Annotated in this window: 55 protein-coding genes and 1 tRNA gene (1 of these 56 running past the window's edge); 30 read left to right on the top strand and 26 right to left on the bottom strand. The window is 41.2% G+C overall.

The genetic code is table 11. The features are described from left to right. From rpsC to rplC, 7 genes are all read right to left on the bottom strand, one after another. Positions 1-587, bottom strand: partial view of a 30S ribosomal protein S3 gene (gene rpsC / locus H6G75_RS23035; RefSeq protein WP_190588738.1) — the 5' portion only. It extends 169 nt beyond the left edge of the window; 587 of the gene's 756 nt are visible here — the first part of the coding sequence; it begins with the start codon at positions 585-587; the stop codon falls past the left edge of the window. A gap of 26 nt (positions 588-613) precedes the next feature. Next, positions 614-973: a 50S ribosomal protein L22 gene (rplV, locus tag H6G75_RS23030; RefSeq protein ID WP_190982314.1), complete on the bottom strand. Its 360-nt coding sequence runs from the start codon at positions 971-973 to the stop codon at positions 614-616. 87 nt (positions 974-1060) lie between these two features. Further along, entirely contained in the window at positions 1061-1339 is a 279-nt protein-coding gene (gene rpsS, locus H6G75_RS23025; RefSeq protein ID WP_190588737.1) for a 30S ribosomal protein S19, read from the bottom strand. A gap of 97 nt (positions 1340-1436) precedes the next feature. After that, positions 1437-2300, bottom strand: coding sequence for a 50S ribosomal protein L2 (rplB, locus tag H6G75_RS23020; RefSeq protein WP_190588736.1), 864 nt, complete (start codon positions 2298-2300; stop codon positions 1437-1439). Between the two features lie 6 nt (positions 2301-2306). After that, positions 2307-2621 (bottom strand): 50S ribosomal protein L23, encoded by a 315-nt coding sequence (locus tag H6G75_RS23015; protein ID WP_190872693.1) that lies wholly within the window; start codon positions 2619-2621, stop codon positions 2307-2309. Then, positions 2614-3246 (bottom strand): 50S ribosomal protein L4, encoded by a 633-nt coding sequence (rplD, locus tag H6G75_RS23010; RefSeq protein ID WP_190982313.1) that lies wholly within the window; start codon positions 3244-3246, stop codon positions 2614-2616. Before rplD ends, H6G75_RS23015 begins: the two co-directional genes overlap by 8 nt. A 91-nt stretch (positions 3247-3337) precedes the next feature. Beyond that, positions 3338-3973, bottom strand: a complete 636-nt coding sequence (gene rplC, locus H6G75_RS23005) for a 50S ribosomal protein L3 (RefSeq protein ID WP_190982297.1) — start codon at positions 3971-3973, stop codon at positions 3338-3340. 922 nt (positions 3974-4895) lie between these two features. Between rplC and H6G75_RS23000 the strand changes: the two genes are divergently transcribed. Further along, a complete protein-coding gene (locus H6G75_RS23000; protein ID WP_190982296.1) occupies positions 4896-5384 on the top strand; it encodes an NAD(P)H-quinone oxidoreductase subunit N in 489 nt (162 codons plus the stop codon). An 86-nt stretch (positions 5385-5470) separates the two neighbouring features. On the opposite strand, the gene H6G75_RS22995 is transcribed toward H6G75_RS23000, so the two are convergent. Then, a complete protein-coding gene (locus tag H6G75_RS22995) occupies positions 5471-5872 on the bottom strand; it encodes a type II toxin-antitoxin system HigA family antitoxin (RefSeq protein ID WP_190982295.1) in 402 nt (133 codons plus the stop codon). Beyond that, a complete protein-coding gene (locus H6G75_RS22990; protein WP_190982294.1) occupies positions 5856-6155 on the bottom strand; it encodes a type II toxin-antitoxin system HigB family toxin in 300 nt (99 codons plus the stop codon). The genes H6G75_RS22995 and H6G75_RS22990 overlap by 17 nt, the downstream gene beginning before the upstream one ends. Positions 6156-6460: 305 nt before the next feature. Between H6G75_RS22990 and H6G75_RS22985 the strand changes: the two genes are divergently transcribed. The 3 genes from H6G75_RS22985 to H6G75_RS22975 all read left to right on the top strand — a co-directional run bounded on the left by H6G75_RS22985 (position 6461) and on the right by H6G75_RS22975 (position 9338). Continuing rightward, a complete protein-coding gene (locus tag H6G75_RS22985; protein ID WP_190982293.1) occupies positions 6461-7711 on the top strand; it encodes a sensor histidine kinase in 1251 nt (416 codons plus the stop codon). Between the two features lie 50 nt (positions 7712-7761). After that, a complete protein-coding gene (locus H6G75_RS22980; RefSeq protein WP_190982312.1) occupies positions 7762-8025 on the top strand; it encodes a hypothetical protein in 264 nt (87 codons plus the stop codon). A gap of 464 nt (positions 8026-8489) precedes the next feature. Next, complete coding sequence (locus H6G75_RS22975) at positions 8490-9338, top strand: PEP-CTERM sorting domain-containing protein (RefSeq protein ID WP_190982292.1); 849 nt, start codon at positions 8490-8492, stop codon at positions 9336-9338. Positions 9339-9602: 264 nt separating this feature from the next. Here H6G75_RS22975 and H6G75_RS22970 read toward each other — a convergent pair whose 3' ends face one another. Next, positions 9603-10163 carry an NUDIX hydrolase gene (locus H6G75_RS22970; protein ID WP_190982291.1) on the bottom strand — a complete coding sequence of 187 codons (561 nt, stop codon included), beginning with the start codon at positions 10161-10163 and terminating at the stop codon, positions 9603-9605. 187 nt (positions 10164-10350) lie between these two features. On the opposite strand from H6G75_RS22970, the gene H6G75_RS22965 reads away from it, so the two are divergent. The 3 genes from H6G75_RS22965 to H6G75_RS33125 all read left to right on the top strand — a co-directional run bounded on the left by H6G75_RS22965 (position 10351) and on the right by H6G75_RS33125 (position 13078). Next, entirely contained in the window at positions 10351-11403 is a 1053-nt protein-coding gene (locus tag H6G75_RS22965) for a dipeptide epimerase (protein WP_190982290.1), read from the top strand. Beyond that, positions 11387-12439, top strand: coding sequence for a DUF1611 domain-containing protein (locus H6G75_RS22960; protein WP_190982289.1), 1053 nt, complete (start codon positions 11387-11389; stop codon positions 12437-12439). The genes H6G75_RS22965 and H6G75_RS22960 overlap by 17 nt, the downstream gene beginning before the upstream one ends. Positions 12440-12523: 84 nt before the next feature. Beyond that, entirely contained in the window at positions 12524-13078 is a 555-nt protein-coding gene (locus H6G75_RS33125; RefSeq protein WP_190982288.1) for a cold shock domain-containing protein, read from the top strand. Positions 13079-13207: 129 nt separating this feature from the next. Here H6G75_RS33125 and H6G75_RS22950 read toward each other — a convergent pair whose 3' ends face one another. After that, positions 13208-13444 (bottom strand): Arc family DNA-binding protein, encoded by a 237-nt coding sequence (locus tag H6G75_RS22950; RefSeq protein WP_190982287.1) that lies wholly within the window; start codon positions 13442-13444, stop codon positions 13208-13210. Positions 13445-13501: 57 nt separating this feature from the next. Next, positions 13502-13933, bottom strand: coding sequence for a Fur family transcriptional regulator (locus tag H6G75_RS22945; RefSeq protein ID WP_190982311.1), 432 nt, complete (start codon positions 13931-13933; stop codon positions 13502-13504). A 364-nt stretch (positions 13934-14297) separates the two neighbouring features. Here H6G75_RS22945 and H6G75_RS22940 point away from each other — a divergent pair, with 364 nt between their 5' ends. From H6G75_RS22940 to H6G75_RS22925, 4 genes are all read left to right on the top strand, one after another. Further along, positions 14298-15905 (top strand): M48 family metallopeptidase, encoded by a 1608-nt coding sequence (locus H6G75_RS22940; protein WP_190982286.1) that lies wholly within the window; start codon positions 14298-14300, stop codon positions 15903-15905. A 70-nt stretch (positions 15906-15975) separates the two neighbouring features. Then, positions 15976-16755 carry a COP23 domain-containing protein gene (locus H6G75_RS22935; protein WP_190588720.1) on the top strand — a complete coding sequence of 260 codons (780 nt, stop codon included), beginning with the start codon at positions 15976-15978 and terminating at the stop codon, positions 16753-16755. A 334-nt stretch (positions 16756-17089) separates the two neighbouring features. Further along, entirely contained in the window at positions 17090-17791 is a 702-nt protein-coding gene (locus tag H6G75_RS22930) for a cyclase family protein (RefSeq protein ID WP_190982285.1), read from the top strand. A gap of 110 nt (positions 17792-17901) precedes the next feature. After that, on the top strand, positions 17902-19395 hold the full coding sequence (locus H6G75_RS22925) for an aldehyde dehydrogenase family protein (RefSeq protein WP_199337990.1): 1494 nt from the start codon (positions 17902-17904) through the stop codon (positions 19393-19395). Positions 19396-19571: 176 nt separating this feature from the next. Here H6G75_RS22925 and H6G75_RS22920 read toward each other — a convergent pair whose 3' ends face one another. Next, complete coding sequence (locus H6G75_RS22920) at positions 19572-21674, bottom strand: serine/threonine-protein kinase (protein WP_190982284.1); 2103 nt, start codon at positions 21672-21674, stop codon at positions 19572-19574. 457 nt (positions 21675-22131) lie between these two features. Here H6G75_RS22920 and H6G75_RS22915 point away from each other — a divergent pair, with 457 nt between their 5' ends. Together H6G75_RS22915 and rnhA are read left to right on the top strand one after the other, a co-directional pair. Further along, complete coding sequence (locus H6G75_RS22915) at positions 22132-24702, top strand: PAS domain S-box protein (protein WP_190982283.1); 2571 nt, start codon at positions 22132-22134, stop codon at positions 24700-24702. A gap of 265 nt (positions 24703-24967) precedes the next feature. Further along, positions 24968-25876 carry a ribonuclease HI gene (rnhA, locus tag H6G75_RS22910; RefSeq protein ID WP_190982282.1) on the top strand — a complete coding sequence of 303 codons (909 nt, stop codon included), beginning with the start codon at positions 24968-24970 and terminating at the stop codon, positions 25874-25876. Between the two features lie 194 nt (positions 25877-26070). Here rnhA and cruG read toward each other — a convergent pair whose 3' ends face one another. Then, positions 26071-27258, bottom strand: a complete 1188-nt coding sequence (cruG, locus tag H6G75_RS22905; protein ID WP_190982281.1) for a 2'-O-glycosyltransferase CruG — start codon at positions 27256-27258, stop codon at positions 26071-26073. Positions 27259-27466: 208 nt separating this feature from the next. Between cruG and pstS the strand changes: the two genes are divergently transcribed. The 8 genes from pstS (at position 27467) to H6G75_RS22865 (ending at position 37044) form a co-directional block, all read left to right on the top strand. Then, positions 27467-28651 carry a phosphate ABC transporter substrate-binding protein PstS gene (gene pstS, locus H6G75_RS22900; RefSeq protein ID WP_190982280.1) on the top strand — a complete coding sequence of 395 codons (1185 nt, stop codon included), beginning with the start codon at positions 27467-27469 and terminating at the stop codon, positions 28649-28651. 190 nt (positions 28652-28841) lie between these two features. After that, complete coding sequence (gene pstC, locus H6G75_RS22895) at positions 28842-29792, top strand: phosphate ABC transporter permease subunit PstC (protein WP_190982279.1); 951 nt, start codon at positions 28842-28844, stop codon at positions 29790-29792. Positions 29793-29812: 20 nt separating this feature from the next. Continuing rightward, on the top strand, positions 29813-30694 hold the full coding sequence (pstA, locus tag H6G75_RS22890) for a phosphate ABC transporter permease PstA (RefSeq protein WP_190982278.1): 882 nt from the start codon (positions 29813-29815) through the stop codon (positions 30692-30694). Positions 30695-30824: 130 nt separating this feature from the next. Beyond that, positions 30825-31631: a phosphate ABC transporter ATP-binding protein PstB gene (gene pstB, locus H6G75_RS22885; protein ID WP_190982277.1), complete on the top strand. Its 807-nt coding sequence runs from the start codon at positions 30825-30827 to the stop codon at positions 31629-31631. A gap of 292 nt (positions 31632-31923) precedes the next feature. After that, complete coding sequence (locus tag H6G75_RS22880) at positions 31924-32391, top strand: MarR family winged helix-turn-helix transcriptional regulator (protein ID WP_190982276.1); 468 nt, start codon at positions 31924-31926, stop codon at positions 32389-32391. A 156-nt stretch (positions 32392-32547) separates the two neighbouring features. After that, positions 32548-34014: an HlyD family secretion protein gene (locus tag H6G75_RS22875; RefSeq protein WP_190982275.1), complete on the top strand. Its 1467-nt coding sequence runs from the start codon at positions 32548-32550 to the stop codon at positions 34012-34014. Between the two features lie 54 nt (positions 34015-34068). Further along, on the top strand, positions 34069-35331 hold the full coding sequence (locus H6G75_RS22870) for an MFS transporter (RefSeq protein WP_190982274.1): 1263 nt from the start codon (positions 34069-34071) through the stop codon (positions 35329-35331). Between the two features lie 144 nt (positions 35332-35475). Beyond that, positions 35476-37044, top strand: coding sequence for a DHA2 family efflux MFS transporter permease subunit (locus tag H6G75_RS22865; RefSeq protein WP_190982273.1), 1569 nt, complete (start codon positions 35476-35478; stop codon positions 37042-37044). A 6-nt stretch (positions 37045-37050) separates the two neighbouring features. On the opposite strand, the gene H6G75_RS22860 is transcribed toward H6G75_RS22865, so the two are convergent. The 3 genes from H6G75_RS22860 to H6G75_RS22850 form a co-directional block, all read right to left on the bottom strand. Next, positions 37051-37830: a Uma2 family endonuclease gene (locus H6G75_RS22860; RefSeq protein ID WP_190982272.1), complete on the bottom strand. Its 780-nt coding sequence runs from the start codon at positions 37828-37830 to the stop codon at positions 37051-37053. Between the two features lie 229 nt (positions 37831-38059). Further along, complete coding sequence (locus H6G75_RS22855) at positions 38060-38713, bottom strand: tetratricopeptide repeat protein (protein ID WP_190982271.1); 654 nt, start codon at positions 38711-38713, stop codon at positions 38060-38062. A gap of 291 nt (positions 38714-39004) precedes the next feature. Further along, the gene (locus H6G75_RS22850; protein WP_190982270.1) at positions 39005-39811 is read right to left on the bottom strand and encodes a DUF2993 domain-containing protein; all 807 of its coding nucleotides are present in this window, start codon (positions 39809-39811) and stop codon (positions 39005-39007) included. 701 nt (positions 39812-40512) lie between these two features. Here H6G75_RS22850 and H6G75_RS22845 point away from each other — a divergent pair. Then, positions 40513-40833 carry a hypothetical protein gene (locus tag H6G75_RS22845; protein WP_190982269.1) on the top strand — a complete coding sequence of 107 codons (321 nt, stop codon included), beginning with the start codon at positions 40513-40515 and terminating at the stop codon, positions 40831-40833. A 204-nt stretch (positions 40834-41037) separates the two neighbouring features. On the opposite strand, the gene H6G75_RS22840 is transcribed toward H6G75_RS22845, so the two are convergent. Continuing rightward, a complete protein-coding gene (locus H6G75_RS22840; RefSeq protein ID WP_190982268.1) occupies positions 41038-41307 on the bottom strand; it encodes a DUF3493 domain-containing protein in 270 nt (89 codons plus the stop codon). Positions 41308-41340: 33 nt separating this feature from the next. Here H6G75_RS22840 and H6G75_RS22835 point away from each other — a divergent pair. Further along, positions 41341-41412, top strand: a tRNA-Thr gene (locus H6G75_RS22835). On the opposite strand, the gene H6G75_RS22830 is transcribed toward H6G75_RS22835, so the two are convergent. Then, positions 41413-42456: a M42 family metallopeptidase gene (locus tag H6G75_RS22830; RefSeq protein WP_190982267.1), complete on the bottom strand. Its 1044-nt coding sequence runs from the start codon at positions 42454-42456 to the stop codon at positions 41413-41415. Between the two features lie 53 nt (positions 42457-42509). On the opposite strand from H6G75_RS22830, the gene H6G75_RS22825 reads away from it, so the two are divergent. Further along, positions 42510-43088 (top strand): Uma2 family endonuclease, encoded by a 579-nt coding sequence (locus H6G75_RS22825; protein WP_190982266.1) that lies wholly within the window; start codon positions 42510-42512, stop codon positions 43086-43088. 181 nt (positions 43089-43269) lie between these two features. Next, positions 43270-44046, top strand: a complete 777-nt coding sequence (locus H6G75_RS22820) for a class II aldolase/adducin family protein (protein WP_190982265.1) — start codon at positions 43270-43272, stop codon at positions 44044-44046. Here the strand turns inward: H6G75_RS22820 and H6G75_RS22815 are convergent. The 5 genes from H6G75_RS22815 to H6G75_RS22795 all read right to left on the bottom strand — a co-directional run bounded on the left by H6G75_RS22815 (position 43988) and on the right by H6G75_RS22795 (position 48884). Beyond that, entirely contained in the window at positions 43988-45040 is a 1053-nt protein-coding gene (locus tag H6G75_RS22815; RefSeq protein ID WP_190982264.1) for an SGNH/GDSL hydrolase family protein, read from the bottom strand. The two genes, H6G75_RS22820 and H6G75_RS22815, sit on opposite strands and share 59 nt — an antisense overlap. Before the next feature lie 191 nt (positions 45041-45231). Continuing rightward, positions 45232-46605 carry an S-layer homology domain-containing protein gene (locus H6G75_RS22810; RefSeq protein WP_190982263.1) on the bottom strand — a complete coding sequence of 458 codons (1374 nt, stop codon included), beginning with the start codon at positions 46603-46605 and terminating at the stop codon, positions 45232-45234. 176 nt (positions 46606-46781) lie between these two features. Further along, positions 46782-47459 carry a rhomboid family intramembrane serine protease gene (locus tag H6G75_RS22805; RefSeq protein ID WP_190982262.1) on the bottom strand — a complete coding sequence of 226 codons (678 nt, stop codon included), beginning with the start codon at positions 47457-47459 and terminating at the stop codon, positions 46782-46784. A gap of 135 nt (positions 47460-47594) precedes the next feature. Continuing rightward, the gene (locus H6G75_RS22800) at positions 47595-48314 is read right to left on the bottom strand and encodes a rhomboid family intramembrane serine protease (RefSeq protein WP_190982261.1); all 720 of its coding nucleotides are present in this window, start codon (positions 48312-48314) and stop codon (positions 47595-47597) included. Positions 48315-48398: 84 nt separating this feature from the next. Then, positions 48399-48884, bottom strand: coding sequence for an MEKHLA domain-containing protein (locus H6G75_RS22795; RefSeq protein ID WP_190982260.1), 486 nt, complete (start codon positions 48882-48884; stop codon positions 48399-48401). A 140-nt stretch (positions 48885-49024) separates the two neighbouring features. On the opposite strand from H6G75_RS22795, the gene H6G75_RS22790 reads away from it, so the two are divergent. The 5 genes from H6G75_RS22790 to H6G75_RS22770 all read left to right on the top strand — a co-directional run bounded on the left by H6G75_RS22790 (position 49025) and on the right by H6G75_RS22770 (position 55844). Next, the gene (locus H6G75_RS22790; protein WP_190982259.1) at positions 49025-49645 is read left to right on the top strand and encodes a hypothetical protein; all 621 of its coding nucleotides are present in this window, start codon (positions 49025-49027) and stop codon (positions 49643-49645) included. A gap of 604 nt (positions 49646-50249) precedes the next feature. After that, positions 50250-51050, top strand: a complete 801-nt coding sequence (locus H6G75_RS22785; protein ID WP_190982258.1) for an SDR family oxidoreductase — start codon at positions 50250-50252, stop codon at positions 51048-51050. 68 nt (positions 51051-51118) lie between these two features. Next, a complete protein-coding gene (locus tag H6G75_RS22780) occupies positions 51119-52033 on the top strand; it encodes a TauD/TfdA family dioxygenase (RefSeq protein WP_190982257.1) in 915 nt (304 codons plus the stop codon). Between the two features lie 373 nt (positions 52034-52406). After that, positions 52407-53765 (top strand): AAA-like domain-containing protein, encoded by a 1359-nt coding sequence (locus H6G75_RS22775; protein ID WP_190982256.1) that lies wholly within the window; start codon positions 52407-52409, stop codon positions 53763-53765. Positions 53766-53789: 24 nt separating this feature from the next. Then, positions 53790-55844 (top strand): carotenoid oxygenase family protein, encoded by a 2055-nt coding sequence (locus H6G75_RS22770; protein ID WP_190982255.1) that lies wholly within the window; start codon positions 53790-53792, stop codon positions 55842-55844. A gap of 63 nt (positions 55845-55907) precedes the next feature. On the opposite strand, the gene H6G75_RS22765 is transcribed toward H6G75_RS22770, so the two are convergent. Both H6G75_RS22765 and H6G75_RS22760 read right to left on the bottom strand, forming a co-directional pair. After that, on the bottom strand, positions 55908-56354 hold the full coding sequence (locus H6G75_RS22765; RefSeq protein ID WP_190982254.1) for a thioesterase family protein: 447 nt from the start codon (positions 56352-56354) through the stop codon (positions 55908-55910). 84 nt (positions 56355-56438) lie between these two features. Continuing rightward, positions 56439-57524, bottom strand: coding sequence for a T3SS effector HopA1 family protein (locus H6G75_RS22760; RefSeq protein WP_190982253.1), 1086 nt, complete (start codon positions 57522-57524; stop codon positions 56439-56441). Between the last annotated feature and the right edge of the window lie 147 nt (positions 57525-57671).

Genomic DNA, 57671 nt, shown 5'->3' with positions numbered 1-57671 from the left:
GCTGTACAGTAAGCGTAGTCAATATCAGCCCGTAAGGTATGCAAAGGTACTCTACCTTCCCGTGTCCACTCTGTCCGAGCAATTTCCGCACCGTTGAGCCGACCACTGACTTGAATTTTAATTCCTTGAATACCAGCACGTTGCGCCCGTTGAATTGCTTGGCGGACTACGCGACGGAAGGAAACCCGACGTTCTAATTGTTGGGCGATGTATTCCGAAATTAAGTAAGCATCGGCATCAACTCGTTGGACTTCGACGACGTTGATCCGAATCTGGCGAGTCCCGCCTAATAAATCTTGCAGTCCAGTACGTAAGGATTCGATACCTTGTCCACCACGACCTACAACTACACCAGGGCGGGCTGTGCGTACTTCCAAATCAATTTGGTCTGCTTTGCGCTCAATTCTAACTTCGGAAATACCAGCGTTGTTTTGAGCGAGTCTACCCAGTTTTTGTTCTATGTAATTACGTAGTTTGTAATCTTCTTGTAAAAGTTCTGGATAGCGTTCAGGATCTGCGTACCACCGGGATTGGTGTTCTTGGGTAATTCCGAGGCGAAAGCCAACTGGATGAATTTTTTGTCCCACAAATGCTTCCTCTAAAGTTCTGGTAATTATTCCACAGTCTCACCAGCAGCTACAGCTACTGTGATGTGACATGTAGGTTTGCGAATTTGGTAAGCTCGACCTTGCGCTCTAGGTTGGAAACGTTTTAGGACTGGGCCTTGATCGGCATAAGCTTGAGTAATTACCAGTTGGGCGCGGTCTAGACCTGCATTGTGTTCAGCATTGGCGGCTGCGCTTCTAATTAGTTTTAGTACTGGTTCACAAGCCCGATAAGGCATAAATTCCAGAATAATTAACGCTTCTCTGTAAGACCGCCCCCGAATTTGATCGAGTACGCGACGCACTTTAAAGGGAGACATGCGTATATAACGGGCGATCGCTTTTACTTCTGTAGTACTAGTTGCCATGATTTTCTCCTTGTCGTTTGTCATTCGTCATCTGTCATTTGTCATTTGTCAGTTGCAAAGGACTAATGACAATAGACAAAGAACAAACTATCTACCCGCTTTTTTGTCACTTTTGCCATGACCCCTGTAGGTGCGTGTTGGGGCGAATTCTCCCAACTTATGGCCTACCATCTGATCGCTGATAAACACGGGGACGTGTTGTCTACCATTGTGAACAGCGATCGTATGCCCTACCATTTGGGGCAGAATTGTTGAGGCTCTTGACCAAGTTTTAATGACTTGCTTTTCGTTTCTCTCGTTCAGCTTTTCAATTTTGCTGAGTAAGTGATCGGCAACGAAAGGCCCTTTTTTTAGTGAACGACCCATAGTTAAATTTTGGTTTTAGGATTTGGGCTTTTGGATTTATTTAGTTGGACTTTAGATAATTTCTCAATCTAAAATCCAAAATTTCAAATCTAAAATTTTAAGACTGACGACCACCACGACCGCGCTTAGAAGATTTACGACGACGGCGTACAATCAATCTACTGCTAGGTTTCTTGGGTTTGCGTGTCTTGGCTCCCAATGTTGGTTTACCCCAAGGTGTGACTGGGCCGGAACGACCAATGGGTGCTCTACCTTCACCACCACCATGTGGGTGATCCACTGGGTTCATGACGCTACCTCTAACTTTCGGGCGGCGACCTTTCCAGCGATTACGTCCAGCTTTACCTGCACTCAGGTTTCTAAAGTCGGTGTTGCCCACTTGCCCGATGGTAGCGTAGCATTCACGCCGTACCATCCGCACTTCCCCAGAAGGTAGCTTGAGGGTGACATAATTGCCTTCTTTAGCAACTACTTGCGCTGTCGCACCAGCAGCACGAACAATTTGACCACCTTTACCCGCAGTTAGTTCTACGTTATGTACGTTTGTACCTAAAGGAATGTTTGCCAGTGGTAAAGCATTACCATCTTCAATGGGAGACTCAGGGCCAGCCATTAAGGTTTTACCTACAGTCAAGCCATTCGGTTGCAGGATATAGCGTTTTTCCCCATCCTGATATTGCAGTAACGCAATACGAGCGTTGCGGTTGGGATCGTACTCGATCGCTAACACTGTAGCGGGAATGTTACGCTTATCTCTTTTAAAATCAATAATTCGATAAAGTCTTTTATGTCCGCCACCCCGGCGACGGCTGGTTATCCGCCCTTGATTGTTGCGACCTTTGGCGCGATGGACGTACACCGTCAGAGACTTTTCTGGATCTTTTTTGGTAATTTCCGAAAAGTCGGAGATTGTAACTTGACGAGTACTGGGGGTATAAGGGCGATAAGAACGAGTACCCATTTTTTGTTAGACCTCTGGGAATAGAATCTGTCTAATCTTTTGTGCGTCCCCAGGTGAGACGGTGACAATAGCTTTCTTATATTGGGGCTTGTAGCCAATAAACTTGCCAACGCGACGTTTTTTCCGTGGCTGTGTAGCAGTATTGATTTTGACTACTTTGACTTGAAACAAGTCTTCGATCGCTGCTTTAATATCTGGCTTGGTAGCTTTCAGGACTACTTCAAAAGTGTATTGATTCTGTTCCATCAGAATCGTTGCTTTTTCGGTGACAATCGGGCGACGCACCAAGTCAGGCAGATCACGGGGCGCAATCTTAGCCATTGTAGACCTCCTGAATTTTTTCTAATGCTGGTGCTGTAACCACAAGCTTGTCAGCGTGCAGCAAATCATAAACATTCAACTGATCTGCGGCAATAATTTTTAAGTTCTCGACGTTGCGTCCTGACAGATAAACTGTTTCGGCAATCTCAGACAAAATTAACAGGGTCTTTTGTTCTGGGCTTACTCCCCAACGAACTAAAGCTGCCAATAAATCTTTAGTTTTCGGACGAGAAAGTTCGTTGCTAAATTCTTCGACCACAATCAAATCATCAGTACGGCTGACGAAGGCTGTGCGTAATGCCAACCGCCGTTCTTTCCGGTTCATTTTCAGGTCGTAATCTCTGGGTTTAGGCCCAAAAATCACACCACCACCACGCCATAAGGGTGAACGAATCGAACCAGCACGAGCGCGACCTGTGCCTTTTTGCCGCCAAGGTTTGCGGCCACCACCTCTAACTTCTGCGCGAGTTTTTGTACTAGCGGTTCCTTGACGAGCATTGGTTGTTTGTCTAACCAAGGCACGGTGTACAATATGGGCCGCTGTTTCTTCTTTGGCAACTCGCAAGTCGAACGTCTTTTGCCCGACTTCCTCTCCTTGCCAGTTTTTAACTACAGTCTCAACCATTTTTTTGTCCTTTGTCATTTGTCTTTTGTCATTAGTCCTTTGTCATTTGTCTTTAGCTCATAACCAATGACTAATGACCATTGACGATTGACTATTTACCAACTTTCTTTGCGGGTACAACACTCACTAAAGAACCTGGTTTACCAGGAATTGCACCTTTAATGAGTAATAAGTTGCGTTCTGCGTCTACACGCACAACTGTCAATTTACTAATGGTGACGCGGGTACCGCCCAAGCGCCCTGCCATTCTTTTTCCTGGATACACACGACCGGGTGTTGTACCAGCACCAATGGAACCGGGCGCTCTGTGGTTTTTAGAACCGTGAGACATTGGCCCGCGACCAAAGTTATTCCGCTTTTGGTTGCCTGCAAAACCGCGACCGATACTTGTACCAATTACATCGACGATTTGACCAGCCGTAAAAATATCTGCTTTGATTTCTTGACCTAATGTATATTCGCTAGAATTATCTGTGCGAAACTCACTTAGGTGACGTAAAGCTGGTGCTGATGATTTGGCTAAGTGACCCAATACGGGTTTATTGAGAGCTTTTGGTTTGACTTCGCCATAACCAAGTTGAATGGCGGTATAACCGTCAGTTTGCTTTGTTTTTACTTGTGTAACAGTGCATGGCCCTGCTTGAACAACAGTGACAGGAATTGCTACTCCTGCCTCGTCAAATATTTGGGTCATGCCCAGCTTGGTGCCGAGAATACCTACAGACACAGTAACTGGTTCTCCTTTTTACTTACTGAGCAGATTCATCGGGATGTTCGGTAATGTTCTGACTGAGGGAGGACGATCCTCAGTAATTTCCAGCAACTAGTGTTGCTTTCTCTTATCCAGAAAACAAAAACCGTTCCCTCAATTTTGGTTGAATCCGTTTACCTGAATTCAGTTGCTTACTAGAACAGCCATGAGTTGCTTCCAAACGGATCACAAATCTCTGTTTTTAAGGCAATGCTCTAAAGCTTTGCTTTTCGTGCAGCAATGCTCTCGTCCAAGCAGTTGCTTAGGCACTTTTTGGAGGCTGCTTTTTTGATAGCCTCCTTGTTGTAGAAGGACTTAAGTAGTTAATTACCACTCAGTATCCCTATAACTAAGACTTTTGTACTACTACAGCACTAGTATTACGACTCAGTTTCTACTTTTAGGATTACCTTAAACTACTGTTCAAGGTTTTGCCTAGTTTATCCGGTTTACAGGAAAGAATCCAAATTGTATCCGGCTTATGGCTTTGATTACTTCGCCATAATTATATTTGGTGAACATCAAGGCTTTTTTAGTTTAGCAGTCTCTTGGTAGCTTGGCTTAACTTATAACTTGATTCTGTTTACTCAGCGGTTATATATTACGCCAATGCAACATACCAAGAAAGGCTTTATTTGGCCGTTTGGTCACAATCTCACATTATAGATGAGGGGTGTGATGTTTGTCGAGTATTTTTTTAAGAGTTGTGGCTCATGGTTTGGGCTGCCCAAACCATATCTATATTATTAAGTGAATAAATAAGCTTTTGGAAGCAATTTGTCTTATCAGGTAAGACTTTGGCGAGTTTTTGCCTAGTTGCTATCTGACTGCACCTTAAATATTTTACTTAACAGTAAATAATAGAGATATGTAAGTGGGATAGGATAAACGAAAATCTATGGCACTGATTACCACTGGCAATGGTTTAATCCGAGATTTGGAGAAATTTGGCGCTCTCGGTACGTACGTCCCTTTAGAGGGAGGTTTTGAAGGTCGATATCGCCGTCGGCTGCGTGCTGCTGGCTATGTGACTTTGAATATGACTGCTAGGGGATTGGGCGATGTAGCTGCCTATCTCACTGGAGTTCATGGTGTGAGACCACCTCACTTGGGTAAGAAAAGTACTGGTAGTGGTGCGGCTGTGGGTAGTGTCTACTATTTACCCCCAATTGTTAACTATCAGCTAGAACAGTTACCACCAAAATCTAAGGGTTTGGTGCTGTGGATCATTGAAGGGCATATTCTGTCTGACCAAGAAATTGAGTTTTTAGCAGAATTGCCGAAATTGGAACCCAAAGTCAAAGTAGTGGTGGAAAGAGGCGGTAGTCGCGCTTTTAAATGGAAGCCTTTGACAGCTACCTTCGGGGTTAGTTCTCAGGCTGTGTAATTTTTGGGATTACAACAAGGGCGATCGCATTTGTAATTGTACAGGTGCGATCGCTTTTTATCTGAGAGTGCGATCGCCCTTGTTTTTCATGACAAAAATAACTCCGGCTCGACGTGAAAAAACTGTCCTAAAACCTTAGCCTGTTCTTCTGTGATTTCTTTCTCTCCATCAAGTAACTTAGTTACTATTTCACTGGAACCCAGTACTTCCACCAAGTCAGATGGCTGTAAATTTCGAGCATCCATCAAATGCAAAAGTCTAGAACCAGGGGTTGAAGCATTAAGTTGATAGTGCTTTCCTTCAAAGTCTTCGATGAGTTTGACTAATAGTTCTAACAAGATATCTTCTTCTGGACTCAAGTCAGGACGAGCCAATAATTCTTCAACCACTGCCAGAAATTGCTCATTTTCTGACTCAGTTTTGATGATACGGGGTTGATAGTGTAACAATAACTCACCGTAAATTGTGGAATTAATAGTATGGGTCATGCTTCCAGTCGTCTTTGTCATAATTGGCATGAGTCAAAACGTACTTGACATAGATAACCTGCTTCTCGTAATTAATACTGGTAATTAAGCGATATTTGTTGCCTTTAATATTAAAAACTGTAAAGTTACTAACAGCTTCAGCTTTTGGGTAGACTGTTTGAACCTCAATCAGATTAGCCCAGTTTGCTTTGCTTGCTGTCTCAAACCAGTCATCCAGTGCTTCGCACGAATCAGCGTGTGTTTGGCAAAATTCTCGAAGCTTTTTCCGACTTATCACGTGCATACCTTTATTTTATTTTTTAATATCCTCGGCGAGTAGCCACCGGGACTGACACCTCGCAAACTAGCGCAAAAAAATTCACACTTGTGTTTACAAGTGCGAGACGATCGCCCACTATATTACTTTCCATTTCAATATATTTAGAAGCATTTTCTCTCTATATACCTAATATCAAGCTAAAAACCACTTTTTAGCAATTATTTAACTTCACAAAAATAAAAAAATGTCTATTGTAAACATTTATATCAATTATGAGTGAGCAAATGGGTACTTTAAGGATCTGAGGGCTTTAGGGTACTAGTAGATTTATGAATCATGTATTAGATGCCGATCAAATCGGTTGGTTAATAGCGGGGGAAAATTTAGTCATCTCTTGTTGTTATTTCATTATTGGTAGTGTTATTGGTTATGGGGTTTGGCGTAATCGAGAAGCAGGTGTTGACCCACTGGTAGTGACAGTAGCTGGGATTTTCTTCAGTTGCGCTTTTGGTCATGGTTTGCATGTAGTGGGAATGCTGGGTTTTGTTGATTCACATTTTTGGCAAGCAATAGCTGATTTATTAACAGTTGGGATTGCATTACGCTTTCTCAGTTTCTATAAAAGTTTTGATTTACTTGCTTGTTTCAGTCAGATATTCGCTTCAAAAATCGAACTGGAAAACAAGAATCAACTTTTGGAAACCGCGATGACAGAACTCAAGCAGATGCAAATGCAGTTAGTCCAACAAGAAAAGATGTCAAGTTTAGGACAATTAGTTGCTGGGGTTGCACATGAAATTAATAATCCTATTAACTTTATTCACGGTAACTTGACTTATGTTGAAGAATATGCAGATTATTTGTTGAGTATTGTCAATGCTTACCAAGCGCATTTTCCGGTTTTACCCTTGCCCATTCACAGGCTAATTGAAGAAGTTGATTTAGACTTTTTGCAAGAAGATTTGCCAAAAATTTTAAATTCAATGAAAGCAGGAAGCGATCGCATCCGGCAAATTGTCCTATCATTACGCAATTTCTCGCGCTTGGATGAAGCGGAACTAAAAGCAGTGAATATTCACGAAGGTATTGATAGTACACTGATGATTTTGCATCACCGCCTGCAAGCAAAACCAGAACATCCAGAAATTAAGGTGATCAAAGATTATAGTAATTTGCCGGAAGTAGAGTGTTATCCTAGTTCACTCAATCAAGTTGTTTTGAATATTCTCACAAATGCGGTAGATACCCTAGAAGAGAAAATTACGCAAAAATCCCATTCAGAAATTCAAGATAATCCACCTCGAATTACAGTCAAAACTTCTTTGACGGCAGAAAAATGGGTGGAAATTACTATCGAAGATAATGGAGTGGGGATTCCTGAACAGTTTCAGCCACACATTTTTGACCCATTTTTCACGACAAAACCCGTAGGTAAGGGTACAGGAATTAGTATGTCAATTAGCCATCAGATAATTGTCGAAAGACATCATGGCAAATTGACCTGTCTTTCCACCTTTGGTCAAGGAACAGCGTTTGTGATTCAAATTCCATTGAAACAAAACGCCTATGCGCTTGTTTAACGTTATGGTTATGGTAGAAATACAAAGTTTTGTTGGCTGTGGAAATTGAAATGCGATATGAAGACCATCCAGATGTTTATGCGCGTGTCTTCGCAAGAGTTTTAGGATGTTTACTTCCTGGCGAAATTACTGTTATTCTCTTTCCCGGACATGGGTTAGTGCTAACTGAAGAAATCCCGACGCAGCTAATTCCTGAAAACTTGAGAATGCCCAATAGTGAATTTTATGTGTTATTTAAACATCCTGGGCGCGAAATGATCCGAATTTTGCAAATTGATGAATTTTGTCCAGAAATTGATGAAAGTCGGGATTGATGCTCAAATTGTTTTAAGTTGCAAACAACAGCTTGTTGAGATAGTAGGTGAAAGGTAATAAGGTGAGATGACAGTGATATTATCGACCTTTTATCAATTCAGATCAGTTTTAGATTCATAATTGGGCGATCGCTAGTTTGTGTTGTGGGTGCGATCGCCCAATTTTTGTGATTGTATGGCGATCGTGCTTTGTTGAATATCATCCTTTTAACTGGCTATTCTATGGCAAAACCGTTATTTCTCTTGATTGATAGCCAATTTACGGTGGATAGATTCGAGATAGAGAACATAATAAGTTTCGATAAATTGCAAGTATCCAGTCGTATAAGTACTGAAAATAAAGTATTAAAAATGTTATTTATTTGAGATTGCTAGACAAAGAAATATACTGAGAAAACAACCTAAAATAGCGAGATAAAGTTTATTCTAAATTTGCTTAATACATAAAATAATTTATACAATCTATGGAACTTATTACTTATGCTAGAGAAGTCGGCAATAAGTATAAGAACATGAACAGAATTTGGCGTATTTTAATGGTTTCTAGCTTAGTGGGATTGGGTACTTTAGTTAATGCTAAAGCCCAAGCAGCTTCTTTTGAAATTGACTCTACCTACACTTTTTTGAAGACCCAATCTGATACAACTTATTACAACGGTGTTCAGACAATTGCAGGTCATACAAAAGCCATATCTTTAGCTGATTTGGGTCTTGAAGCTGGAAATACAATTCGTTTAACTACCTCTGGTGCATTTAACTGGAGTGTTTGGAACCCTGGACAAAGAAACGATATGATTGGGGTCTTCAGTGCTTCGGATACATTGCTTGATTCTTCTTTTCAACAACGTGTAGCTGATGCTATTAGCCTTGATGCGGAAGATGCTGGTAAGTATGGCTATACAGAAGCAAACTGGACTTCTAACACTTTATTTGACACCACTAATCAAGCAGGTTCTACTTACGACGGCTCAAAAGATGCTTATATGTGTAATGGAGCAACTTTAAGTGATGTTAATAGAACTTGCGGTCAAAAAACATTGTTTGATGGTGTATTCGGAATCTTAGGCGAGATGACAATTAAGATTCCTACCAACGCTAAGTTTTTATTCCTGGCGGTTAATGATATTTTCTACAGTGACAACACTGAAAAAATGTTAGTTGATATCACTAATGTAGAATCTATCAATAACGTAGCCAGCGCCCAATATGTAAATGATACAACTTCTGTTCCGGAACCAAGCACAGTTGTTGGGATTGCAGCTACACTTGCATTGGCTTTAAGAATGAAGTCTAAAAAACAAGTTGCTAATTAATTTGGACAGAATTCAGAATCATGAATAAATCAAGAGTTTGCTAGATAGAAATTTAATATTCTCATCATACTAGTTATCAAACTCTGAGCAATTCAGACTTCTGGATTCTGGATTCTACATTCTTAAATTTTGTTGCCGATGTTATTAGTGAAAAGAGAAACCTTTAATTTCGGGGGCATATATCTATCAATTCTCAAACTGTTTGATTTACTGGATTAATGCTTTGGCGATCGCTGTTCTGAATTATAGATGCGATCGCTTTTTTTATTGATGGTTATTAACCATCAAATTTAAACCTAAAAATAGAGCCGCAATAGTTCCTGACACTGAAATTTCACCTTGATGGATTTTATCTAATACCTCTGACACAGGAATTAAAATTACTTCAATTTCTTCTGTAATATCTAAGTTTTGTTCCCCGACTTTGATCACATTCTCGGCTAAAAATAAATGTATGCGGTTAGTATCTTTGCTGGGTTTATCATAAAAAACAGTGACTTTTTTAACTTGTTGAGCCTGATAACCAGTTTCTTCTTGTAATTCTCGAATGGCGGCGATTTCTGCACTTTCTTGGGTGGGGTCAAAATGTCCGGCTGGTAATTCGATAAAAAAATCGGCAACTGCGTGTCGGTATTGGCGAACGAAAACAATTTCTTGATTACTGGTAATTGGCAAAATAATGGCAATTTCTGGTTTAATACTGACAAAATAATCATCAATAACTTTCCCGTTAGGTAATTCGATTTTATCTTGTCTGACTCTACACCAAGGATGGTTTAATACCATTTCCGATTGCAAGATTTTCCATTTATTCAGATTGCTCATAGATGCTAAATAATAAATGTAAAAAAGTATAACAGATGCAGAAAATCAGCTAAAATCCCTTAAACTATTTTCTGCCCTAGCCATCATAGAGCAGACTTATTTGAGAATGAAGAAAAGAGACAAGGTAGACAAGAGAGACAAGTTAGAGAGGTTTGTATATCATTTAGGATTGCTATAGAGCAGACTTATGGAATTAGAAGTCAAGGAATTTACTGTCAATAAACGATTTCCCTTAACTATTAGTCGGGGGACAACTGCACAGACAACGAATGTCTGGGTAAAAATTTCGCAAGATGGCGTTGAGGGCTGGGGAGAAGCATCACCGTTTGGTGTCGGCAATCATGCTCAAAGAACCGAGCAAATCAAAGATGCGATCACGCAAGTTATACCATTATTAACAACTTTTAGTCCTTTGCAGAGACAGCAAGTCGAGCAGTTGTTAATTCAACAGCAAATTCCTTCATCGGCGCGGGCGGCTGTAGATATGGCGATGCACGATTGGTTGGGTAAGTTTGTTGGTTTACCACTGTGGCAGATTTGGGGATGCGATCGCAATCTTATTGTCCCAACTTCGGTAACTATTGGCATAAATTCACCAGAAGGTGCGAGGGCGAGGGCGCGGGATTGGTTAAATTATTTGGATGTGCGGCTGTTTAAGGTGAAATTAGGTAGCCCCGATGGTATTGAGGCAGATCAGCAAATGCTATTAGCAGTCCAACAAGAAGCACCAAATCTAGAATTTTTTGTGGATGCAAATGGTGGTTGGAGTTTGCCAGATGCAATTAAGATGTGTCATTGGCTGGCTGATTTAGGTGTAAAGTATGTAGAACAGCCACTAGCAAGGGGTCAGGAAGAAAGTTTAGCCCAACTCAAACAAGAGTCACCCCTACCGATTTTTGTGGATGAAAGTTGCTTTACTAGCGTTGATATTCCCCATTTGGCAAACTACGTGGATGGAATTAATATCAAACTGATGAAGTCAGGGGGCTTAACCGAAGCATTGCGAATGGTACACACAGCGCGGGCTTACAATTTACAAGTGATGTTTGGCTGCTATTCTGACAGTTCACTCGCTAACACAGCCGCAGCACAATTAGCACCACTCGCTGATTATTTAGATTTAGATAGTCACCTCAACTTAGTTGATGACCCATTTATGGGTGCATTAGTAGTAGAAGGAAAAGTTTTACCAAACGATTTACCAGGCTTGGGGGTACAATACAGTGCGTTTGCCGCTTAATCAACGAATCGCTATTCTGCTGCATGAAGGAACTACAGGAACACAGGGCAAAACCGGGTTGGCAATTTTACGCTACAGTGAAGCCCCGATTGTCGCAGTAATTGATAAGGTAAGTGCTGGTAAGTCTTTGCCAGAATTAACAGGTATCAAGCGTGATGTGCCGATTGTAGAATCTGTCACCGCAGCTTTGGCATATAAACCAGAAGTATTGGTAATTGGAATTGCACCCAAAGGTGGTGCGGTACCCGATGATTATTGGATAGAAATTAAAGATGCCTTAAAAGCTGGTATGTCTTTGGTGAATGGTTTACACACACCATTGGCGACGATGACAGAGTTAAATGCAATTCTCAAACCAGGACAGTTAATTTGGGATGTCCGTAAAGAACCACCAAATCTAGAGGTAGCGAGTGGGATGGCGCGGACGCTTCCCTGTCGCCGCGTGTTGACGGTGGGAACAGATATGGCGATTGGGAAAATGTCTACTAGTTTAGAACTACACTGGGCGGCAAAGTTACGGGGTTGGCGTTCTAAGTTTATCGCTACAGGTCAAACTGGTTTGATGTTAGAAGGTGATGGTATCGCTTTAGATGCTGTTCGTGTAGATTTTGCAGCTGGTGCTGTGGAACAAATAGTGATGCGTTATGGCAAAAACTATGACATTCTGCACATTGAAGGACAAGGTTCGCTGTTACATCCTGGTTCTACTGCTACCTTGCCTTTGCTTCGCGGTTCTCAACCCACACAACTAATATTGGTACATCGGGCGGGACAAACTCATAACCGGAATAATCCCCATGTCCCGATTCCGCCGTTAACGAAAGTGATTCAAATGTATGAATCTGTAGCCAGTGCGGGTGGTGCTTTTGGGAAAGTACCTGTGGTGGGTATAGCGTTGAATACTGCACATTTAAATGAGTTTGCCGCCCAAGAAGCGATCGCCCAAACTACAGCCGAAACCGGTTTAGCTTGCACTGATCCGGTGCGGTTTGGGGCTGGGTTGTTGTTAGATGCAGTAATGCGGAGTGAAGTGTGAAATGTAAAATTTCCTACTTCTATTGAGATCAAAGATCCTAAATTTGGGAAAACTACCAAATAGGCATCACCTTGAGACTGTTGTATGAAACCTACTTTACACAAAGGGCAACTAACAACTTGGAAGGATGATAGAGGCTTTGGCTTTATCAAACCCGATGGTGGTGGTAAAGAGGTTTTCTTACATATCAGTGCTTTGAAAGGAGCAGGTCGTCGCCCAACGCTTGGAGATACAATTCTATACGAGCAAGTTATTGAAGCAAATGGCAAGATACGTGCTACCAAAGCCTCCATTCAAGGTGTTGTGCCTCAAACTTCGTCAACTAAGAGAAGAAACAGAAAAGGTGGATCGCTCAAAACCGCCGTTGGGGTCGTAATTTTAGCTGCCATTGCTCTGTTTAGTCGTAGTCCTTTTCCCCCACCAATTAGTCGTAGTCCTTTTCCCCCACCAATTACATCTATTATGAAGCCGGGATGTATGATTAAAGGCAATATTTCAATTGCAACAGGAAACAAGTTTTATCATCTCCCAGGTATGGAAGATTATGGATCAACTGTTATTGATCCATTGAAGGGAGAGAGGTGGTTTTGTACAGAGAAAGAAGCGATCGCAGCTGGTTGGCGTAAAGCACCAAGGTAAACACAGCAACCCAACACTCAAATTTCACACTTCAGACTTTCCTTGACAGCGATCGCTGGGCGATTACCTTGTTCTTCTCGTTTATCTGAATCTGGTAAACTTACCAACAGAACATCCCCTCTCACTATCTCATTCTCCCAGAGATGCCAGCATTCCTTCTGTAGTCAGCCAATCCTCATCACTCGCTGCTTCCCATGCTGCAAATTCTACCTCTAACTCATTGGGTATTTGTACCAGCAAAGGAGTCAGCAGTGCGACAATCTCTCCACTCACCGAATTTCCATGAGCTTGCGCTCGTTGTGCGATCACCTGATATAGTTCCATCGGCAATGTCACTTGAGCATCAATGTCACCTGAACCATTCATAAGAACTGAGATATCGATAGAATATCTTATTCATTGTATTGCGATCGCACTGAAATTTTACACTTCCAACTTTGTTTGACAGCGATCGCAAGTTCCCTGCACAGTTACTTCATAGCGTTCGGCTTTTAACCCCGAACGCAGTTTATTTAAATCAATGCACTGAAAGGTATTCCAATCAATGTCTTCAATTGCACCACAACAGTTGCAGCGAAAATGATGGTGTAGCCCAACATTGGCATCGTAACGTGAGACACCTTCTTCTAACAGTACTTCTCGCACTAAGCCGACTTCCCGTAAGGCTTGGAGTGCAGCATAAACTGTGGCTTGAGAGGAAGTTGGTGCATCTTGATTCAAGCTTGTCAGAATTTGGTCTACTGTGGGGTGGTCTTCTCGCCCTAGTAGATTGGCATAGACGGCAAAGCGTTGAGGCGTTACTCGCAATCCCTTACCCTTGAGTGTTTTGACAATTTCATCAGCTTTTTGCTGCATAGCATTCACTTGAATCAGATTAACAGACACAGACCACTATTATAACGTTTTTCAGAAAGATAAATTGTAGAGAGTATTTCTCACTAATATATAAGTCTTAGTTCAGAATAGTTATGATTTCATCATATCAGTTGAAACAGCAAAACTTGATCATTCTCAGTGCTGAGTCAGAAAAAAATACTCAACACTTTAGTACTATGATAAATACCACGCTCGTGGGCGGTCTTTTAACTCAGCACTCAGCACTTTCCACTCAGCACTCTTTATACCCTGAGATTGAAGGAAAACAGTAGCGATCGCTCTAGGCGGATGAGGTCAGTTACTCATAGCATTAAAACAATCCCTTTGCATAAATGAACTCAGCATGAAACGAACCAGGAAGTCTCTGCTGCTCACCTTGAGTTGGATTTTGTTGTCAGTTAGTACTTCAATTGTAATTATTCTGACGCAACCTTTAGCACCTGTTCCAGCCCAAGAACCTGCCACTACCACCGTAGAAACAACAGATACACCCAGTTCCGAAAGTTCACAGCCTAACCAAACGCCCAAACCAGAAGCGACTGAACCGAAAAAAACAGACACTGCCACGGAACCTGCACTCACGCCTGAAGAACTTGCCCGTCAACAAAAATTTATCGAAGCTGATAAATTATACCTCGCCGGAAATATTACTGAGGCAGAAAAACTCTATCGGGAAGTTAAAACACCATTCGCCAACACAGATAGTGCAACTCAAGAACGTAAACCAGCCATTGTTGACCCGACGCAACTATCCCCAGCAGGTAAAGTTTACTGGCGAGAATCAGAAGCCGGAATTGCGGCTAAGTTGCAAACAAGAACAGAAGTACCGCTAAAACTTTTGGTTGAACAGTATCCCGAATTTATTCCTGGTCATATTCGCTATGCTGAGATTCTCAAGCAATATAATCGCCCCAAAGAAGCTGTAGAGATTTTAGAACAAGCATCATCAATATATCCCGATCAGCCAGATTTAATTAAAGCTAAAGTTACCGCACTGGCTGATGAAAAAAAATGGATGGAAGCATCCTTAGCAGCGCGTCAATTTGCGATTCTTTATCCTAATGATCCGCAAGCCGAGGAATTTACCCAACTTGCAGAAAAAAATCTCAAACGCTACAAAGCCCATATCCGCGAAGAAATTAGAGGTAATACTCTCGCTAACATTATTACAGGTGCAGTTGGCTATGCGGTTACAGGTAGTTTGTTAGGGCCGTTTTCTGCCTTAGACTCTACCATCTTGCTGCTACAAGGCGAAGGTGCGGTGGGTGAGTCGGTAGCAAAACAGGCAAAACAACAGCTACCATTAGTTAAAGATGAGGAAGTGCTGGCCTATGTGAACGAAATTGGGCAGAAACTAGTGAAAGTTTCAGGACGCACCGAATTTAAATACGAATTTTTTGTGATTCCTGAAGAAGAATTGAACGCCTTTGCCTTACCAGGAGGTAAAGTTTTTATTAATGCTGGTGCGATCGCTAAAAGTAATTCTGAAGCTGAACTCGCTGGGTTAATTGGTCATGAATTATCTCACGTAGTTTTATCCCACGGTTTTCAATTAATTACTCAAGGAAACCTGATTTCTAACGTTACTCAATATCTGCCTTTTGGCGGTACAGTCGGTCAACTTTTCTCCCTCAGCTACAGTCGTGAGATGGAACGTCAAGCAGATGTTTTGGGTACTCGCTTAATTGTGGCTAATGGCTATGCTGCTGATGGGTTGCGTAACTTGATGGCGACGCTACAAAAACAACAAAAAAATGCGCCTCCGACTTGGTTATCATCCCACCCAGGTGGTAAAGAACGGGTGAATTATCTCGAAAACTTGATTATTCGTGGTAAATACAACCGCTACAGTTATGAAGGCGTTGAACGTCACACAGCCATTCAAACCAAAGTCAAACAAATCCTCAAAGAAGAAAAAGAACGAAAAGAGAAAAAGCGGCGTTCTGAATGAATCAAAAAACAAATTTTTGCGTCACTGAAATTATCAATTAGCTAACCTCATATCTACTAAAGGATAATTTATGGCATTTCAACCCTTGAAGCTATTATGTTTAAGCGGTTTGGGCTTATCTTTATTTTTAGGTAATTCCGCCGCCTTTGCTCAAGTTAATGATGGTGGTGGTATTGTCGTACCTACCACTTCCGATCCTTATCCATCAGGTTCATCAAATCCTGTAGACACTTCCTCTAGCGGTACTGTAGCGACTGGTACCAGATTTAGCTGTCAAAACAGCAATGGTCAATATATAGTAATGTATCAACCAGAAAGCCAACCAGGAAGATTCTTTCCTTGGGCGGCTCCTGCACAATTGGGTGGTGGTTGGGATCCTTACAAACGTTGTGTTACCATTGCTCAACGCTTAGAAGAATATCGTCCCGATGGTTTACAAGAACTCCAAACAGGTTTCTTGAATAACGAAAATATTGTTTGTGTCACTACCGAAGCTAACTCTAGTTGTCGAATTGTGTTGACAGTACCAAGAGACAAAGACCCTTATACTGTCCGTAATAGCATTTTCCAAAATTTAATTTCTGCGGATGATGGTCAACAAACTACTGCTGTGAATACTTTCCGCAACAATAGAGGCGGCGCAGATGAAATTTACAATATCGGACGTACAATTTTAGGTGGAAATAATCGCAGAGTTAGCTCATCGAGAAGTGGCATTAATCTTAAACCTTTCCTCGATCGCAAAGATGGTGGAACCGGAACACAATTACGCAATGGTGTGGCAATTCGCCGTCAAACTCCGACTCAATCTCAAAATCGGACTCGCTTAAATCCTGGAAATTTCCGGTAATATTGTGTGCAGTGAATGTCAAATCTTGACTGATAAAAACTCTCATTCAAGCTCTATATTATTTGGGCTAGAGTGAGAGTTTTTTGTTATTAGGATACTTACGAATTTTATTAACGAACCACAGAGACGCAGAGAACGCAGAGAGAGAAGAGAAATTTCTTCATCTGCGTTTATCCGGGTTAATCGGCGGTTAATTATTCTTGCTTGTATCTCACTAAAATGAGAAACGCTGTATATGTTTCTTCAGATAGATTTGATATCAGTTAAAGTTATTAATCACAAATACACACAGCTAAATCTTGACTTCAACAAACTAGAAAACACTATAAAATTTATGCAAATTAATTATTCTCGCGTTATACACTTAAGCCATATTATTGAGAGAAATATTCCTTTATGGCCGGGCGACCCAGCGATAGAATTTAACACTGTTGCTGATATTCAAAATGATGGTTACTATCTGCGGCGTTTTGCGTTAGGTGAACATAGTGCTACCCATATCAACGCCCCGAATAGTTTTGATTCTGCTGGTGTGGGAATTGATGAATATGCGGCGGAATCACTGGTTTTATCGGCGGTAGTGATAGATGTCTGCGAAGTTGCCGGGAATAATCCTGATTATGCTTTGAGTATTGCTGATATTCTGGCTTGGGAGGCAAAATATGGTGTAATTGCCAGGGGTAGTTTAGTCATACTGTATACTGGCTGGCAGCATAAGTGGACTGATAGCAATGCCTTTTTTAATCAGGATGCGGAAGGAATTATGCACTTTCCAGGCTTTAGAGGTGATGCTACACAGTTTTTGTTGGATGAACGGCAAATTGCAGGTGTAGGAATTGATACCCACGGTGTTGATCCTGGAAAAGATAACAGTTTTACGACTAACCGTTTAGTGTTGGCACAGCAGGGTATTGTGTTGGAGAATTTGACGAATTTAGATCAAATACCCCCTCAAGGTACTACATTAGCGATCGCAATTCTCAGATTGCGTGGTGGTTCTGGTTCTCCTGTGGGTGTGTTGGCTTTTGTGCCTTAACTTTTGTGTATAACTTTTTCGCCTTCTGCCCATTCTTTAAACTTGGCGTTAACGTAGAAAGCGAATCAAATCTATAGCAATTATCTCAAAGAAATTTTTAAATACTAATTATGTCTTTGCTAACTTGTCGCAATTATATTAATGGTCAGTGGGTGGATGCTACCACAGGAAATATTCTGGAAAGTTATAACCCAGCTTTGGTAAGCGAAGTTGTCGCCACCTTTCCCCGTTCTCACTCTGAAGATGTAGATAAAGCCGTCGCCGCCGCCCGTGAAGCTTACCGCATTTGGCGAAAAGTTCCCGCCCCAGCGAGAGCCGAATATATTTTTCGTGTGGGAGAATTATTACTCCAGCATAAAGAAGAACTTGCCCAATTAATTAGTCGGGAAATGGGTAAACCCCTCACCGAAGCTAGGGGTGATGTGCAGGAAGGTATTGACTGTGCTTTTTATAGTGCTGGGGAAGGACGGCGGCTGTTTGGGTTAACAACACCTTCAGAAATGCCGAATAAATTTGCGATGACAGTGCGAATGCCCATTGGTGTTTGTGCTTTAATTACACCCTGGAATTTCCCTGTGGCTATTCCTTGCTGGAAAGCTATGCCGGCTTTGGTATGCGGAAATACTGTCATCCTCAAACCTGCTGAAGATACTCCCGCTTGTGCAACCAAACTAGTAGAAATTTTCGCCGCCGCCGGTTTACCTGCTGGTGTAATTAACTTAGTACATGGTGTTGGTGAAGAAGTTGGTAAAGCTTTAGTCGAACATCCCAATGTTGATTTAGTTTCGTTTACTGGTTCTTCGGAAACAGGGGCTTTTGTGGGTGCAACTTGCGGACGCACTCACAAGCGTGTCTGTCTGGAGATGGGCGGCAAAAATGCCCAAGTAGTAATGGAAGATGCAGACTTAGGACTGGCTTTAGATGGCGCTGTGTGGGGGGCTTTTGGCACAACTGGGCAACGTTGTACGGCTACGAGTCGGCTAATATTGCACCGTGACATTAAAGAAGAGTTTACGGCTATGTTGTATGAGCGTACTAGTAAGTTACGCTTGGGTGCTGGTTATGACCAAGATACAGAAATTGGGCCGATAATTAATCAAAGACAATTGCAACGGGTGAATGAATATATGAACATCGCCCGTGAAGAAGGGGCAAAAATTTTAATTGGTGGCGAAATTGCAAGGGTTGGACAATTAAAAGCGGGGAATTTCTTTTTGCCCACTATTTTAGATAATGTTACGCCAGATATGCGCGTTGCCCGTGAAGAGATATTTGGCCCTGTAGTGGCATTAATTGAGGTTAATTCCTTTGAAGAAGCGATCGCTATTCTCAATGATACTAATTACGGTCTGTCTTCTTCCATTTATACCCGTGATATTAACCGAGCGTTTACGGCAATGCGCGACATTGAAGCAGGTATTACCTATATTAATGGCCCGACTATTGGCGCAGAAGTACATTTACCTTTTGGTGGTGTGAAGCAAACAGGTAACGGACACCGCGAAGCCGGAACCACTGCTTTAGATGTGTTTACAGAATGGAAGAGTGTGTATGTTGACTTTTCTGGTAATTTACAACGCGCCCAAATAGATAATCGAAGCTAGTTTCTGATGTTTTGTGGTTGAGTAGAACAGAGAGGAAAAGAGGCTAGAGGCTGGAGACTAGAGGCTAGTGTTGTGTACATCATAGATGAAACCTGCTTTAACTCAGATTTTTATCCTGATGATCTGCGTAGCCTGCGGTAAGCTGCTAACGCGTCTACATCCGCGTCCATCTGTGGTTAATTTGCATTAGGTATTGTGGGAACGATGATGGGTTTTGATTTATCTTTGTGTAGTTGATTCTCGGCTTGGTTGCGTGCAGCGATCGCCTCTTGATAATCTGGTTTATATTTAATAGCTTGATTATAGGATGCGATCGCTTCTGGATAGCGGTTTAAATTGAGTAAGGCATTGCCTCGGCTGTACCAACTTTCGTAATGTTTGGGGTTGTAGCGTAATGCTCGATTATAAGCTGCGATCGCTTCTTGATATTGCTGCAAATTGTATTGAGAATTGCCCAAACTGTACCACAATTGCTCATCGTTGCGTTTAATACTGGCGGCTTTATTATAAGCTGCGATTGCTTCGGTGTAGCGTTGTAGTTGATGTTTTGACCAACCAAGATTGTACCATGCTTGGTAATTATCTGGGTCATTTTTGACGACTTGATTAAATGATTCTACTGCTTCTGCATAGCGGCGTAAGGTAATCAGAACGTTACCTCTTGATAACCAAGCTGGATAATAACTTGGCTGATATTGTACTGCTTTATCGTAAGCTGTAAAAGCATCTTCGTAGCGGTTTAAATTTACCAAAGCATTGCCGCGATTATACCATGCTTGATAATAATCAGATTTAATTTCTAAGGCTTGATCGTAAGCTGCGATCGCTTCATCGTAATTTTTTAAATTTTGCCATGCCAAGCCTTTACTATACCAAGCTTCGACATAATCAGATTTTAAATCTATGGCTTTATCGTAAGCTTTAATCGCGTTATCATATTGCTTTAGCTCGCTAAACACTTCACCCTTCGCATTCCAAACTTCTGGGTAATCATCATGGAGTTGTAAAGCTTTGTCAAAAGCTGCGATCGCTTCTGGAAATCGTTGTAATTTTTGTAAAGTAAAACCTCTGCCACTCCAAGCATCTAGATAATCTGGTTGAATTTGAATTGCCTTTTCATAAGCAACTAAAGCTGCATCATATTGTTTTAATTTAAATAATGTTTTACCCTGTCCATTCCAGCCTTGAGCATAATCTGGTCTAATTTCTACTGCTTGCTTATAGGCAGATAAAGCATCTTGATAACGTTGCAATTCAAATAGTGTATTTCCTTGCTTAGATAACTCTACAGCATTGTTAGCATTAATTCTATTAACCACAAATAAAGCTGCTATACCAGTGATTGTTAAAAGAAAAATTGCCCACAATAACTTGATAAATAAAGTTTTACTATGCTTTTTCAGGTTGATATTTTTTTGTAAAATACCTGGAGGTATATTGATGGTTTGCTTTTCCGGCTGAATGAGATTTTTTAAAGCTGCTAATGCTATTGTTGCTGAAGCATAACGTTGCCGAAAATCGTAACAAACCATTTTATTTAAAAATCGCGCCAAATCTGGTGAAACCTGCACTTTATTTTCCCAGATAATTTCATTTGTTTCAGCATCTTTTTCTAACTCTTCAGCAGGTATTCCCGTTAAAGCTTGAATAGCAATTACACCCACCGCATAGATATCACTACTAAATTTTGGTGTACCTTGGGCTTGTTCGCTAGGGAGATAACCAGGAGTACCAATAGCCACAGTCGCTTTTGTTTGTCCTTCCGGCGTTACTACCTGGGTTGTAATTTGTTTGACCGCCCCGAAATCAATTAAAATTAAGCTGCTATCAGAGTCGCGGCGGAGTAAATTCCGGGGATTAATATCACGATGAATAACATTTTGTTGATGAACAAATTCTAAGATTTCGAGTATTTCTTGTAAGAGTAAAATAACTTGGTCTTGGCTAAAAGTTTTTCCGGAAACTAACTCTTTACTTAAATCATGTCCAGGGATGAATTCTTGGACAAGATAAAATTCGGCATTTTCTTCAAAATAAGCTAACAGTTGGGGAATGCGATCGTGTGTGCCTAATTTATAAAGAACTTGTGCTTCGGTGTCAAATAACCGCCTAGCTATCTCTAAGGTGGCTGCATTGCTAACTTGGGGTTTGAGTTGCTTAACAACACACTGCGGCGAACCTGGAAGTTGAGTATCACAAGCTACAAAGGTTTCACCAAATCCCCCACCTCCCAAATAGCTAATAATTTGGTATCTTCCAACAAGTGTGTTTCCCAACATTTTGTTTGCCTAGCTAAATGCAATACAGTCTGATTCCAATATTGCCACAGGGAAAAGTACGAAGTGTGAAGTATGAAGTATAAAGTGTGAAATTTTGTCTTTTTACTAATGACCAATTTCTAGGATTTCTGTTAGAGATATTGCCTGCATTGTGGGGATGAATATTGCTATCTTAAGTTTGAAAGCAGCATGAGGAAGTATATAATTAGCCTGCGGAGGCAGGATTTATTTGTATTGCCCCAGACTTCCAGTCTAAGGGGTTTACATGCTGTATTTTGTGCAGAATTTGGGTGTAATTTGAATCCAAATAATAGCAAAAATTACCATATATCTTACGGCTGAATAGTTTATGTACCCAGTGAGAGATTGCATTTTTGCCCAAAAAAATCCATACTCATTCCAACGATAGGGTCTCTGCCGTTTCAACTGAGATTGTTTATTGCAAATGGTTTTCAAGATGTCAGACCATGATCAAGATGAATTAGTAGCTTTACGGCAGCGTGTTGCAGAGTTAGAAGACTTAGAAATTCAATATCAGTGTCAGCAAGTTGCATTAGAGGCACAATTAACTGAATTACATACAAAACTGACAGCAACAAGTCTCAATTCTCATAATCAGGCAGATATAGCATTAACGCTGCAAAAACTCCAACAAGAAAAAGCAGAACGACAACAAATTGAAATCGCCTTGCAAGAAAGCGAACAACTCTTGAAGCTGGCTATTGATGCTGCTTGGATGGGTTTTTGGGATTGGAATATTTTGGCTGATAAATTAATTTGGTCAGGAAGTCATGAACTGCTGTTTGGTTTAACTCCAGGTAGCTTTGAAAATACTTACGCGGCTTTTTTAGCTTGTGTGCATCCTGAAGATAGAGAATCTGTCACAACAAATATTACGACTGCCTTAACCAATAAAATTGACTATAAAGACGAATTTCGGATTATTTGGCCTGACCAAAGTTTGCATTGGATTTCTTCTCAGGGAAAATTTTACTATAACGACCAAGGACAGGCGACACGGATGTTTGGCGTGTGTTTGGATATTACTGGGCGGAAGCAAACAGAAGAAAACACGCGTCAATTAACTAGCCAAATCCAAGAACAAGCCAATTTGTTGAATGCGATTCTCGCTACCTCTGTAGATCATATTTACATATTCGATCGCGCTGGTTGCCATCAATATATTAGTCACGGTGGCGCGGCTATCTTAGGTTTCCAACCGCAGGAAGTTCTGGGTAAAACATTGCGAGAATTGAATTTACCCCATGATTTTGTTGAACAAGTGGAAATTCAGCAACAAGCGGTGATGGCTTCTGGGGAACCCATCAAAGATGAATGTCAATTACTGACAATCGAAGGATTACGTGACTACGAATATATTCTCACGCCTTTACGCAATCATACCCAAAGCATTGAAGGTGTAATTGTGGTTTCCCGTGATATCACCGCCCATAAAAAAGTAGAACAGTCATTACGAGAAAGTGAAGCTCGATTTCGCCGCTTGTTTGAGTCTAACTTGGTCGGGGTGGCTTTTTGGAATATGGAAGGTTTCATTACTGATGCTAACGATGCTTATTTACAGTTAGTTGGTTATACCCGTGATGAGTTTGCGGTTGTCGGGAAAATTGATTGGAGAGAACTTACACCACCAGAATATCTAGATTTAGACGATCGCGCCCTTGCAGATGTCCAGATTAGTGGAGTTTCGCAGATTTATGAAAAAGAATATGTCCAACGCAACGGTAAACGGGTAGCTGTGGTTTTAGGGATAGCGTTGTTAGCTGACTGTCAAGATCGGGGTGTCGCTTTTGTTTTAGATATTAGCGATCGCAAACGCGCCGAACAAGAACGCGATCGACTTTTGCAAACCGAACGCATCGCCCGTCAAGAAGCAGAAGTGGCTAACCGTATCAAAGATGAATTTCTCGCCGTTCTCTCTCATGAATTGCGAACGCCACTCAACCCGATTTTAGGCTGGGCGAAATTGCTGCGAAATCGCAAGTTTGATGAAAAAACTACAAAACAAGCCTTAGAAACAATTGAACGCAACGCCAAATTACAAACCCAACTAATCGAAGATTTATTAGATGTCTCGCGCATCCTCCAAGGAAAATTAAGCTTAAATGTCTGTCCCGTCAGTTTGGTAATGGTTGTGCAAGCCGCTTTAGAAACAGTACGCTTGGCAGCAGAAGCAAAATCGATTCAAATTCATACCATATTTGACCCCAATATCGGGCAAGTTATGGGTGATGCTAATCGCTTACAACAAGTGATGTGGAATTTACTTTCCAACGCTGTGAAATTTACCCCAAATGCTGGACAGGTAGAAATTCAAGTCAAAGAAATTAATGGTCAAGCACAAATACAAGTCAGTGATACAGGTAAAGGTATTTCAGCAGAATTTTTACCATTCGTGTTTGATTACTTTCGTCAAGCAGATGGTACAACAACCCGCAAATTTGGCGGTTTGGGTTTAGGACTAGCAATTGTCCGTCAAGTGGTAGAAATGCACGGCGGTACAGTCAAAGCAGACAGTCCCGGTGAAGGGTTGGGTGCTACCTTTACAGTGAGGATACCTTTGATTGTGATTAACGAACCAGTCAGACGACAAGAAAATGAATCTTTCACAAGTGAATCTGAGTTTGGTAATCTTTCTGGTATCAAAGTTTTAATGGTGGATGACGAACCAGATATCCGCGATTTAATCACATTTATTTTGCATGATTATGGTGTGGCTGTTACCGCCGTCACATCCGCCACCGCCGCCCTCGCTGAACTTTCGCAGTCATTACCAGATATCTTAATTAGTGATATTGGAATGCCCGAAGTAGATGGTTATATGCTAATTCGCCAAGTACGCCAACTTACACCCCAACAAGGTGGTAATGTCCCGGCGATCGCCCTCACAGCCTACGCTGGCGAAATCAACCAACAACAAGCACTCACAGCCGGCTTTCAATTACACGTACCCAAACCAGTAGATCCCGACGCATTGGTAAAAGCGATCGCTAGTTTAGTAAAGTGCTGAGTGCTGAGTTGGATTAGACAAGGTAGACAAGGTTGATGGGGTAGACAAGGTAGAGAAGCTGCTGAGTGCTGAGTTGGGTTAGACAAGGTAGAAATATTGCTTCCTTGTCTCCCTTGTCCCCCTTGTCTCCCTTCTCTCCCCTAACCTCTAGCCCCTTCAAAAAAATACTTGCTTTTTCCGTCAGTACCATATATATTGCTACCCATCTTTTGCCGCTAAATTTTTTGTCACCTCTACGTAACCATGCGGTTTCAATATCTTTATCATGTCTAGTCAAAGCATAATTCAAAGTATATATACTGATGGCGCTTGTACTGGGAATCCCGGCCCTGGTGGTTGGGGTGTTGTAGTTTATTTCCAGGATGGAGGAGTTCACGAAATGGGTGATGCAGCCTCCCATACAACAAATAATAAAATGGAAATGCAAGCTGCGATCGCTGCCTTAAAATATTTCCATGCCTCAAAGCAAGCGCAACCCATCACCCTTTATACCGATAGTGAATATCTCATCAACTGTGTTACCAAATGGGTGAAAAACTGGAAGAAAAAAGGCTGGAAAAAAGCTGATGGTAATCCTGTACAAAATCAAGACCTGTTGGAAATTTTAGATGAATTAAATACCCGTCAAGTTACTTGGCAGCATGTTCGTGGTCATGCTGGTAACGTCGGTAACGAACGCTGTGATGCGATCGCCCGGAGTTTTGCTGCTGGTAAAGTCCCTACACTAAAAGAATTATCTTCTACCAATGCTCACAAAACTTTACATAGTTCTAATGAACTAAATGTAGCGGAAGTTTCTCAATATAAGGCAAACTCGACAATAATTAACAAAGAAAAGTCGGAACCCATTACATCTGCATCAGACATAACAGCTATGGAACCATCCACCGCACAGAATGCGGCCGCAATTGACACAACAACGCCTGGAATCAGGGTTGAACAACTCCGCAACTTAGTTGAAACTCTCCGCATCGCTGATGAAATTGCTGAAAAAGGCTATCTAATTACTAGTTCTGAATTAGCAGACTTAATGGATGTCCACGCCAGCGCCGTCACTAGCCGCGGGGATCAGTGGCGCTGGCGGAATTGGATTGTGTCACGAGTCCGCCGCGAAGGTAATCAAATTCTTTGGGAACTGGAACGCGGCGATCGCGTGGGAGGTGAGGAGGATTAGGGGTAGATGGGGGCAGGGGTGCAAGGGGGCAGGGGGCGAGGGGGACAAGGGGGACAAGGGAGACAAGGGGGGCAAGGGGGACAAGGAAGCAATATTTCTACCATGTCTAATCAAACTCAGCACTCAGCACTCCCCTCTACCTTGTCTACCCCCTCTACCTTGTCTACCTTGTCTAATCAAACTCCCCACTCCCCTCACGCACCATACTTCCGTCCCCGCCATTCTTTAGGAGTGCGGGATGCAGAGAGAAAGATGCGTAAGACGGCGATGGGATCAGCTAAAGGAGACAGCCAGAATAACCAGCCACCTTTAGCGGTTTTGCGATCATAAGATGGTGCGATCGCTAATAACATTCCAAAACGGATCAGCAGCAAAAATCCATTCAACCCCAGTAATAAAATCTGCGGTAGCGAGACAGGGGTAGGTAGAACAATCAAGTAAGTTAGTAAAATTAGCAAAGGTAAACCCTGGACTGCGGAAAGTAACCATAAATCTCCCCAAATTTGCCCAGAAGTGGATGCGTCTTTCAAATCAAGGCTGCGCCCCCATTCCTTCCACGTTTCCAGCGCCCCTTCATACATTCGCACCTTCAGCACCTTTGCACCATCTAAAAAGCCCACTTTATATCCTTGTGCCGCAATATACCGTGCTAAAGTCACATCATCACAAAACGAACTACTAGCACTGCTATAGCCACCCACAATCGCCAACACAGAACGACGACATAAAAAGCATTGACCATTAGCCATTACTCTTTCTGGTTGTTCAGTTCTAATTCCTGCCGGGTCGAAACGATACAGCAATGTCATCAATAAAGCAGGTTGTAATAAACACTCACCAGGATACTGAAGAATAAACTGGGGTGATAACGACACTAAATCATAGCCTTGGGCGAGGGCGGTTTTGACTAACCCAGCCACCAAACCCGGATGTGGTTGAGTATCCGCATCCATCCCCAAAAACCACTCACTATCCTCAGAACTATGCAAAAAGCCATTGTGTAAAGCCCAAGGACGACCCACCCAATTAGTCGGTAGGGGATCATCTGTCATCACACGAAAGCGGGGATCTCTCTGCTGTGCAGCTTTGACTAAATCAGGAGTCCCATCTTGAGAGTTACTGTCTACAACAATAATCTCTCGCACTTCATAACTTTGCTGACTCAATCCCAATAATAAAGGAGAAATCCGACTAGCTTCGTTTAATGTAGGAACAACAACGCTGACATTACCAAAAATATCTGGTGTAGGCTGTTGGGGTTGAATTGGCGGTAATCTTCCTGGCCCCTTCAAGAGACGCGACAGCAAAATTGCTGTTGCTGGTAGTTGAATAAGTAGCAATATAAGCGGTATAACGCTTTCTACTGTCAAAGCGTTGTCCATAAATCTGTATTAGCTCTACTCAGGCTCATCTGTAACTTAAAACAAGGTAAAGTATAAATTTTATCAATTCACAAAGTGAGAGAATTGTAAAATTTAGTTAAAATAATACACTTTTTTTCTTGCCCTTAACCTTCCGTTTACCTATACATCTCTCTTTTAGGATTATCGTAGAGGCGCTAACCTGGAAAGTTACTGAAAATTAACACCGATGCGCTCACGACTAAATGTAATTAAAAATAACCGATTAGCCTCTTCAACAGCAGTGTTATTACTGACATTAAGTCTAGCTGCTTGTGGCGGACAGCAAGGTTCTGACAGTTCTGCTACCAAGGATGCACCTACTGGCACAGATCAAGATGCTACAGCCTCCAGTCCTGCTAAATTGGATCTTGGCGGTAATGTAGAATTAATCGGTGCAGGCGCTTCTTTTCCTGCGCCATTATATACAAGTTGGTTCACTGAGTTAAACAAAAAATACCCCAGTTTACAAGTTAATTATCAGTCTGTAGGTAGTGGTGCTGGGGTTGAGCAGTTCATCAAAGGTACTGTTGATTTCGGTGCCAGCGATGTAGCAATGAAAGATGACGAAATTCAGAAAGTGCCTCAAGATAAAGGCGCAATTTTGTTACCAATGACAGCCGGTAGCATTGTTCTAGCTTACAACCTACCCGATGTTGCTGAACTTAAATTGCCACGAGCAGTTTACACCGATATCTTATTAGGCAAAATCAAAAATTGGAACGACCCCAAAATCAAAGCAGCCAACCCAGACGCTAAATTACCAGACCAGGCAATTACAGTTGTACATCGCTCTGATGGTAGCGGTACTACTGGTGTATTTACCAAACACCTCAGCGCCATTAGTCCTGAATGGAAAACTAAAATTGGTGATGGCAAAACCGTTAACTGGCCAGTCGGTGTTGGTGGTAAAGGTAATGAAGGTGTAACTGCCCAAATTCAACAAACTCAAGGTTCTATTGGTTACGTTGAGTATGGTTACGCGAAACAAAATCAACTCAAATATGCTGCTTTAGAAAACAAAGGTGGCAAATTTGTTGTACCTACAGACGAGTCAGCAGCAAAAACATTAGAAGCAGTAACTTTACCTGAAAACTTTCGTGCCTTTATCACCGACCCAGAAGGCGCAGACTCTTATCCTATCGTTACCTACTCGTGGATTTTGGCTTACAAGAAATATGCTGATCCTGCTAAAGCGAAAGCAGTCGAAGCTATGATTGAGTATGGTTTAACTGAAGGTCAGAAATTGGCTCCAGAATTAGGTTATGTGCCTCTACCACAACCAGTTGTGCAGAAAGTAGCAGCTGCGGCTGACCAAATTAGCCCAGACTACAAAATTGCAGTTACTGGTAGCAGTAATAGTGCTAGTAAATAGCAAAAAAAAATTCTAATACTATTGAGGCATCTATAGTCCAAAATTGCTGGTACTACTAGTAGAATAAAAAGTTTTTTCTATTAAGAATGACTTGTTGATGTCTCAAGTCCTCAAGACCCGATAGCGGTCATTTTAGTTAGCTGGTTTGCTCTCACATTTTTCTCTGATTTCATCTATAAAGTCAGTATTCATGGCTACAAATTCTCAAAATTTGTCATCAGCAATTAAAGAGCGTTCTGAACTCGGTAGGTCTTTAGACCGGAGTTTTATTTGGCTGACTAGGGTTTTTGCCCTAGCAGTTGCAGCAACTTTATTATGGATTGCTATACAGGTTGCCATTGGTGCTTGGCCTGCCATTCAAAAGTTTGGTGTTGGCTTTTTAGCACAAAGTACTTGGAACCCTGTGAATGATGAGTATGGGGTATTACCTCAAGTTTATGGAACTTTAGTCAGTTCTTTGATTGGGTTACTAATTGCAGTCCCAATTGGCGTTGGAACTGCGGTTTTATTAAGTGAAAATTTTCTGCCCTCGCAGGCTAGAGTTGTGCTGGTGTTCTTGGTAGAGCTGTTGGCAGCAATTCCCAGCGTTGTTTATGGAGTATGGGGAATTTTTGTATTAATTCCGATTTTAAACAATGTCGGTAAATGGTTGAATGCTTACTTTGGTTGGCTACCACTGTTTAGTACTTCTCCTACAGGGCCAGGGATGTTACCTGCGGGGATAATTTTGGCTATTATGACTTTGCCAATTATCACAGCTATTTCTAGAGATGCTTTGATTTCTGTTCCATCTACTTTACGTCAAGCATCTATAGGCTTGGGTGCAACAAGGTGGGAAACGATTTTTCAAGTTTTGATCCCTGCGGCTTTTTCGGGAATTGTGAGTGCTGTGATGTTAGCACTCGGTCGGGCAATGGGAGAGACAATGGCGGTGACGATGTTGATTGGTAACTCCAACAAAATTAGTGCATCGCTATTCGCACCAGCCAATACAATTTCTTCTTTGTTAGCCAATCAATTTGCAGAAGCTAGTGGTTTGCAAGTTGCAGCTTTAATGTATGCTGCTTTAGTTTTATTTGTCTTAACTTTGATTGTCAATATTTTGGCAGAGTTGATCGTTATTCGAGTCAAGCGAGTGTAGATTAGTTTTGGGTTAATTTTATGACTTCTCATTATCAAGAAAGAAGTTTAACTCGTAGTGCTATGTCTCCTCGGACGCTGTTTAATACAGTGATGACTGGGGTGGCAATTCTCTGCGGAGTTTTGGCACTAGTGCCTTTAGTAGCAGTACTGTCTTACGTTTTAATTCGAGGATTTAGTAGTCTCAACCTCAGCATATTTACAGAATTGCCACCCCCGCCCCTTCGTCCAGGCGGTGGTTTTGGGAATGCGATTGTGGGAACTTTGCTGATGGTGGGAATTGCAGCTGTAATCAGCATTCCTTTTGGTGTGATTGCCGCTATCTATCTAACTGAGTTTAGTTCTGGTAAAATAGCTAGGTGGGTACGTTTTGCTACGAACGTCTTGAGTGGAGTACCTTCGATTATTGCCGGGGTATTCGCTTATGGAATTGTAGTTTTAACGTTAGTAAGGCTGAATTTAGGCTCATATTCAGCAATTGGCGGAGGATTTGCTTTGGCAATTTTGATGTTGCCAATTATTGTGAAAACAACTGATGAAGCTTTACAGTTAGTATCGCAGGATTTACGACAAGCATCTGTAGGTTTAGGTGCGACTAACTTTCAAACTGTTACACAGGTCGTACTGCCTGCTGCATTACCAGCTATTGTAACTGGATCAACGTTAGCGATCGCCAGGGCTGCTGGTGAAACTGCTCCTTTGATATTTACTGCTTTATTTTCTACCTTCTGGCCAAATAGCTTATTTAAACCCACGGCTTCTTTAGCTGTTTTGGTTTTTAACTTTGCCATTTCTCCGTTTAAAAATTGGCAGTCATTAGCTTGGGCAGCATCTTTAATATTGGTGCTAATGGTTTTAATTACCAGTATTATTGCTCGCTGGGCAACTCGCCAAAAAGTGTAGTCTAAAAATGCTGAAGTCGGAAATAAATCATCCTGTTGATAATGGGTGCTTTATTTATACCAAAAAGCTCAGTTACTTAATCGAATAGCAAAGTTGCATTGCCATCCTAAAAACTTACATTAGACCTTTTATGGCTACTAACATTAGCACAGCAAATAGCACAGATACCGTATTACGCACAGAGAATCTGAACGTTTATTATGGTAAATACTTAGCATTACAGAACATTTGGCTAGATATCACCAAAAATAAGGTGACAGCCTTTATTGGCCCTTCTGGCTGTGGTAAAAGTACATTGCTAAGATGCTATAACCGTCTCAACGACTTAATTGATTCATTTAGAGCCGAAGGAAAGGTTTTTTATTACGGTAAGAACTTATACGCATCTGATATTGACCCGGTAGAGGTACGTCGTCGTATCGGGATGGTGTTTCAAAGACCCAACCCATTCCCCAAATCAATTTATGACAATATTGCTTTTGGTGCCAAAATTAATGGTTATAAAGGCAATATGGATGAGTTAGTCGAACGGAGTTTGCGTCAAGCAGCTTTGTGGGATGAAGTTAAAGATAAACTCCGTCAAAGTGGCTTATCATTGTCTGGTGGACAACAACAAAGATTGTGTATTGCCAGAGCGATCGCAGTTCAACCAGAAATCATTTTAATGGATGAACCATGTTCCGCCCTTGATCCGATCTCTACATTGCGGGTTGAAGAGCTAATTCATGAACTGAAAGAGCAATATACAATTGTGATTGTGACCCACAATATGCAGCAAGCGGCGCGGGTTTCTGATAAAACAGCCTTTTTCAATGTGCGCCCTACAGAATCAGGCGGTCGTATCGGTTATCTTGTAGAATATGACGCGACAGAAGTAATTTTCAATAATCCGAAGCAAGAAGATACCCGCGATTACGTTAGCGGTAGATTTGGTTAATTATTGTCACTTAATTTAATATTTTCCAAATCTAGAATTAGGTATGCAGTGCATATCTAATTTTATTTTTTGTATTGCAAATGATATTATTTCATTTTAAGGATGAGACGAGTTATCATGTCTGGTTAATCTGTTATGATTCCAGAACTCTCTGTGCAGAAACGTTAAAACCATCTTCCATGCCCCTCTGCACCCTTAATGATAAGTATTTTTCCGGACAGGATATCACCCGCTTGCCAAAATAAATGATTATAGTTATGCTAAATATTACGTACGCGAAGTATTTTATATAATGGTTGCTCAATCTAATAACTCTACCACTTTTGAGTCTTGGCAGCAAGTTTTAGCGCCTTACAATTTGGGTTATCGAATCAAACTACTTTCACAACTGCTAACTCGCAAGTTTACTGACAAACTAGAACCCTTTGGGCTAACCCCATTTCATTGGCTAGTGTTGTGCTGTTTATGGCAAGAAGATGGTTTACCCACATCTAGTATTGGCGAGAAGTTGCAACAGGTGGGTGGAACTTTAACAGGCGTACTAGACCGGATGGAAGAACGGGGCTTAGTTCGTCGAGAAAGAGATGTACATGATCGCCGGATTTGGCGCATCTGGTTGACGGATGCAGGTAAGGAACTAGAAGAAGTTTTACCACCACTAGCCGCAGAATTACGTGAAGATGCTATGCGTGGGATTTCCCCAGATGACCGTGAATTCTTTTCTCAACTGCTAAATAGAGCAATTGCTAACCTATCTTAAGGCTGGATGACAATCGCCCATTCGGGTGAGGCTATGTATAAATTTATTTGTCATAATATTTAGCATACTAAATAAAAGCTGAGAGATAGTTTGTAGCTAAATAGTACGCATTCTAAATAAGAACTATTGATATATTAAGCAAGGAAGAGGGGAAGTATGACGACAACTAGTTTAAATGGACGCAAGAAAGAGAAAACTGCTGTTGTCGAAACAGAAATGATTACTGATGCCGAGACTTTAGAAACAGCGATCGCCACACCAGAAGCACCAGAAACGGATGTCCACCCGCAGCCAGAGACCGAGAAAAAAGATAAACCCCGTAGTAAAAAGCGATTGCCTTTAATTTTGGCAGGGTTGGGTGTAGGTGCGATCGCCGCAGGTACATTTGGTTATAACTACTGGCAGTACGCTTCCTCGCACGAAGAAACAGACAACGCTACTGTAAGTGGGCATGTTCACCAAGTTAGTAGCAAAATTCCCGGAACCGTGTCCCAAGTTTTAGTGAACGATAACCAAGAAGTGCAACCGGGACAGTTATTAGTTAAACTTGATCCCCGCGATTACGAAAGTAAATTGCAGCAAGCCGCCGCCGCCTTAGAAAATGCCCGCAGTCAAGCCCAAGCTGCTGCTGCCAATATTGCCTTAAGTTCTGAAACTACTACAGGTAAGACAACTCAGGCACAAGGTGATGTTAGTAATGCTGTAGCTGCTATTTCCACCGCCCAAGCTGCGGTCAGAGAAGCCCAAGCTGGGATTCCCGCCGCCCAAGCCGATGTGGAATTAGCCCAAGCGGGAATTCCCGCCGCCCAAGCCCAGGTAGCCCAAGCCAACGCTAATCTGCAAAAAGCGGAAACAGATTACAACCGTTACAACAGCTTATATAAAGAAGGTGCGATCGCTCGTCAACAGTTAGATGCAGCCAAAGCCGCCTATGATGTGGCTTTAGCGCAGAAAAATGCTGCTGTTCAAGGAGTTGAACAAGCCCAAGCCAGATTAGCCTCCGCCAAAGTTGGGGTAGCGCAAGCCCAATCTCGACTTGCACAAGCCCAAGAAGGTGTCGGTAGCGCCCAAGCTAAACTCGCAGCATCCAGAGGTGGATTGCAACAAGCTACGGCTGGGACTCAAGATACTAGCGTCAAACGTAGCCAATATGAAGCTGCCAAAGCTGCCATTGCTCAAGCCGAAGCATCATTAAAAGATGCTCAATTGCAGTTATCCTACACCAACATTACTGCTCCTAGTGCCGGACGAGTTGGTAAAAAAACCGTGGAAGTTGGCAACAGAATCCAAGCAGGAACACCATTATTGGCAATTGTCGATAATGAAAATTGGGTAGTAGCCAACTTTAAAGAAACTCAATTAGAAAGAATGCGCCCCGGACAACAAGTAGAAGTCAAACTCGATGCTTTTCCTCATCACACCTTTAGCGGCAAAGTTGACAGTATTTCACCTGCTTCTGGCGCTCAGTTTGCCTTGTTACCACCAGACAACGCTACAGGTAACTTTACCAAAGTAGTGCAGCGCATTCCTGTGAAGATAGTTTTAGACCAAAAGAGTATCCAAGGTTACGACTCACGGATTACACCAGGGATGTCTGCGGAAGTTAGTGTGGAAGTTAAATAAGTCAAAAGTCAATTGGCAAAGGGCTATTGACAAATAACCAATGACAAATAACCAATGACAATATTGAAACAGTTGCAACTACCTGCCTTTCGGTCAAAAAACTATCGGTTGTTTTTTGCTGGACAAGGAATTTCCCTCATTGGAACATGGATGACTCAATTGGCTACTGTTTGGCTAGTCTATGACTTAACTAACTCACCATTAATGTTAGGAGTGGTCGGATTTGCTAGTCAAATTCCCAGCTTTTTTCTCGCTCCTTTGGGTGGCGTATTTGTAGATCGCTTTTCGCGGTATCGTACTTTAATTAGTACGCAAGTTATGGCAATGATTCAGTCTTTAGCTTTAGCTGTATTAACACTAACAGGTGTAATTCAGGTTTGGCATATCATTGCGTTGAGTTTATTACAAGGATTTATTAATGCTTTAGATGCGCCAGCCAGACAAGCATTTGTACCCGAACTTGTTGAACGCAGAGAAGATTTAGCCAATGCGATCGCTATCAATTCAACTATGATTAACGGAGCGCGGCTCATTGGCCCCGCTATAGGGGGATTATTAATCGCTAGAGTTGGTGTTGCTTACTGTTTTTTAATCGATGGTTTGAGTTACATTGCTGTGATTGTTGGCTTACTTGCAATGAATGTTAAGCCGTGGAAAATGCCCGTTAGTCCAGGTAATCCCTTACAAAGAGTTAAAGAGGGATTTATTTATGCTTTTAGCTTTCCCCCCATTCGCGCTATTTTATTACTATCAACTTTAGTCAGTTTAATGGGGTTGCAAAATACAATTCTAGTGCCAGTTTTTGCCGAAACAATCTTAAAAGGTGGTGCTGAAACATTAGGATTTTTAATGGCTGCATCAGGCGTGGGAGCATTATCTGGGGGGATATATCTAGCTACCCGTAAAACTATTTTAGGCATTGGTCAATTAATTGCGATCGCACCAGCAATATTAGGCTGTGGTCTCATTGCCTTTGCCGTTTCTCGGTTTTTACCCTTGTCTTTATTCACAATGCTGTTTGTGGGTTTAGGAACAATTTTACAGATTGCTGCAAGTAATACCTTTTTACAAACCATCGTTGAAGAAGATAAACGTGGTAGATTGATGAGTTTATATACAATGTCATTTTTAGGAATGATACCTATAGGCAATTTAATCGGCGGTGGAATTGCAGATATAATTGGCGCTCCTAATACGTTAATCATTGATGGTATAGCTTGTATTATTGGTTCAATATTTTTTAGTAGACAACTGCCGACTTTGCGACAAATGTTAATACCGATTTATGAACAGAAAGGGATTTTAGCTAAGAAGTAGATTGGTGTTGAATTTGGTGATTTATTTCATGCGGAGAGATTCAAGAGAGTATCGATAGATAAAAATCCGTCACCTCTCACCTCCTAATAAATGGTAAGTTTTTAATATTATTCCAATTTTCGCCCCTCAAAATGGAGCATGACTATGGCTAATGTTTCGGCTGTAGAACCAGAACGCATACCTCTAAGAACATGGATTGGTGTATTAGCCAGTATGCTTGGTGCCTTTATGGCAGTTTTAGATATCCAAATTACTAACGCTTCACTGCAAGAAATTCAAGCATCTTTAGGTGCAACTTTAGAAGAAGGTTCTTGGATTTCTACCGCGTATCTTGTAGCTGAAATTGTCGTCATTCCCTTAACTGGATGGTTATCGCGGGTTTTTTCCCTCAGACTTTATTTATTAGTTAATACTGGATTATTTATATTATTTTCTATTTGCTGTGCTTGGGCATGGGATTTAAATTCTATGATTGTTTTCCGTGCTTTGCAAGGCTTTACAGGAGGTGTTTTAATTCCCTCATCTTTGACAGTAGTTTTAACAACTTTACCACCAGCCAAACAATCAATAGGACTTGCGGCATTTGCCATTACAGCAGTTTTTGCACCATCAATTGGCCCGACTTTAGGCGGTTGGTTAACAGAAAATTATAGTTGGGAATACAGTTTCTATATCAATGTGTTTCCTGGTGCATTAATGCTGGCTGGTGTTTGGTATGGAATTAAGCAAGTCCAACCCCAAATTCACTTATTAAAACAGGGCGATTGGTGGGGAATTCTTTCAATGGCTATTGGCTTAGGTTCCCTACAAGTTGTTTTAGAAGAAGGTAGTCGCAAAGATTGGTTTGGTTCACCATTGATTGTACGTTTAAGTATTATTGCCGTAATTTTTCTGGCTCTATTTTTCTTTATTGAATTAACTCGTAAGCAACCATTTATTAATTTAAGTTTATTACGTTATCGCAACTTTGGTTTAGCTAGTGTAGTGAATGTTTCCCTAGGGATAGGGTTATATGGTTCAATTTATATTTTGCCTTTATATCTGGCTCAAATTCAACAATATAATGCACTGCAAATTGGTGAGGTGTTAATTTGGGCTGGGATTCCACAATTATTTATTATTCCTTTTATCCCCAAGCTTATGCAACGCATTGATGTGCGGTTTATGGTGGCATTAGGAGTTACTTTGTTTGCCATCAGTGCATTTATGAATGCAGGATTAACTAATCAAACAGGCTTAGATCAATTGCGGTGGTCGCAACTGGTACGGGCGATGGGACAACCATTAATTATGGTTCCGCTAACCTCTATTGCAACTGCTGGGTTGAATCCTAAAGATGCAGGTTCAGCCAGTGGTTTATTTAATATGATGCGGAATATGGGTGGCTCTCTTGGAATTGCAGTATTAGCAACTTTGTTAACTAGTAGAGAGCAATTTCACTCGAATAGATTAGGCGATGCAGTATCTTTATATAACCCAGAAACGCAACAGAGAATTGACCAAATGACGCAATATTTTATCAGTCGCGGTGCAGATTTAACTACAGCACAAAATCAGGCGATCGCATCTATTTCCAATGTTGTTCGCCGCGAAGCATTTGTTATGGCTTTTAATGATTGTTTTTACTTTATTGGTCTAGCGTTATTACTTAGTGGGATTGCGATTTTATTCATTAAAAAAGTCAAAGCAACTGGTGGTGCAGTTGCCCATTAGAATTAATTAATCTAACATTTCTGGGTCAATTCCTAAAGCATTGAGTTGTTCAGGAGAAAGATTACGTAACTTCTCAACAATTCTCTCGCGTTTTTCTCGCTCAAGGTCTGCTCTTTGGCGTTCCACTTTCGTTCGTTCATCACCAGTTAACAATAAATTCCCCTCTGCATCCCACCACCGCAACCAAGGTAATTCTGCATTTGGGTAAAATCCTTGCCAGATTCCTAACTCCACACCCATTGGTGTAATTGGGTAATGTCCGCGTTCATTTGGCTGCATAAGTTGATAGGCATTATCAACTAAGTGATAAACTTCTACCAGGGCTTTAGTTACTTCATAAATGGCATAGTAAGGCACACGAATTGCCTGTTCGTAAATCCAAAACTTGCCTACACTTCCGCCTTCACCCTGAGATGGTGGCGTTCTATCCCGTTCTTCTCGACCATCACCAGAGACAAATTCAATCACAATTAACGGTGCAACATACTCCTTCCATAAGACATAAGAACGCCGCGTTAAACCGTTGAGAGTTGCGGGTACATTCGGCACATAAAACCAATCTGGTGCTGTTGCGCCTTTTTCTGGGGGGTCAGTTAGCCGCCAGTAAATGCCTAAATCTTGACCGATACAATATTGACCACCGGGATGCAACGCTTCGATAACGGGACTTATCGAGTCAGTCAATAATACACTTTGGGGATGTTCTTGCCAATTTTTCACAAAAGTTCCGTCTGACTCTGGTAACTGAGTGTGGTCAGGTAAAGTTAACGCCGATAAGGAAGTCATAGGCTTTAACCAAGAGAAATTTATCCCAATTTTATTGTAACTTTGATGAGAAAATACTATGAAAAGTCGTACTCTACAAAAACTCTTAGTGTTATGAAAGTACTAAATCATTTATGAATAAAAAGATCCCCGACTCCTTTAAGAAGTAGGGGATCTGACTCTTTCATTATCTTGGTATTCAAGAATAACAAAATCGATAAATTCTGAATTCTGACTACTGAATTATTTTTCACGACACGCCAGGATTATCAGCAGCCCGAATTTGTTTTAACATTTGTTCAATTTGGTAAACTCTATCATTGCGACTTTGGGTTTTAAAAATATTTAAAGCTTTTTCTAAAGAAGCAACCGCCTCATCTTTTTTATTAACTTGCCATAGTGCTTGTCCTAAATTTGTCATGGCTTCCCCATAACTGGGGTTGATTTCTAAAGCTTTGCGATATTGACTAATAGCATCATCCCAACGGTCTTGAGTTGCATACACAACACCGATCGCATTATAAGCTAAAGCATATTTTGGCTTGAGACGAAGAGCTTCTTGATAAGCTGTAATCGCTGCTTCTGGTTGCTTTTGTCGGCGCAGTACATTACCGAGTTGAAAATGTCCAAAAGCATCGTCGGGATACTTTTTAATTAATCTACGTAAGACTTTTTCAGCCCCTGTTAAATCACCACTATTTAATAAATTGTTTGCTTGTTGTACTAGTTGCGATCGCTCGGAATTTCCGTCATCCTGAAATTGCGCTAGTTTTTGTGGTTGTTTTTGAGTAATTTGTGCATGTTCTTGAAAAGCAACTTTTGTGGGAACTGCTAACACTAATGGCGATTCACCAATTGCAGCTATGAGACTCAGCATGATGCTACTAATAGGTAGAATCTTCATTGCCTTCCACTCCTCAATAATGTCCTCATCCTGATCATAGATGGAAGTGCGTTACTTAACGTTCCCTCAAAGATTAGCGATCGCCCTACAACTTTGGAAATACTGAAGTTGAGAATCTACAAGGTTGTAATCAATATTGCAGTAAATTACATCAGTATTAAGTTGATTAGTAATTCTGACCGAATAAGGCAAAAGAAAGAAAAAGAATGATGGTCACAAGTCCACGCAACTGACTCCTAAATTTATTTATGGGGACTATCTTTTCACTTTTGACTTTTTACTTTTGACTTCTTAAGTTGCACTTCCCCCACTACGAGGAATACGCTCAATCTCCGCATATCCACTGAAAATTAATTTTTGCCCTTCAGTTTCTAAACGATTGAGTCGCATTTTTACTCCATCCAGGTCAAAACGATCTAAGTCAACCATATTATCTAAAATTTCTGCCAGAGCCACACTCAGGGTTTGAGAAGTTATTCGCTGTGTTTCTGGGACTTGTTCAAGGTCAATTTGTGGGTCTTTAAAAGAAATGCGTCGCCGCCGTTCCACCGCGATGGAAACTGTCATATTTATGGGAACGAGTTCGCCATTATTTAAATCGGCTTTTGCGGCAATTCGCAGGCGATTTTCTGGTAAGAGTTGTACCTGAACTTCGGGAAAGGAAACTGGTTGACCACCAGATAATTCTGTTAAAGCAGGTACATCAAGGTTAACTAGGCGCTTTTTTACGAGTTCTGCTTTGAAAGCTTGGTTAATGCCTGCTTCAGATAATACTACTTGGGCGATCGCTTGCGTAGGTTGCTTGAGGCTTAATTTGCCACTTAATACCGCGCCAAAATCTATCGCCACTGCATCCGTTTCAAAGGACATCTCTTCCACCGCAAAATCTCTGCGGATCACCAAGCCACGCCCGTTCATTTTGAAACTATCAATGCTACCTTGCAACAACTTGCTGGAGGGATAGCAGCGTACCAAGACTTCTACTGACTCGCTTTGGGTAAAAAGATGGCGAATCGTTTGACTGGCTACTGTGTTGAGCATCCGCTCACCCCAGTCAGTGCCTTTAGGATCTTGTAAACCAGTTAGTCCGCCGAACATTAGTTAGTGCGTCTCTAGAAGTTCTTTGTACTTTTGTAACAAAATGTGAAGGATACAGCAACCCTCTAGAGATTGATTGTACTGATAAGTTGACTTGGAATAGCTAATGTTTCTCTACACAATGTGCTTTATGTTACGCAATTTATATCGGTAGAGGAGTAAAAAACGAGCCGTCTACTTAAATTTTTCGGTTTCTTGCTGAGTTCCTAAAAAAGTTAAAAGCGTCAAGCTAACAAACTGCTAGTTATGACGCTGATGATTTTTTAGTTTTTTCCTAAATCTAGGGTCTTTAAATTGTATTTGACCCTATCTAAAAACAATGTGTTTATTTTCAGGATCTTTATATTGGCTGACCCCGTTTTAACAATTATCATTTTTGCAGAGATTTTGATTTTTCCTAAATTCCTAATATTTTTTTTATATTTCTTCTCTTTATATTGCAGATTATGTCAAAAAATTAAGAAAAAGTAAAAATATTAAGTTGTGTAAAAAGATGACAGATATTTCTGTCCAACCACCTTCCATGATGCGAAACTCTTATCCTATATATCTTTGAGATATACTAATGCTAGATATAAGGGATTAAAACAAATTAGTCTCAATCTTTGCTGATCTGTTTACAGCGTTGCAAAACACTTAATACATAATGGCAAGTGAAACGCTTGACATCCACTTAATCACTATTGGTGATTGAAATATCTATGTTAGGAACCAAAAACCCAAAAAATATCTCCAAAACAATTGCTATAGGCAGAAAATCTTCTTCTGGTAAGGAAAATGAAGCGATGAGAGCTATTGCATATAGCATGGATTTACTACTACCTGGTTTCTATGTATGGGTATTGGGTTTTAGTTTTCGCATTGGTGGAAGTTTACCAGATGATAGTCCTTATAAATATCCTGGTGAAATTCATAGTCACACTGGAATTGCTTTAGTATTACCAGGGTATAGAATTTTTACGACTTATCAGGGTAGCTATGACCCTAAACAAACATCAAATACAGGGGCTAACAGCTTTTAATTGTACAGTTCTCGACTCAAATACTTTTGAAAATTTAATGACTCAAGCAGGGTATTCTATTTCAGGTAGCGCACCTGCACAATCCAATAGAATCAAAGTATGGTGGACTCATAGTGAATATCCAAGAGTCGAGTCTGTGTATAGTTCAGACAGGAAAATAGTGATCACGGCGTATCATGTTAACTGAATATTTGGGCTATGCCACTATTTAGGTAGTTGCCGACGTTTTTCCCAGCGCCACAAAAAGACCATCAGGGCAACAATGCCGACTTGCAATGCTAAATTCGGTAAAGCAGTATCAAGTTCTTTGCCAGCAAGTACGCGAAAAAAGAAGACAAATGCGCCAATAAAACTAGAAGCACCCACACCAATATAGATAAATTGCCGTAAGCCGCGATAAGGTGCGGCGATTTCTGCTTTGAGACGGGCATATTGTTCTGGATTTAGGCGTGTTTTGGGATTTGGGTCTACCATTGGTAAATAATGCTATAATTTCTAATCGTGTATGCCGATGTGGCTCAGTGGTAGAGCAGCTGATTCGTAATCAGCAGGCCACGGGTTCAAATCCCGTCATCGGCTTTATTCGGTGAATGTTTCGCAAAAGCCTTTTAATAGATTAATACAGTTAGCGATCGCACCTAAATGAGCGATTTCATAACCGTGGGTGTTTTGTGTGGGAAATGCCAAACAAGCTGTACGACCAACATGACCAAATTTCATCGCAATGGAAGCATCACTACCAAAACCACTGAGAATGGTTAATTGTAAGGGTATGTCTAGTTGCTTGGCAGCACGACACAATTGCAGATTCAAGCCTTCATCATATATGCCATAGGCATCTTGCGACAGCAACACAGGATTTTCACTATCCTGTATGGGGTATTCTTCAGATAAGGGACAAATTTCTAAAGCAATCAACGCCTCTAATTGCTGATTTTGGGTAAAAAATAACGCCCCAATTGCGCCGACTTCTTCTTTGGCTGAGGCGACTAAATACACATCACAAGCTGGTTGCTTCAGGTTTTGCGCTAAACCTAACAAAATCGCAACTGAAGCTTTATTATCTAAGGTGTAGCTGGCAATGTGATTGTTTAAGCGAATGGGATGTTTGCGATGTTTGCCGACAACCATTCTAGTTCCTGGACGAATACCTGCGGCTTCTAATTGGGCGGTGGTGAGCTTGGTTTCAATCCAGGCATTTTCCCATTTTACAGGTGTGTCTTCTTGTTGGACTTTTTGCGGAGATTCGTGAGAGACATGACGAGAACCAAAGCTGAGAATACCAGAGATAGTTTCATTGTCTCCTAGCAAATCAACTACACCTTCGCCATAAACCCAAGGAAAAGCACCGCCAAGTTTGCGGACTTCTACTTTACCTGCTTCGCCAACGGTTTTGACAATTGCGCCAATTTCATCTTTGTGGGCGGTAATAGCGATCGCTCTAGTAGAGTCTTTCCCTGGAATTTTAGCAATAATATTGTCAGCGCGATCGCTCCAAACTTCTACTCCCAGGGCAGCAAATTGCTGGAGTAAAAATTGGTTAATCTCACCCTCTGCACCGCTAGGTGAATGGTGCATAACCAATTCTTCAATAATTTTAAATAACTGCTCGTAATTCCACATTCAATAAAAATTGGTAAGATATGAATTTAAAGTGATTGTCAGGAAAAGAGTTTATGACCACAACAGTCAGGAAACTCACCTTAGAAGAGTATCTTGCTTATGATGATGGCACAGATACTCGATACGAACTTGTGGATGGAGAGTTGGTAGAAATGCCTCCAGAAAGCGATAGAAATAACTTAATTTCTCTTTATCTACTATCGCAGTTTCTCAGGTTTGTGCCAATTCGACTCATCCGCCATAAAGATACAGAACTTGTGGTCATAGGTAGTAGAACTCGTGTGCGACTACCAGATTTGATGATTTTGACACAAGAGTTAGTAGATGCGATCGCTTTTGGAAGAGCTACAATTACTCCTGATATGCCTTCTCCTGCAATGGTAGTTGAAGTTGTCTCTCCCGGCAAAGTCAATGAAGATAGAGACTACCGCTATAAACGTTCTGAATATGCAGCGCGAGGTATACCGGAATACTGGATTGTTGATCCTGAAAAAGCTCTTATTACTCTCCTGATTTTGGTAGATGGACTGTACGAAGAATCTGTCTTTCAAGGAACAGACATTATCCAATCAATCACATTTCCTTTGCTAGATTTAACCGCAGCCCAAATATTAACGGCTGGACAGGTATAATATCGTGTGCGCTACAAGACTTATCATAAAGACCGCAAGGGTGCAGGGTGCAGTGGAAGAAAGAGTTTTTTATAGATATCAGATTATCCTTACTCAGCTTTTTGTGTCTTTGCGTGAGGCTTAAAATTCTTGTTAGTTAATCTTTTGATTGTTACAATCGCCCCACATCATTAAAAATAATATGCAAACAATATCTGTACAAAAACCAAACGCACCCCAACCGCCAAAATTTACCTCCATTAATGAAGAACGCCTGCACCGGAAACAAAGATTAGCAGCCGCCTTGCGGTTATTTTCCCGCTATGGTTTTGATGAGGGAATTGCAGGTCATATCACAGCACGCGACCCTGAAACGCCGGAACACTTTTGGGTGAATCCTTTTGGAATGCACTTTGGTTTAATTCGCGTCAGTGACCTAATTTTAGTTAATCAAGAAGGTGAGGTAATTATAGGCGATCGCCCAGTGAATCGGGCTGCGTTTGCCATTCATTCCCAAATTCATGCAGCTAGACCGGATGTCGTCGCCGCCGCCCATGCTCATTCTATCTATGGTAAAAGTTGGTCAAGCCTTGGTCGCTTGCTTGACCCCCTGACTCAAGATGCTTGTGCCTTTTACCAAGACCATAGCTTATTTGATGATTATACAGGGGTAGTGCTTGACCCGCAGGAAGGCCAGCGTATTGCCCAAACCCTGGGGACAAACAAAGCCATTATCCTGAAAAACCACGGTTTACTGACTGTTGGTCACTCAGTCGATGAAGCTGCTTGGTGGTTCATTACAATGGAGCGTTCTTGTCAAGCACAATTGTTGGCTGAGGCTGCGGGTAAACCCAGCCCCATTAAACATGAGTATGCAGAGATAGCACATACTCAAGTTGGTTCGCATAATTTAGGGTGGTTCAGCTTTCAACCTTTATACGAGATGATTGTACGCCAAGAACCGGATTTATTGGAGTGACAGCCAGCTTTTTTTGTTGGCGCTTGCGTAGTCCGACACCACCCACAACACCAAGCGCCAATAATCCTAAAGCGTCAGAAGGTTCAGGAACTTCCTGCGCTTGGATAGCGGCTAATGCGGTCTCTGCGATAAACTGATGCGTTGTGGTAGTAGGGTGAACATTGTCCCAAAATAAAAACTTAGTTTGGTCGTTTCGACAGATATCAAACCGAGATAAGCAAGAGTCAGTAACATTATTAAATCCGAATGTCGCCGGGGATGCGATCGCCCGGTTAAATAGAGAATTGACATCCACAGGAATAACATTCAGATTGGGATTTTGACTTAAAGCACTGACAGTTGCTTGCAAGCCAAAATTAAAATCATTGGTTGATTGCGTCAGACTAGCCGGATTTCGATTATCGACAGTAGCGCCTGGAAGCTTACCTAAATCGGGCAAGTTGAATACTAAAAGATTTCTTGCACCCACACTCACCAGAGTCTTTAATGCGTTAGTAATATTATTAACTGGTATTGATGAGTCATCGGGATTGGGGAAGAGAAAGTCATTAGCACCACCCCACACAACATATAATGCGTTTGGGTCAGCAGTCTGATTACTCGCCACCAGAGATTGGGCAAATAAATTTACTTGTCCTAAAACTCCCGGAAATGGCGCATCCCGCCTAAACGCATTACCCAAACCAGACGAAGAACCACCAAAGGCAAAGTTAATACCTTGGTTGGGATTACCATTATTCAAATCGGTGATTAAAGCAGGGTTTAGTCCTAACTGACTGCCAAAATATTCCACCCACAAAGAGTCATTAGAGAAACGTCCAGGAGCGTAAGGCGGACTTGCTGGAAAAGTACCACCTGTGGCATTGAAAACATTACCTGTATCAGATAAGCTATCACCAAATACATAAAGCTGGCTAAAATTCGCAGCCAAAGCTTTCTGCGGCAACACTAAAGATACAACGACAAAGCCAGCCGCCAACAATTGTTTTTTCATCTGCTGCGTATCCAGTAAAAAGATATTTGAGAAAAAGGTAAATGTACCGACTGTATTTTTAAATGATGGTTAAAATTTGTAGTTACAGTTCCAAATTTCTGCAATTTTACTGAAAAACTCTCGGCAGATAAAGACACAGCAAAATATATTTACTGAATTTTCACGATTTACGAATATTGTATAAAGAAAAATCAGGTAGGCGATCGCTTCACCTTCAAAGCATCAGCAGCCGATACACCATCACCTAGCGTCCCAAAATACCACAAAGCCGCCGCCGCCTCAGCACGGGTCACAGGTTTTTTCGGTTGAAACAGCGTCGTATAGCCAAATACTCGCCGAATATTTGATTGTTCCGCACTTTGGAAATCTGCCAAAATTGCCCTTAGTGCCTTCGGGTCGATTTTTCCACTATCTTGGAAACCCCAAGTTTGTTGAACCGCATTTAAATTAGCCGTGGGTAAAGCTTGGCGAGTATCCAAAGGTACTTTCCATAAAATCATCTGTTCCCTAGTTAAAGGTGCATCAGGACGAAACAAAACTGCGGTTGTATCTCCTGATAAAGTGCTGGGAATTAAACCCGCTTCAGCTAATCCTTGAATTGCAGGAAAATCTGGATCTGTTTTTGCTACATCACTAAAAGCAGGTTGTGTACTTTCACTAGCCAAACGTATCTGCTTGGTGGAATTGTTTGGATACATCGCATTATTAGCCGCAACCAACCACCGCGCATAGATTCGGCGGGTGATAATTTTACCAGGTTCAAATAAATTCGTGTTATTTGTATTCGCCTTATTTGCGGGAGATTCCACCGATAACACACCCAAGGCGGCTAAATCTTGGATATGTTGGCGTAATTCTTGCGGTACTTTGTTGAGGTCAGCAAATTCTTGAGATGTTGCTGTAGTTGCGGTGGTGGTTGAATTATTTGGCGTAGTGTTGGGTTGGGGAGTTGTAGTGTTAGGTGCTACTGGCCCAATAAACTGCGGTTCACCAGGTTGGGGAGTATTGTTAGTTGTGGGTGGAGATTGTGCAGTATTGGTACTATTGGGCGCATAATCAATCACGATGCTGGTAGCTGTTTGTGGTTGATTAGGCGCAGGGTTTGTCACAGATTGGGGTTTAATGGATACCTTGACTAACAAATCATTGCGTCGTGCTTCAAAAGTACCCACATCATCAGTTGGCTGTTGTGAAATTTGCCAGTTATTATCTTGCAACTGGCTACGATAAAAGCTAGTAATAAAATTGCTGGGGTCAGAACTCAACCAGCGAGTCGATACTTGATTGTTTGAACTACTCGCAGGTGTAACTTCTTGAAGTTGGGCATTGGTATATAACGGTATCTCTTTGGGAAAATCCGCAGGAAGCTGAACTGTTGTGGCGTTTTGTGCTGGTGCTTCGTTTTTATTACTTTCTCCAAAAACAACTGGGTTGTTTTGCAGTTGGGGATCAGCCGCCAAAGAATTTTCCAGGTTTTTAGCGGCTGGAGTGTTGCTACAAGCTGTTAGGGAAGTAAGTAAAACAGCCAAACTCAATAAGGCGGCTGGATGTTTGCGAAGAAGCACAAGCAGGAATGGATAAATTACGTGTCCTTTTCTACCCTAGCGCAGACTGGCAAAAGTTCACGATTGATTGAAATTTAGATTTCTTAATTAAGACTTATGCACAAAGATTGTCGGTTGGAGTCAGGGTATAAGGGTGTAGGTGTTCAAAATTTTTACACCCCTACACCCTCTATACCCTATTCATAGTCACGTTTAAATAAACCAAACAAGGGCGCAAGTATAATTCCAAAAACAAAGCCACCAATATGCGCCCAATAAGCAACGCCCCCAGTTTGAACACTCATGTGGGCAGCAGCTTGCAGGCTGGCGAGACCAGATATGACATTTTGTATAAAGAAAATACCAATGACTACCAGTGCTGGAACGCTAATTGTGGTGACAAAAAAACCTAAAAATACCAAGGTTGTAATTCTGGCATGAGGAAAGCGAATTAAATATGCACCTAAAACTCCAGAAATTGCACCACTAGCCCCTAAAGAAGGAATAGGAGACTCAACTCCTATCGCCCACTGAGACAAAGCAGCCAAAGCACCACAGGCCAAATAAAAAATTAGATATTTGAAATGACCCAAACGGTCTTCGATGTTGTTGCCAAAGACCCACAGAAAGACCATATTGGATATCAAATGCCACCAACCACCGTGGAGAAACTGTGATGTGATTAAAGTTATCCACTCACCAGAAAAGTTATAGGTTAATTCTCTGGGTACTACAGCATACTCACTGAAAAAGAGATTCAACTGGGCATTAGACAAACTCACTTCATGAAGAAAAACTAAAACGTTCATGCCAATCAAACCGTAAGTGAAATACGGTTTGATTCGCGTTGGATTTTCGTCATAGAGTGGAAACACAGGTGTTTTTCCTAATTATCAATTAACTGCAATATAGCTTGTGTAGCTGGCAGTTGAAAAATTTTGATAATTGCACCTGTGAGAAAGTAGGGAGTAGGGAATATTGCTTGCTAAAATCAACCATCCAAAACTGTCTTAGCTGTACCACGATTCTTCGGGGGATTTGTCGCTAAACAAACCCAAAACTGGGCCGAGAATAGCCCCAAAGAGAAACCCGCCAGCGTGCGCCCAATAAGCAATACCGCCACTTTCCATACCAATATTAGTCGGTGCTTCTAAACTAGCAAGTCCGTAGAAAGATTGTTGGAGAAACCAAAATCCTAAAAAGAAATAGGCAGGAACTCGGAAAGTTGGGAAGAAAATGCCTAAAGGTACAACACCAAGAATTTCGGCTTTGGGGAACCGGAGAATGTATGCACCCATGACTCCCGCGATCGCACCACTAGCCCCCAACGATGGAATGTTAGAATCTTGGGAGAAATACCACTGGGTCAAAGACGCTAACACACCACAAGCTAAATAAAAGAACAAATATTTAGCATGACCTAATTTATCTTCAACGTTGTTACCAAATATCCACAGAAACAACATATTGCCAGCTAGGTGCAGTAAGCCGCCATGCAAAAATTGTGAGCTAATTAAAGTTGCCCACTCTGGTACTGGTTGATGCAAAGAAACACCAGCAAAGCTTAAACTCAGTTCACGAGGAACCACAGCCGCTAGATGGAAAAAACCATCTAATGCTTGGGGTGGAAGGCTACTTTCATAGATAAATGCCAAAACATTAGCAGCTATTAAGCCATAAGTTACATAAGGGGTAATTTGTGTAGGATTATTATCTCTAATGGGAACCACGGGCGTTTTTCCTATTTTTTTGGGAAACTAGCCCCCAAATTACCGAATATTGCTGGTTATTTCTTCTACCTCTCGGCTGGGATATTAATCAGGACTTACGATAAATGTGCATTTAGAGTAAACTGCTGCTTGACCGCAATATTGATGTTGCTCATCCACTAAATTCCACAGGATGCCATCTTGGATGTAAAAACGTTTACCTGTGCTGGTAATGCGTACACCAGAAAAATAGCTAAAGCCTTTGGTAGCTGTTTCTGATAATAGGCGATCGCGTTCTGCTTGCTCTAACTGTTCCGCCGTTTTACGAGAAGGTGTTTGGGTAAATTCTTCCCAAGTCAATTCCCATTGTGCTAAAGCCTGACGATTACCATAGTTCAAAATAGGATCTGGTTCAGTACCGTGGGAAGCTAAGACAAAAGGTGCTTCAAATAATGCCTGTGCAGTTTCTTTGGGTGAACCACTTTCATCCAACAAGGAATTCCCTGTCCAATACTGAAAACTCTTGAGGATGCGTTGACTGTGGTAAATGATGACTTCTTGTTCCCAAGGAAAGGCGATCGCATTACTCATAAACAGCGAAAATAAAATCTTCAGATTTCAGTATGTCAAAATTTGCTCCTTCTTGACTCAAATTTCAGTACCACAGAGATTGACGATGTATTACTGCGGCTGAAATGATGCAAATTAATGCACGTTATTTTAACTAATCCATGTTTTTTAGCAACTCTTTAGAAAATCAACTCCAATATTGGGATGATTTAATTCGCCGTCAACCAAATAATCCCAAAGCTTACATTCGGCGAGGTATGGTGAAATTTAAATTAGCTAAAATTGTTGAATCGATTCAAGATTTTGACACAGCCGAAAACATCGAACCCCGGCTTAAACCATATCTCTGGCAACGAGGTTTATCTTACTATTATGCAGAAAGATTTGCTGAAGGCGCTCAACAGTTTGAAATTGATTTAACGGTGAATGCTAATGATGTTGAAGAAACGGTGTGGCGCTATTTGTGTATAGCTCGTTGGCAAGGTAAAGAAGCTGCAAGTAATTCTCTATTACCAGTCAAAAATGACCCCAGAAGAGTTCTGGGATTTGTTTATAATTTATTTGCTGGAGATTGTACTCCTGATGAAGTTTTAAATATTGGTGAATCAGAAGGAATTAAGGGCAAATTTTATAGTCATCTTTATTTAGGATTGTATTATGAATCGGAAAGGAATTTGAATTTAGCCCAAGAATATATAGTCAAAGCTGCTGATCAATATCAAATTGATGATTATATGTGGTACTTGGCGCAGGTACATAAACAACTACGTGGTTGGTTGTAATTTCATCAGTGTTATCATCTTTCTGAGTCTGCTGAGATAAAAATAACCTCTAACCTATCACCTGTAGCCTGTAACCTATTATCAAATACATAAAGGGGTAGATAACATTCGCTTGTGACGAAGTATCTACCCCCTGATAGCTGCCCAGATGACTAACCTGGAACCCTATAATTTGGTATCTTATTTACCCAGTATCAACTGATAGATAGGGAATGTCATTGGGAGAGATACTGATATATCCAATATTTATGAAAACATTGTAAAGATGTTGCGTCATAATGCTCAATTCTATGAATTTGAGACTTTTTTCAGTGATTATTCTGTTGATGCCTCGCCTAAAAAGTAATTAAACACATCAGTACACTAATTCGGCAGCTAATACTGATCACCAATCAAAATACTGATGTTCAATCCAAAATCTTCAGGGGTCTTGCTTCTGAAGCTTGTCTTATGATAACTTTTTCTACATTAAATACGGTAACTCGATAGAGTTATAGTATTTACTAAATTTAGTCCATTTAAAAATCAACAACATAATTGCTGTATGAGCGATTTGAGGAGTTGTTGAAAACTTGGTGCTTCCCCAATTGGAGTATTAATTCTTATGAGCTTAGAGTTACACCTAGCAGGGAAAACAGCGATCGTGACAGGTGGTAGTGCGGGGATTGGATTAGCCGTTGCTAAAGCTCTTTATAGTGAAGGTGTGAATATTGCGATCGCAGCTCGCAACCCAGAACGACTAGAGAACGCCGTCAGCGCCATTCAATCTCTACCCACTCCGGGAGCGAAAGTAATTGCTATCAGTGCTGACCTGACTCAAGCAGCAAGTGTAGATACAGTTGTTTCTACAACCTTGGCGCAGTTTGGCCAAATTGATATTTTAATTAACAATGCGGGTTCAGCCCGTGCTGGTTCCTTTCTTGACCTCAGCGATGATGTCTTTCTCGATGCGTGGAACTTAAAGTTATTGGGCTACATTCGTTTAGTGAGAGCTGTTGTCCCCCATCAAAAAAATCGCCGTGATGGTCGAATTGTCAACATCATCGGCGGTGCAGGGAGAACACCCCGCCCTGGTTTTCTGCCTGGTGGTACAACCAACGCCGCCTTACTCAACTTTACACGGGGAATTTCCAAAGAATTAGCTCAACACAACATTCGGATAAACGCGATTTCGCCTGGTGCAACAGCCACTGAACGCGCCGAACGTTTAGCCGAACAGAATGCCCAAGCACGGGGAATTAGTGTAGAACAAGCCAAAGCAGAAACATTGCAAGGAATTCCCCTAGGCAGAATCGTACCACCAGACGAAATTGCTGCACTCACATTATTTTTAGTATCCGACTTAGCCGCTTCTATTACAGGCGCAGAAATTCTGGTTGATGGCGGCTCTACCCCTGGCGTTTAGAACTAAATCTGTTCATCAATCTGAAAGCAAGTTTTAACTTACGAATTTTTCTGGAGTCTAGAATCATCATGAGTTCTCAATATTTTGATATCAAACCAGTTGCTGGACGCATCGGTGCAGAAATCATTGGCATTGATTTGAGTGCAAATCTCAGCGATGAGTTAATCAGTGATATTCGCAAAACCCTCGTCCAACACAAAGTAATTTTCTTTCGTGGTCAACAACTTGATGCTAATGGACAAGTAGCTTTTGCACGGCGATTTGGTGAAATCACCACAGCGCATCCCACCGTTCCTTCTTTAGAAGGACACCCCGAAGTTCTTGACCTTGATTACAGCCGCACTTCTAGCCGTGCTAACAACTGGCATACTGATGTGACATTTGTAGACCGGCCACCACTCGGTTCTGTTTTGCGGGCGTTGGTGATTCCTCCAAATGGTGGCGATACCATTTGGGCAAACTCGGTGACAGCTTATCAAGATTTACCAACTCCACTACGTGACCTGGCAGATCAACTTTGGGCTGTACACAGTAACGCCTATGACTATGCCGCAGCTGTGATTGATTTACCAGAAGATGTATTAGCGCATCGGGCGGTGTTCACTTCCACCGTCTACGAAACCTTACATCCAGTTGTACGTGTCCATCCTGAATCAGGAGAACGCGGCTTGTTCATTGGTGGTTTTGTACGCCGCCTGCGTGGTTTATCACAGAATGAATCTGATGAAATTATCAAATTATTGCAAGCATACATAATTCGCCCCGAAAATACAGTGCGTTGGCGTTGGCAAGTTGGCGATGTTGCTTTTTGGGATAACCGCGCTACACAACATTATGCAGTTGCTGACTACGGCGACCAACCCCGTCACGTTCAGCGAGTCACGATTGTGGGTGATGTTCCTGTTGGGATTGATGGTAAGCACAGCGAAGCCATTAAGGGAGATGCTTCTGTCTACAATCGGCGCGAACCTGCTCTTGCTTAATTGAGCTTTCAGTTTTTACACCTCTCATCTCTGTGTTTCCTGAAGTAGTCAATATTTTTGTGGCAGTCTGCAACTATAATATGCAGCTGCCTTTATCTATTCTGCACCTATAGCAAGGGTGGCTGTATTGGAACTAGAACTTAGCGATCGCATCGAAATGCAAAAAGTACAAAAATAATTAAACTTGCCTACTTAAATTTCAGTGCAGTCAACGAGGTAATGAGGATTTAACGAATAATTTTACATTTCCGTTTCCTTTGAACACGGAAACGAATCGATAATTAAATATAACAAAATCTATGCTGAATTTGCGAAAATACTGAACAGAACTGTTAGTTCTTTTTGATTTCGCTGATCAGGCTTGATAATAACAATGTACGCACATAAAGCTCGACGCAGACGAGGTGTACTTCTAACACCTCAAGGATTAAAGAAACTTCAAACAGCTAAGTCTGAAGCAGAGATTCGGGACAATAATGGTCATCGGTATACTCTGGAAGCATTGAGCGATCGCACAGGTTTATCAGTCGATACAATCATGAAAATATTTGCTTGTGAAGTGGGAGTAGACAAGCAAACTTTAAAGCACTGTTTTCAAGGGTTTAATCTAGTTTTAGAACAGAGTGATTATTGCTTTCCCGAATTACCACAGCCATATCAAGATTTAAGCAATAATTTGTCAGTAGTAGAACCAGAACCAGAAATACCAGAAGGCCAAGTACCGCTTGATTCTCGATTTTATGTAGAACGTCCTCCAATTGAAGCTAATTGTTATAAAGCTATTTTGCAACCAGGAGCATTAATCAGAATTAAAGCCCCAAGACGGATGGGGAAAACTTCATTGATGTCCAGAATTCTTCAGTCTGCCACTAATGAAGGTTATCAGAGTGTATCGTTAAGTTTTCAGCTTGCTGATAAAGCCATATTTCAAGATTTAGATAAATTCTTACGTTGGTTCTGTGCAAGTATCAGTCTGGGTTTGGAGTTACAAAACCAGATAGCGGAATATTGGGATGAGCTGTTTGGGAGCAAAATTAGCGCAAAAATTTACTTTGAACAATATATTTTGTCCAAAACAATTAGCCCAATTGTTTTGGGTTTAGATGATGTCGATCGCTTATTTCAATATCCAGATTTAGCTGATGATTTTTTTGGGTTGTTACGCGCTTGGCATGAAGAAGCAAAAAACCGAGAAATTTGGAAAAAATTACGGCTAGTTGTAGCCCACGCTACAGAAGTATATATTCCCTTGAGTGTTAATAAGTCACCTTTTAATGTGGGTTTACCAGTTGAGTTACATGGCCTCAACCAACTACAAGTAAAGACTTTAGGCGATCGCTATGGTTTGAGCTTTTGTGAACAATCATTAGAAAAACTTTTCGCTTTAGTCGGTGGTCAACCCTACCTTTTGAGATTAGCTTGTTATTATTTATGGCAACACCGTATCAGTGTAGAAGAGTTATTATCAACTGCTCTGAGTTCGGATGGTATTTATCGTGAACATCTGCAACAACAGTGGTGGAATCTCCAACAAAATCCAGAACTAGTAGACGCATTTGCACAGGTGATTAGATCCCCTCAACCAGTGGAATTACATCTACAGCAAGCGTTTAAGTTGCAAAGTATGGGGTTAGTCAATCTTTACGGAAATCAAGCTACACCTAGTTGTAGGTTGTATGCCGAATATTTCTGCGATCGCTTACATCACCCACCAGAATCAATAGTTTCCTAAAATCATCAGGTGTAATAATTATCTATGTCTTTCAGCAATTTCCAAGATTCTCCGCCAGTTCCACCATCAATAAGAAATGCTAATCAATATGAATATAACCAGCTACCCTTGCAAGTCCTCGAAGGAACTATCCCCACGGATGTGCAGGGGCATGTTTTTATGGTTACTTCCATAGGAACCGTTAATTCTGGCGGCTTACCCTATCCTGATGGAGATTCTTTATTGTGCGGCGACGGGATGATTTATCGGCTAGATTTTGATACCGAAAATCAAGTGAAATTAACTACGCGCATCGCCAAACCACCTGATTATTACGCTGACAAAGCAACTGATTCTGTCTGTCAATATCAAAAATTTCGTTTTCGTAATCATGGACTGACCAGATTTTCTGTCTCATTGGGTATTCGTAACCAGCTAAACACAGCCTTTCTCCCGATGAAGTTTTCCGAAGATGCACCAGCAAGGTTACTAGTTACCTACGATGCTGGCCGTCCTTATGAAATTGATACTGAAAGCCTTGATGTTGTTACCCCAATTGGCTCTAATCAAGAGTGGCAATCAGAAGTAAAAGGATATAATGCTCCTTTTCAACCATTTTTGAGTACTGCCCATCCTGGTTTTGACCCTTTTACCAAAGAGATGTTTACAGTTAATTATGGCAGATCATTATTTAACTTCTTAGACTCAATTGCTTTTCTTCATGTAATTGACCAATGGCTACAAAACATCTGTAATTTTTGGCAACCAAAACTGCTGAAAGGTACTTTGAATGCTTTATCTCAATCTTTATTATCAATATTGGGATATCTTTACGGCTATTACGCCAAATTTTTCAAAAAGTTACCAATAGAAATCACAGATTTTGTTTCTGTTATGTGTTGGGATGGAGAAACATCTGTGAAACAATGGCAATTAGTTTTACCTGATAATTCTCCTGTCAAAATTGAACAAACTATACACCAAATTGGGGTCACAAAAGATTATGTCGTGATTATGGATACAGCTTTTACGATGGGGATAGAACAAGTCTTAAATAATCCCTTACCACATTATAAACGCCTGGAAAACATACTCAGAGATATATTAGAAGAACCGCCACTACCATACTCGGCAGTTTATATTGTGCCACGGAATCAGTTGCAGGCAAATACGAAAACAGTCACAGTCAAAAAAGTAATTTTGCCATTAGAAGCAGCACATTTTTTAGTAGATTACGATAATCCTGAAGGAAATATTACACTGAATGCCGCTCATATTTCTGGTATGGATGTTTCGGAATGGGTAAGACAATATGATGTTTCTGCTTATCCTGGATATAAACCAGAAGACTTGTGTGGAATGGTACCTGGTCAAGTCGATATTGGGCGGATGGGACGTTATGTAATTCATGGAGAAACCGGAAATATTCAGTTTCAAAAAATTATTCATGATGATAAATATACCTGGGGTACAGACCTATATACTTATCCTGACCAAAATTCTCAAGGACAACCTTTAAAACATCTAGATGATATTTATTGGTGTTCTTTTGGTCTATGGAAAGACTTAATGACAAAATTCGTTGTCAACCAGTATAAAAATTACAAAAATCGCCTAATTCCTCTCGACAAAGTTCTAGATATGGCAAGTAGTGGCGTACCAGCCTACTTGTTTAGACTTCATGCTTCATCAACAGAATCACCAGCTATTGTTGATAGCTACGAATTACCACCAGGATATGTAGTGCTTTCGCCGCAGTTTATGCCATATCGTGGTGCAGAAAAACCCACAGATGGTTATATTGTCTGCACAGTTTGGCATGGCCAAGAAAATGAATATTGGATTTTTGATGCCAATCATTTATCTAAAGGCCCTGTATGTAGATTATCCAGTCCTCCATCTCAACAGCCACTTCATTTTGCGATGACTTTGCATACTGCATGGCTACCAACAATTGGCAAACGCCAAGCAAGTTATTATCTTGATGTCCGCCAAGATTACCAAGAATTAGTAGCAAAAGCCGCCAAAAAACATCCTCAGATTGAGCAATTATTTGAAGATTATGTTTACCCTAATTTTGAGCAGGTGAGTAAACCGTAATCACATATAGCAACAGAGACAAGGAGGATGGGGTAGACAAGGGAGAGAAATTTAGGATTGCTATCACATTACCTCCCTTGATTTTCTCCTCTCCGCGCCCTCTGCGTCTCTGCGGTTCGTTTCCAACCATTGCATAATTTCCTCAGATAATTCTTGCTTGGTTCTACTATTCACATCAATACAAACATGGCGAGTGATAGCTTTAGCCACTAATACATCAGTAATTGTGATTTCGTAAGCAATTTCAAATTTATCAGCACTTAATTTTTGGGGAATTAAACTAATATTTAATTCATCTCCACAATACATTGGTCGGAAAAAATCGACATTGGCGTGAACAATAGGGAAAGCCAATGAAGGTTTAGTAAAAAAAGTTTTGAGATTCATTCCCGATGCCTTGAGAGATGCTTCATAAGCTTCATGACAAATGCTCAAAACATTAGCGAAATAAACTACACCCGCCGCATCAGTATCTGCAAAGCGCACGGTACGGTTATAAATAAAAGACATTTTTGTACAATTAAAAATTAAAAAACAAAATAGCAGGCTATTCGCCTGCCATATCAAATTATCTCACTGTCACAAAGAGAGTTATCAATTTAAGGGGTAATATATATCTTCAGAACTAGGGTTTAAGTAAGGGCGTTGCAAGTCAATTAAGTGGAGGGCAAAGTGTTTCTCAATGGAGTGCATTCGTTCTTCTAAGGCATCTTTACCTTTTTGCCATACTTCCAATAAAGCATGAGCGACAATTTGGCAACGGTTCATCCCAAAACTTTCTTGAATGGCGAATTTTTGAATTGGTTCTTCGGCTAAACTTAGGCCTGGGGCTAAAAACTTGGTAAACAAAGGTATTTCTGGCTGAAAATAAGATTGATATTCGGCATAGACAGCCTGGAGAATTGGGTGAATGGCTGGGTAGTCTTCTCGTTCAAAGTACAGTAAGCCGGAGTCGTAGCGTCCGTAGGCTCTGGGATTGTAAAGTACTTGAAAGGTAAAAGGAAGAGACGCTTGGTTGAGGTGTTGCGTCAGACTATCCATGAGTGCGATCGCTCCATCTGCCGTAATATTAAAATAAATTCTGCCTATTCCCAATTCTGCATCTACACTCTGCTGTTCTTGTCCTACATCACTTACCGCCACGTAACAGCCATTTTGCAAATGATTTTTTGGCATCCAAATGGACACTGACTCACCCGGTTTAGCAGATTTGCTGTGAGGTTTGAGATGACAATCTGGCTCAATATACAATGTCAAACCAGATTTTGTTACCGCCATACTTCCATCAGGTTCCTGACGTAACACTTGCCAACTAGAGTCAAAATATCCTTTACCGTGGTTATTTGCGTGCAGTTGGGCGTAAAATTCCCAATCAATTCCTAAATGAGAGTGGTTTGCTAAATTTTGCTGTGGTAAGCAATGAGGCGTAGCAGCATTCACCGCTAACGCATTTTGCAAAGAACCGTTGTAATAAATTCCATAGAGGAAATTACGCAGTAGCAAAGTCAGATATTTGTGCTGTAACGCCGCAGAATTTTGCCGAAATCTTTCTGCTACCTTCGCAGGTAAGGCAAAAGTTTGATACTCAGGATGATGAATGGAAAAGTTAGATTCTATCTGGATATTTTTCGCAATATCAAACAGAGAATTTAACAGAGGGTTGGTAGAGGTGTCTAGCATTTGGAGTGGGGAGTGGGGAGCTTTCAAGGGTAGGGGTTTAAGAAAGAGGCAGTTGAGCTAGTAAAATACAGAACTGAGGACAAACCGCAAAAATAACTAAGGTAGATGCGGCAAAGAATTTCAGGGTGTTGGAGGTAAGAATGCAGG

This window comes from Nostoc sp. FACHB-280 (assembly GCF_014697615.1).
Lineage (GTDB): Bacteria > Cyanobacteriota > Cyanobacteriia > Cyanobacteriales > Nostocaceae > Nostoc_B.
The sequence above is the reverse complement of the archived record's forward strand: the minus strand, read 5'-3'. Positions and strand labels throughout refer to the sequence as shown.

What these genes read in the sequence shown, in the direction of transcription:
- rplD (WP_190982313.1), bottom strand. Translation starts at nt 3,246, where the DNA reads ATGGTTGAGACTGTAGTTAAAAACTGGCAAGGAGAGGAAGTCGGGCAA.
- H6G75_RS22875 (WP_190982275.1), top strand. Translation starts at nt 32,548, where the DNA reads ATGACGACAACTAGTTTAAATGGACGCAAGAAAGAGAAAACTGCTGTT.
- H6G75_RS22785 (WP_190982258.1), top strand. Translation starts at nt 50,250, where the DNA reads ATGAGCTTAGAGTTACACCTAGCAGGGAAAACAGCGATCGTGACAGGT.
- H6G75_RS22845 (WP_190982269.1), top strand. Translation starts at nt 40,513, where the DNA reads ATGTTAGGAACCAAAAACCCAAAAAATATCTCCAAAACAATTGCTATA.
- H6G75_RS22830 (WP_190982267.1), bottom strand. Translation starts at nt 42,456, where the DNA reads ATGTGGAATTACGAGCAGTTATTTAAAATTATTGAAGAATTGGTTATG.
- H6G75_RS22950 (WP_190982287.1), bottom strand. Translation starts at nt 13,444, where the DNA reads ATGAATGGTTCAGGTGACATTGATGCTCAAGTGACATTGCCGATGGAA.
- rnhA (WP_190982282.1), top strand. Translation starts at nt 24,968, where the DNA reads ATGTCTAGTCAAAGCATAATTCAAAGTATATATACTGATGGCGCTTGT.
- H6G75_RS22760 (WP_190982253.1), bottom strand. Translation starts at nt 57,524, where the DNA reads ATGCTAGACACCTCTACCAACCCTCTGTTAAATTCTCTGTTTGATATT.
- H6G75_RS22920 (WP_190982284.1), bottom strand. Translation starts at nt 21,674, where the DNA reads ATGTTGGGAAACACACTTGTTGGAAGATACCAAATTATTAGCTATTTG.
- H6G75_RS22820 (WP_190982265.1), top strand. Translation starts at nt 43,270, where the DNA reads ATGCAAACAATATCTGTACAAAAACCAAACGCACCCCAACCGCCAAAA.
- H6G75_RS22850 (WP_190982270.1), bottom strand. Translation starts at nt 39,811, where the DNA reads ATGTTCGGCGGACTAACTGGTTTACAAGATCCTAAAGGCACTGACTGG.
- pstB (WP_190982277.1), top strand. Translation starts at nt 30,825, where the DNA reads ATGGCTACTAACATTAGCACAGCAAATAGCACAGATACCGTATTACGC.
- H6G75_RS22865 (WP_190982273.1), top strand. Translation starts at nt 35,476, where the DNA reads ATGGCTAATGTTTCGGCTGTAGAACCAGAACGCATACCTCTAAGAACA.
- H6G75_RS22945 (WP_190982311.1), bottom strand. Translation starts at nt 13,933, where the DNA reads ATGCAGCAAAAAGCTGATGAAATTGTCAAAACACTCAAGGGTAAGGGA.
- pstA (WP_190982278.1), top strand. Translation starts at nt 29,813, where the DNA reads ATGACTTCTCATTATCAAGAAAGAAGTTTAACTCGTAGTGCTATGTCT.
- H6G75_RS22775 (WP_190982256.1), top strand. Translation starts at nt 52,407, where the DNA reads ATGTACGCACATAAAGCTCGACGCAGACGAGGTGTACTTCTAACACCT.
- H6G75_RS22940 (WP_190982286.1), top strand. Translation starts at nt 14,298, where the DNA reads ATGAAACGAACCAGGAAGTCTCTGCTGCTCACCTTGAGTTGGATTTTG.
- H6G75_RS22765 (WP_190982254.1), bottom strand. Translation starts at nt 56,354, where the DNA reads ATGTCTTTTATTTATAACCGTACCGTGCGCTTTGCAGATACTGATGCG.
- H6G75_RS22880 (WP_190982276.1), top strand. Translation starts at nt 31,924, where the DNA reads ATGGTTGCTCAATCTAATAACTCTACCACTTTTGAGTCTTGGCAGCAA.
- pstS (WP_190982280.1), top strand. Translation starts at nt 27,467, where the DNA reads ATGCGCTCACGACTAAATGTAATTAAAAATAACCGATTAGCCTCTTCA.
- H6G75_RS22795 (WP_190982260.1), bottom strand. Translation starts at nt 48,884, where the DNA reads ATGAGTAATGCGATCGCCTTTCCTTGGGAACAAGAAGTCATCATTTAC.
- H6G75_RS33125 (WP_190982288.1), top strand. Translation starts at nt 12,524, where the DNA reads ATGAAACCTACTTTACACAAAGGGCAACTAACAACTTGGAAGGATGAT.
- H6G75_RS22935 (WP_190588720.1), top strand. Translation starts at nt 15,976, where the DNA reads ATGGCATTTCAACCCTTGAAGCTATTATGTTTAAGCGGTTTGGGCTTA.
- H6G75_RS22965 (WP_190982290.1), top strand. Translation starts at nt 10,351, where the DNA reads ATGGAATTAGAAGTCAAGGAATTTACTGTCAATAAACGATTTCCCTTA.
- H6G75_RS22855 (WP_190982271.1), bottom strand. Translation starts at nt 38,713, where the DNA reads ATGAAGATTCTACCTATTAGTAGCATCATGCTGAGTCTCATAGCTGCA.
- H6G75_RS22930 (WP_190982285.1), top strand. Translation starts at nt 17,090, where the DNA reads ATGCAAATTAATTATTCTCGCGTTATACACTTAAGCCATATTATTGAG.
- cruG (WP_190982281.1), bottom strand. Translation starts at nt 27,258, where the DNA reads ATGGACAACGCTTTGACAGTAGAAAGCGTTATACCGCTTATATTGCTA.
- rpsS (WP_190588737.1), bottom strand. Translation starts at nt 1,339, where the DNA reads ATGGGTCGTTCACTAAAAAAAGGGCCTTTCGTTGCCGATCACTTACTC.
- H6G75_RS22925 (WP_199337990.1), top strand. Translation starts at nt 17,902, where the DNA reads ATGTCTTTGCTAACTTGTCGCAATTATATTAATGGTCAGTGGGTGGAT.
- H6G75_RS22770 (WP_190982255.1), top strand. Translation starts at nt 53,790, where the DNA reads ATGTCTTTCAGCAATTTCCAAGATTCTCCGCCAGTTCCACCATCAATA.
- H6G75_RS22970 (WP_190982291.1), bottom strand. Translation starts at nt 10,163, where the DNA reads ATGAGCAATCTGAATAAATGGAAAATCTTGCAATCGGAAATGGTATTA.
- H6G75_RS22870 (WP_190982274.1), top strand. Translation starts at nt 34,069, where the DNA reads ATGACAATATTGAAACAGTTGCAACTACCTGCCTTTCGGTCAAAAAAC.
- H6G75_RS22990 (WP_190982294.1), bottom strand. Translation starts at nt 6,155, where the DNA reads ATGCACGTGATAAGTCGGAAAAAGCTTCGAGAATTTTGCCAAACACAC.
- H6G75_RS23015 (WP_190872693.1), bottom strand. Translation starts at nt 2,621, where the DNA reads ATGGCTAAGATTGCGCCCCGTGATCTGCCTGACTTGGTGCGTCGCCCG.
- rplB (WP_190588736.1), bottom strand. Translation starts at nt 2,300, where the DNA reads ATGGGTACTCGTTCTTATCGCCCTTATACCCCCAGTACTCGTCAAGTT.
- H6G75_RS22790 (WP_190982259.1), top strand. Translation starts at nt 49,025, where the DNA reads ATGTTTTTTAGCAACTCTTTAGAAAATCAACTCCAATATTGGGATGAT.
- H6G75_RS22780 (WP_190982257.1), top strand. Translation starts at nt 51,119, where the DNA reads ATGAGTTCTCAATATTTTGATATCAAACCAGTTGCTGGACGCATCGGT.
- H6G75_RS22915 (WP_190982283.1), top strand. Translation starts at nt 22,132, where the DNA reads ATGTCAGACCATGATCAAGATGAATTAGTAGCTTTACGGCAGCGTGTT.
- H6G75_RS22975 (WP_190982292.1), top strand. Translation starts at nt 8,490, where the DNA reads ATGGAACTTATTACTTATGCTAGAGAAGTCGGCAATAAGTATAAGAAC.
- H6G75_RS22985 (WP_190982293.1), top strand. Translation starts at nt 6,461, where the DNA reads ATGAATCATGTATTAGATGCCGATCAAATCGGTTGGTTAATAGCGGGG.
- H6G75_RS22995 (WP_190982295.1), bottom strand. Translation starts at nt 5,872, where the DNA reads ATGACCCATACTATTAATTCCACAATTTACGGTGAGTTATTGTTACAC.
- H6G75_RS22815 (WP_190982264.1), bottom strand. Translation starts at nt 45,040, where the DNA reads ATGAAAAAACAATTGTTGGCGGCTGGCTTTGTCGTTGTATCTTTAGTG.
- pstC (WP_190982279.1), top strand. Translation starts at nt 28,842, where the DNA reads ATGGCTACAAATTCTCAAAATTTGTCATCAGCAATTAAAGAGCGTTCT.
- H6G75_RS22980 (WP_190982312.1), top strand. Translation starts at nt 7,762, where the DNA reads ATGCGATATGAAGACCATCCAGATGTTTATGCGCGTGTCTTCGCAAGA.
- H6G75_RS22825 (WP_190982266.1), top strand. Translation starts at nt 42,510, where the DNA reads ATGACCACAACAGTCAGGAAACTCACCTTAGAAGAGTATCTTGCTTAT.
- H6G75_RS22840 (WP_190982268.1), bottom strand. Translation starts at nt 41,307, where the DNA reads ATGGTAGACCCAAATCCCAAAACACGCCTAAATCCAGAACAATATGCC.
- H6G75_RS23000 (WP_190982296.1), top strand. Translation starts at nt 4,896, where the DNA reads ATGGCACTGATTACCACTGGCAATGGTTTAATCCGAGATTTGGAGAAA.
- rplV (WP_190982314.1), bottom strand. Translation starts at nt 973, where the DNA reads ATGGCAACTAGTACTACAGAAGTAAAAGCGATCGCCCGTTATATACGC.
- H6G75_RS22860 (WP_190982272.1), bottom strand. Translation starts at nt 37,830, where the DNA reads ATGACTTCCTTATCGGCGTTAACTTTACCTGACCACACTCAGTTACCA.